At 36.4% G+C, this 57,671-nt stretch carries 61 protein-coding genes (2 of these 61 running past the window's edge); 15 read left to right on the forward strand and 46 right to left on the reverse strand.

The window, feature by feature from the left end; all coding sequences use genetic code 11:
- On the reverse strand, window positions 1-442 hold the 5' portion of the coding sequence (locus tag BM121_RS04855) for a phosphatase PAP2 family protein (protein ID WP_091481916.1). It extends 227 nt beyond the left edge of the window; the window shows 442 of its 669 coding nt (coding positions 1-442); the start codon lies at window positions 440-442; its stop codon lies off the left edge, out of view.
- A gap of 225 nt (window positions 443-667) precedes the next feature.
- Between BM121_RS04855 and BM121_RS04860 the strand changes: the two genes are divergently transcribed.
- A complete protein-coding gene (locus BM121_RS04860) occupies window positions 668-1,453 on the forward strand; it encodes a SurA N-terminal domain-containing protein (protein ID WP_091481918.1) in 786 nt (261 codons plus the stop codon).
- 37 nt (window positions 1,454-1,490) lie between these two features.
- Here the strand turns inward: BM121_RS04860 and BM121_RS04865 are convergent, their stop codons facing one another.
- From BM121_RS04865 to BM121_RS04890, 6 genes are all read right to left on the reverse strand, one after another.
- On the reverse strand, window positions 1,491-3,089 hold the full coding sequence (locus BM121_RS04865) for a hypothetical protein (protein ID WP_091481921.1): 1,599 nt from the start codon (window positions 3,087-3,089) through the stop codon (window positions 1,491-1,493).
- Window positions 3,082-3,876, reverse strand: a complete 795-nt coding sequence (locus BM121_RS04870; RefSeq protein WP_091481923.1) for an ABC transporter ATP-binding protein — start codon at window positions 3,874-3,876, stop codon at window positions 3,082-3,084. The genes BM121_RS04865 and BM121_RS04870 overlap by 8 nt, the downstream gene beginning before the upstream one ends.
- A 44-nt stretch (window positions 3,877-3,920) precedes the next feature.
- The gene (locus tag BM121_RS04875; RefSeq protein WP_091481926.1) at window positions 3,921-4,748 is read right to left on the reverse strand and encodes an SDR family oxidoreductase; all 828 of its coding nucleotides are present in this window, start codon (window positions 4,746-4,748) and stop codon (window positions 3,921-3,923) included.
- A gap of 150 nt (window positions 4,749-4,898) precedes the next feature.
- Window positions 4,899-5,828: a glycine betaine ABC transporter substrate-binding protein gene (locus BM121_RS04880; protein ID WP_091481929.1), complete on the reverse strand. Its 930-nt coding sequence runs from the start codon at window positions 5,826-5,828 to the stop codon at window positions 4,899-4,901.
- A gap of 71 nt (window positions 5,829-5,899) precedes the next feature.
- Window positions 5,900-6,736: an ABC transporter permease gene (locus BM121_RS04885; protein ID WP_091481931.1), complete on the reverse strand. Its 837-nt coding sequence runs from the start codon at window positions 6,734-6,736 to the stop codon at window positions 5,900-5,902.
- Window positions 6,729-7,925: a quaternary amine ABC transporter ATP-binding protein gene (locus BM121_RS04890; RefSeq protein ID WP_091481934.1), complete on the reverse strand. Its 1,197-nt coding sequence runs from the start codon at window positions 7,923-7,925 to the stop codon at window positions 6,729-6,731. The genes BM121_RS04885 and BM121_RS04890 overlap by 8 nt, the downstream gene beginning before the upstream one ends.
- Before the next feature lie 249 nt (window positions 7,926-8,174).
- On the opposite strand from BM121_RS04890, the gene BM121_RS04895 reads away from it, so the two are divergent.
- The gene (locus BM121_RS04895) at window positions 8,175-8,666 is read left to right on the forward strand and encodes a GbsR/MarR family transcriptional regulator (protein ID WP_091481937.1); all 492 of its coding nucleotides are present in this window, start codon (window positions 8,175-8,177) and stop codon (window positions 8,664-8,666) included.
- Between the two features lie 248 nt (window positions 8,667-8,914).
- On the opposite strand, the gene BM121_RS04900 is transcribed toward BM121_RS04895, so the two are convergent.
- From BM121_RS04900 to BM121_RS04910, 3 genes are all read right to left on the reverse strand, one after another.
- A complete protein-coding gene (locus BM121_RS04900) occupies window positions 8,915-9,772 on the reverse strand; it encodes a hypothetical protein (RefSeq protein WP_091481942.1) in 858 nt (285 codons plus the stop codon).
- 280 nt (window positions 9,773-10,052) lie between these two features.
- Complete coding sequence (locus BM121_RS04905) at window positions 10,053-11,015, reverse strand: alpha/beta hydrolase (RefSeq protein ID WP_091481945.1); 963 nt, start codon at window positions 11,013-11,015, stop codon at window positions 10,053-10,055.
- 99 nt (window positions 11,016-11,114) lie between these two features.
- The gene (locus tag BM121_RS04910) at window positions 11,115-11,567 is read right to left on the reverse strand and encodes a MarR family transcriptional regulator (RefSeq protein WP_091481948.1); all 453 of its coding nucleotides are present in this window, start codon (window positions 11,565-11,567) and stop codon (window positions 11,115-11,117) included.
- Window positions 11,568-11,662: 95 nt separating this feature from the next.
- On the opposite strand from BM121_RS04910, the gene BM121_RS04915 reads away from it, so the two are divergent.
- Window positions 11,663-12,586 (forward strand): ABC transporter ATP-binding protein, encoded by a 924-nt coding sequence (locus BM121_RS04915; RefSeq protein ID WP_091481950.1) that lies wholly within the window; start codon window positions 11,663-11,665, stop codon window positions 12,584-12,586.
- 13 nt (window positions 12,587-12,599) lie between these two features.
- On the forward strand, window positions 12,600-13,427 hold the full coding sequence (locus BM121_RS04920; protein ID WP_091481953.1) for an ABC transporter permease: 828 nt from the start codon (window positions 12,600-12,602) through the stop codon (window positions 13,425-13,427).
- Between the two features lie 138 nt (window positions 13,428-13,565).
- On the opposite strand, the gene BM121_RS04925 is transcribed toward BM121_RS04920, so the two are convergent.
- The 7 genes from BM121_RS04925 to BM121_RS04950 all read right to left on the reverse strand — a co-directional run bounded on the left by BM121_RS04925 (window position 13,566) and on the right by BM121_RS04950 (window position 17,515).
- Window positions 13,566-14,285, reverse strand: coding sequence for an AAA family ATPase (locus tag BM121_RS04925; RefSeq protein ID WP_091481955.1), 720 nt, complete (start codon window positions 14,283-14,285; stop codon window positions 13,566-13,568).
- A 28-nt stretch (window positions 14,286-14,313) separates the two neighbouring features.
- Window positions 14,314-15,006, reverse strand: a complete 693-nt coding sequence (locus BM121_RS04930) for a response regulator transcription factor (RefSeq protein ID WP_091481958.1) — start codon at window positions 15,004-15,006, stop codon at window positions 14,314-14,316.
- Window positions 15,003-16,088: a sensor histidine kinase gene (locus tag BM121_RS04935; protein ID WP_091481959.1), complete on the reverse strand. Its 1,086-nt coding sequence runs from the start codon at window positions 16,086-16,088 to the stop codon at window positions 15,003-15,005. The genes BM121_RS04930 and BM121_RS04935 overlap by 4 nt, the downstream gene beginning before the upstream one ends.
- 53 nt (window positions 16,089-16,141) lie before the next feature.
- A complete protein-coding gene (locus tag BM121_RS04940; RefSeq protein WP_091481962.1) occupies window positions 16,142-16,336 on the reverse strand; it encodes a DUF5957 family protein in 195 nt (64 codons plus the stop codon).
- The gene (locus tag BM121_RS04945) at window positions 16,333-16,722 is read right to left on the reverse strand and encodes a DUF6220 domain-containing protein (protein WP_091481964.1); all 390 of its coding nucleotides are present in this window, start codon (window positions 16,720-16,722) and stop codon (window positions 16,333-16,335) included. Before BM121_RS04945 ends, BM121_RS04940 begins: the two co-directional genes overlap by 4 nt.
- Window positions 16,723-16,805: 83 nt before the next feature.
- On the reverse strand, window positions 16,806-16,961 hold the full coding sequence (locus BM121_RS21975) for a hypothetical protein (RefSeq protein WP_175495324.1): 156 nt from the start codon (window positions 16,959-16,961) through the stop codon (window positions 16,806-16,808).
- 23 nt (window positions 16,962-16,984) lie between these two features.
- Window positions 16,985-17,515 carry a DUF6241 domain-containing protein gene (locus tag BM121_RS04950; protein WP_091481967.1) on the reverse strand — a complete coding sequence of 177 codons (531 nt, stop codon included), beginning with the start codon at window positions 17,513-17,515 and terminating at the stop codon, window positions 16,985-16,987.
- A 144-nt stretch (window positions 17,516-17,659) separates the two neighbouring features.
- Between BM121_RS04950 and BM121_RS04955 the strand changes: the two genes are divergently transcribed.
- Window positions 17,660-18,499, forward strand: coding sequence for an aldo/keto reductase (locus tag BM121_RS04955; protein ID WP_091481970.1), 840 nt, complete (start codon window positions 17,660-17,662; stop codon window positions 18,497-18,499).
- A gap of 30 nt (window positions 18,500-18,529) precedes the next feature.
- On the opposite strand, the gene BM121_RS04960 is transcribed toward BM121_RS04955, so the two are convergent.
- From BM121_RS04960 to BM121_RS04985, 6 genes are all read right to left on the reverse strand, one after another.
- Window positions 18,530-18,838, reverse strand: coding sequence for a hypothetical protein (locus BM121_RS04960; RefSeq protein WP_245780735.1), 309 nt, complete (start codon window positions 18,836-18,838; stop codon window positions 18,530-18,532).
- Between the two features lie 225 nt (window positions 18,839-19,063).
- Complete coding sequence (locus tag BM121_RS04965; RefSeq protein WP_091481975.1) at window positions 19,064-19,288, reverse strand: hypothetical protein; 225 nt, start codon at window positions 19,286-19,288, stop codon at window positions 19,064-19,066.
- A gap of 18 nt (window positions 19,289-19,306) precedes the next feature.
- Window positions 19,307-20,551: a CYP152 family fatty-acid peroxygenase CypC gene (gene cypC / locus BM121_RS04970; protein WP_091481977.1), complete on the reverse strand. Its 1,245-nt coding sequence runs from the start codon at window positions 20,549-20,551 to the stop codon at window positions 19,307-19,309.
- 138 nt (window positions 20,552-20,689) lie between these two features.
- Window positions 20,690-21,652, reverse strand: coding sequence for an arabinan endo-1,5-alpha-L-arabinosidase AbnA (gene abnA, locus BM121_RS04975; RefSeq protein WP_425432207.1), 963 nt, complete (start codon window positions 21,650-21,652; stop codon window positions 20,690-20,692).
- 215 nt (window positions 21,653-21,867) lie between these two features.
- Window positions 21,868-22,248 (reverse strand): MazG nucleotide pyrophosphohydrolase domain-containing protein, encoded by a 381-nt coding sequence (locus BM121_RS04980; RefSeq protein WP_091481983.1) that lies wholly within the window; start codon window positions 22,246-22,248, stop codon window positions 21,868-21,870.
- A complete protein-coding gene (locus BM121_RS04985; RefSeq protein WP_091481986.1) occupies window positions 22,249-23,178 on the reverse strand; it encodes a hypothetical protein in 930 nt (309 codons plus the stop codon).
- Between the two features lie 118 nt (window positions 23,179-23,296).
- On the opposite strand from BM121_RS04985, the gene BM121_RS04990 reads away from it, so the two are divergent.
- The 4 genes from BM121_RS04990 to BM121_RS05005 all read left to right on the forward strand — a co-directional run bounded on the left by BM121_RS04990 (window position 23,297) and on the right by BM121_RS05005 (window position 27,581).
- Entirely contained in the window at window positions 23,297-23,863 is a 567-nt protein-coding gene (locus tag BM121_RS04990; RefSeq protein ID WP_091481989.1) for a Maf family protein, read from the forward strand.
- A gap of 244 nt (window positions 23,864-24,107) precedes the next feature.
- Window positions 24,108-25,085 (forward strand): BMP family lipoprotein, encoded by a 978-nt coding sequence (locus tag BM121_RS04995; RefSeq protein ID WP_091481991.1) that lies wholly within the window; start codon window positions 24,108-24,110, stop codon window positions 25,083-25,085.
- Window positions 25,086-25,103: 18 nt separating this feature from the next.
- Complete coding sequence (locus tag BM121_RS05000; RefSeq protein WP_175495325.1) at window positions 25,104-26,744, forward strand: methyl-accepting chemotaxis protein; 1,641 nt, start codon at window positions 25,104-25,106, stop codon at window positions 26,742-26,744.
- A 201-nt stretch (window positions 26,745-26,945) separates the two neighbouring features.
- Entirely contained in the window at window positions 26,946-27,581 is a 636-nt protein-coding gene (locus BM121_RS05005) for a VanZ family protein (RefSeq protein ID WP_139220248.1), read from the forward strand.
- 23 nt (window positions 27,582-27,604) lie between these two features.
- On the opposite strand, the gene BM121_RS05010 is transcribed toward BM121_RS05005, so the two are convergent.
- From BM121_RS05010 to BM121_RS05020, 4 genes are all read right to left on the reverse strand, one after another.
- Entirely contained in the window at window positions 27,605-28,087 is a 483-nt protein-coding gene (locus BM121_RS05010) for an alpha/beta hydrolase (RefSeq protein ID WP_175495326.1), read from the reverse strand.
- Between the two features lies 1 nt (window position 28,088).
- Window positions 28,089-28,235: a hypothetical protein gene (locus BM121_RS22255; RefSeq protein WP_217649301.1), complete on the reverse strand. Its 147-nt coding sequence runs from the start codon at window positions 28,233-28,235 to the stop codon at window positions 28,089-28,091.
- Between the two features lie 112 nt (window positions 28,236-28,347).
- Complete coding sequence (locus tag BM121_RS05015; protein WP_342714395.1) at window positions 28,348-28,536, reverse strand: helix-turn-helix domain-containing protein; 189 nt, start codon at window positions 28,534-28,536, stop codon at window positions 28,348-28,350.
- An 84-nt stretch (window positions 28,537-28,620) separates the two neighbouring features.
- Window positions 28,621-29,100: an SRPBCC domain-containing protein gene (locus BM121_RS05020; protein WP_091482003.1), complete on the reverse strand. Its 480-nt coding sequence runs from the start codon at window positions 29,098-29,100 to the stop codon at window positions 28,621-28,623.
- A 106-nt stretch (window positions 29,101-29,206) separates the two neighbouring features.
- On the opposite strand from BM121_RS05020, the gene BM121_RS22370 reads away from it, so the two are divergent.
- Together BM121_RS22370 and BM121_RS05025 are read left to right on the forward strand one after the other, a co-directional pair.
- Window positions 29,207-29,329 carry a DUF6366 family protein gene (locus BM121_RS22370; protein WP_245780736.1) on the forward strand — a complete coding sequence of 41 codons (123 nt, stop codon included), beginning with the start codon at window positions 29,207-29,209 and terminating at the stop codon, window positions 29,327-29,329.
- 245 nt (window positions 29,330-29,574) lie between these two features.
- A complete protein-coding gene (locus BM121_RS05025) occupies window positions 29,575-30,141 on the forward strand; it encodes a GNAT family N-acetyltransferase (RefSeq protein ID WP_091482005.1) in 567 nt (188 codons plus the stop codon).
- Between the two features lie 119 nt (window positions 30,142-30,260).
- Here the strand turns inward: BM121_RS05025 and BM121_RS05030 are convergent, their stop codons facing one another.
- The 4 genes from BM121_RS05030 to BM121_RS05045 form a co-directional block, all read right to left on the reverse strand.
- A complete protein-coding gene (locus tag BM121_RS05030) occupies window positions 30,261-30,887 on the reverse strand; it encodes a chloramphenicol phosphotransferase CPT family protein (RefSeq protein ID WP_091482008.1) in 627 nt (208 codons plus the stop codon).
- A gap of 147 nt (window positions 30,888-31,034) precedes the next feature.
- Window positions 31,035-31,499 (reverse strand): GNAT family N-acetyltransferase, encoded by a 465-nt coding sequence (locus tag BM121_RS05035; RefSeq protein WP_091482011.1) that lies wholly within the window; start codon window positions 31,497-31,499, stop codon window positions 31,035-31,037.
- Window positions 31,500-31,732: 233 nt separating this feature from the next.
- The gene (locus BM121_RS05040; RefSeq protein ID WP_091482408.1) at window positions 31,733-32,500 is read right to left on the reverse strand and encodes a DUF2935 domain-containing protein; all 768 of its coding nucleotides are present in this window, start codon (window positions 32,498-32,500) and stop codon (window positions 31,733-31,735) included.
- Between the two features lie 83 nt (window positions 32,501-32,583).
- The gene (locus BM121_RS05045) at window positions 32,584-32,817 is read right to left on the reverse strand and encodes a hypothetical protein (RefSeq protein WP_091482013.1); all 234 of its coding nucleotides are present in this window, start codon (window positions 32,815-32,817) and stop codon (window positions 32,584-32,586) included.
- Between the two features lie 261 nt (window positions 32,818-33,078).
- Here BM121_RS05045 and BM121_RS05050 point away from each other — a divergent pair, with 261 nt between their 5' ends.
- A complete protein-coding gene (locus BM121_RS05050; RefSeq protein ID WP_091482016.1) occupies window positions 33,079-34,584 on the forward strand; it encodes an extracellular solute-binding protein in 1,506 nt (501 codons plus the stop codon).
- A 456-nt stretch (window positions 34,585-35,040) separates the two neighbouring features.
- A complete protein-coding gene (locus BM121_RS05055; RefSeq protein ID WP_091482018.1) occupies window positions 35,041-37,317 on the forward strand; it encodes an AraC family transcriptional regulator in 2,277 nt (758 codons plus the stop codon).
- A gap of 49 nt (window positions 37,318-37,366) precedes the next feature.
- Here the strand turns inward: BM121_RS05055 and BM121_RS05060 are convergent, their stop codons facing one another.
- The 12 genes from BM121_RS05060 to BM121_RS05115 all read right to left on the reverse strand — a co-directional run bounded on the left by BM121_RS05060 (window position 37,367) and on the right by BM121_RS05115 (window position 50,803).
- Window positions 37,367-38,299 (reverse strand): D-2-hydroxyacid dehydrogenase, encoded by a 933-nt coding sequence (locus BM121_RS05060; protein ID WP_091482020.1) that lies wholly within the window; start codon window positions 38,297-38,299, stop codon window positions 37,367-37,369.
- Window positions 38,300-38,445: 146 nt separating this feature from the next.
- On the reverse strand, window positions 38,446-39,522 hold the full coding sequence (locus BM121_RS05065) for a glycoside hydrolase family 76 protein (RefSeq protein WP_091482023.1): 1,077 nt from the start codon (window positions 39,520-39,522) through the stop codon (window positions 38,446-38,448).
- Between the two features lie 83 nt (window positions 39,523-39,605).
- Window positions 39,606-40,436 (reverse strand): sugar phosphate isomerase/epimerase family protein, encoded by an 831-nt coding sequence (locus BM121_RS05070; RefSeq protein ID WP_175495327.1) that lies wholly within the window; start codon window positions 40,434-40,436, stop codon window positions 39,606-39,608.
- 86 nt (window positions 40,437-40,522) lie between these two features.
- Window positions 40,523-41,392 (reverse strand): sugar phosphate isomerase/epimerase family protein, encoded by an 870-nt coding sequence (locus tag BM121_RS05075; RefSeq protein WP_091482028.1) that lies wholly within the window; start codon window positions 41,390-41,392, stop codon window positions 40,523-40,525.
- Window positions 41,393-41,417: 25 nt separating this feature from the next.
- Complete coding sequence (locus tag BM121_RS05080) at window positions 41,418-42,386, reverse strand: Gfo/Idh/MocA family protein (RefSeq protein ID WP_091482031.1); 969 nt, start codon at window positions 42,384-42,386, stop codon at window positions 41,418-41,420.
- 62 nt (window positions 42,387-42,448) lie between these two features.
- Window positions 42,449-44,257: a glycoside hydrolase family 76 protein gene (locus BM121_RS05085; protein WP_091482033.1), complete on the reverse strand. Its 1,809-nt coding sequence runs from the start codon at window positions 44,255-44,257 to the stop codon at window positions 42,449-42,451.
- 94 nt (window positions 44,258-44,351) lie between these two features.
- Window positions 44,352-44,987, reverse strand: a complete 636-nt coding sequence (locus BM121_RS05090; protein WP_091482036.1) for a YesL family protein — start codon at window positions 44,985-44,987, stop codon at window positions 44,352-44,354.
- A 36-nt stretch (window positions 44,988-45,023) separates the two neighbouring features.
- A complete protein-coding gene (locus BM121_RS05095) occupies window positions 45,024-45,893 on the reverse strand; it encodes a carbohydrate ABC transporter permease (protein ID WP_245780737.1) in 870 nt (289 codons plus the stop codon).
- Window positions 45,894-45,910: 17 nt separating this feature from the next.
- On the reverse strand, window positions 45,911-46,843 hold the full coding sequence (locus BM121_RS05100) for a carbohydrate ABC transporter permease (protein WP_091482042.1): 933 nt from the start codon (window positions 46,841-46,843) through the stop codon (window positions 45,911-45,913).
- A complete protein-coding gene (locus BM121_RS05105; RefSeq protein ID WP_091482044.1) occupies window positions 46,830-48,122 on the reverse strand; it encodes an ABC transporter substrate-binding protein in 1,293 nt (430 codons plus the stop codon). Before BM121_RS05105 ends, BM121_RS05100 begins: the two co-directional genes overlap by 14 nt.
- 18 nt (window positions 48,123-48,140) lie before the next feature.
- Entirely contained in the window at window positions 48,141-49,439 is a 1,299-nt protein-coding gene (locus BM121_RS05110) for a glycoside hydrolase family 125 protein (protein ID WP_091482047.1), read from the reverse strand.
- A gap of 203 nt (window positions 49,440-49,642) precedes the next feature.
- Window positions 49,643-50,803, reverse strand: coding sequence for a GntR family transcriptional regulator (locus BM121_RS05115; RefSeq protein WP_091482048.1), 1,161 nt, complete (start codon window positions 50,801-50,803; stop codon window positions 49,643-49,645).
- 245 nt (window positions 50,804-51,048) lie between these two features.
- On the opposite strand from BM121_RS05115, the gene BM121_RS05120 reads away from it, so the two are divergent.
- Window positions 51,049-51,297, forward strand: a complete 249-nt coding sequence (locus BM121_RS05120; protein WP_091482051.1) for a DUF1801 domain-containing protein — start codon at window positions 51,049-51,051, stop codon at window positions 51,295-51,297.
- Window positions 51,298-51,301: 4 nt separating this feature from the next.
- Here the strand turns inward: BM121_RS05120 and BM121_RS05125 are convergent, their stop codons facing one another.
- The 3 genes from BM121_RS05125 to uvrA all read right to left on the reverse strand — a co-directional run bounded on the left by BM121_RS05125 (window position 51,302) and on the right by uvrA (window position 57,434).
- On the reverse strand, window positions 51,302-52,108 hold the full coding sequence (locus BM121_RS05125) for a pentapeptide repeat-containing protein (RefSeq protein WP_091482053.1): 807 nt from the start codon (window positions 52,106-52,108) through the stop codon (window positions 51,302-51,304).
- A gap of 392 nt (window positions 52,109-52,500) precedes the next feature.
- Window positions 52,501-54,567: a bifunctional metallophosphatase/5'-nucleotidase gene (locus tag BM121_RS05130; protein WP_091482056.1), complete on the reverse strand. Its 2,067-nt coding sequence runs from the start codon at window positions 54,565-54,567 to the stop codon at window positions 52,501-52,503.
- A gap of 398 nt (window positions 54,568-54,965) precedes the next feature.
- Window positions 54,966-57,434: an excinuclease ABC subunit UvrA gene (uvrA, locus tag BM121_RS05135; protein WP_091482059.1), complete on the reverse strand. Its 2,469-nt coding sequence runs from the start codon at window positions 57,432-57,434 to the stop codon at window positions 54,966-54,968.
- A 192-nt stretch (window positions 57,435-57,626) separates the two neighbouring features.
- Here uvrA and BM121_RS05140 point away from each other — a divergent pair, with 192 nt between their 5' ends.
- Window positions 57,627-57,671, forward strand: the 5' end (the start) of a protein-coding gene (locus BM121_RS05140; protein WP_245780738.1) for a MerR family transcriptional regulator. 651 nt of this gene lie beyond the right edge of the window; 45 of the gene's 696 nt are visible here — the first part of the coding sequence; it begins with the start codon at window positions 57,627-57,629; the stop codon falls past the right edge of the window.

The raw sequence follows: 57,671 nt of genomic DNA on the forward strand, positions 1-57,671 counted from the left end.
TAAAACCGTAAAATGCAATCGAACCAGTCGAATGTCCACTAGGAAAGCTAAATCCTGTTCCTCCATATTGGGCAATTAATTCTGGTCGTTCCCGTTCAAATATAACCTTCAACACTTGTGTTAATAGACTGATCCCTACCATATTAATGCTGAAAAACAAACTATACCACTTACTTTTTTTCGCAAAAAAGAGATAAACAGCAAGTATGACCGAAGCAATTGTTAAAAAAATAACGGAACCAGCTTCTGTTACCACTTCCATCATCTGATGAATCCACGTTTCCTCTGCAAAGACGATATTTTCCTGAAAAATGCGATCGGCGAAAAACTTTTCTTCCTCCAGTACATCACCTGCTAATTCGATAAAAAGCGACATAGTTAAAATAATGATGATAAATCCAACAATTAAAGTAACGATAGCTATCTTCGACATATCTTTCATTCATTTTCACTCCTATTTCTAGTATTCCCAATAATGAAAAGGAAAAACAACACTATGGAAAAAGTGTGGAAAATGCATTTTTTTTGTTGTTTAAATGTAATAATACAAGGGAATGACTGGCATGATAGGATTGAAGTTAAAAATGCTAAAAATGGTATAACTTGCAATTTTCCTATAATATATGTTTGAATGGACAAACAATGAGTTTTATGGAGGTTGTAATCAATGAAGAGAATATTAATGCTTTTAATGATGATGAGTTTAGCTATTATCACTGTTGCATGTGGGAATGATGATGAAGATGCAGCAGAAGAAAACAATACCGAGGAATCTGCAACGGAAGAAACACCAGAGGGTGAAGACGCAGCTGAAGGTGAAAATGAAGAACAAGGTGAACCAACTGAAGGAACAGAACAACAAGATATGGTAAGTGATGAAGAATTGGTAGAGGAAGATCAAGCTGTCGCCACGATTAATGGTGAAGAAATTAGTGGTTCTTCCTATAACAGAATGTATCCACTTGTGAAAGGCACGTTACAACAGTCTGGACAAGATGTAGAAGATACTGAAGCCATTAAAAATCAAACGTTGAGTGAATTAATTACCCAAGAATTGATCCGCCAAGATGCTGAAGAAGAAGGTTTAACCGTTGAACAAGAAGAAGTTGAAAATGAAATGGCTGCTTTAGAAGAACAATATGGGGATGAGTTCGCTACTCTTCTTGAGTCTAGTGGATTTACGAAAGAAACTTACAAACTACAACTTGAAAATGATTTGCTTTCTAGTAAATATATGGAGTCTGTACTTGGTATTGAAGTAACAGATGAAGAAATCAAAGAGTATTACGAAACAGCGAAGGAACAATCTGAAGAAGAACTTCCACCATTAGAAGATGTAAAATCTACGATTAAACAACAACTAACTACACAGAAACAACAAGAAAAACAAGAAGAAATTCAATCCAAAATTGAAGAACTTAGAGAAAATGCTGAGATTGAAGAATTAATTTAAAAAATCATCCCCTTAGGTGGGGATGATTTTTTTGTGATTATTTCCTCCATAGAAAGGTATTGATGATCAATAATACACCTATAAAAATATATGGACCGATTTCAGTAAGAGTTGTTGCATAATGGATTAAGCCAAATCCAATGGTTACGGCTATAAGTGCGATTACTTGCCCACTTTGTTTACTTTGACCAATTTTATATGATTCAGAAAAAGGCATTACCTTTTTAAAAAATACATAATAACAGATTCTACCGTACATAGTAGCCACTAAAATAAGTGCGATTAAAAAGGACCAAACCCTTTCTGTGAAAATTAAAAGAAAACACACGCTTACTATTAGATACACTGGAATAAACAATCGAACAAAAAATGCTTTTAATACTGCACGATGACAAACATTTTCATTTTTTATCGGTGTTGCACGATAAATCCAGGCGGCTTTTTGATTGGTTGAAAATTGAAGCATTTGTACACCGGCAGGAATCATTAACAAACTAAAATACATAGAAAAATACAACCCACTTGATCGTATTTCATCCAACGAACTATTGGTGAGATCATTAATAATAAAAAGAAATGGAAATACTAAAGCCATACCAATTGATGGATATACTTTTAATTTATAATCACGTTCATTTTTGATCATTCTTGTTGTGAATTCGAAGAAAACTCGTTCTTCTTGGTTCCAAACTAATACCTTGGACCAAAAACGATTCCACCATTCCTTCGCTTGTTTGTGCTTACCATTATTAGATAAAAGCTTTTCCAGATTCCGTTCGAAAGAAGGAATCAGTTTCACATAAAGTAAAATAGCTATGAATGGAACAATTACCCCTAATATCGCGAGTATAATATAGGACGGATCCGTTACTCCATTTAAGGCTATTTCATATATTGCTCCATACCAGACCGGCGGCATAAAAACATGCCACCCTTCAAAAGTATAATTGATATTCAAATCGACAAATTCAAAGGATCGTATTACAATTTGATAACCGACAATCATGGAAATACTTAAGAGAATTTGAATATAATTAATAATATCCTTAAGCTTCTCTCCATCAAAAAAGCGCAGAATCAAAATATAGACAACCGCGGTCATAATCAGAATCAACAAATTAACAAAAAGCAGTGCAATGAGACTTAATAAAAAGAATACAATACCATGGTTAAACAGCCCAATTATCATCGGAATAGCAGTAAAAGCGATCGTTAGCTGAGATAAATAAATGGTAATATGTACAACCTTCGCAGTATTAATCGTTTTCGAGTCAACCGGCTTTGTGCTTAAAATCATTTTATCCCGGACATCTAGTAATACACTTGAGAAGTCAGAAATAGTCGAGGTCATAATAATAAACATAACAATCGCAAAAATAATACTCATTTGAAATATATAGTGATCTCCAAATAAGAAAGCAATCAGTATTAATCCCATCAGAACATATATTCCAAGTGATTTCAGAAACTGATTACCGGAATTCGACTTTGATTCATTAAAAATCGTAGGTACTCTTCTCGTATCCATCATTAATTTCAATTGCAGGATCTCACGCATCATAGGATAATCGACATGCGCTTTTTGAAAAAGAGGTTGTAATTTATCTAGAATTTTCAGGGATTTAAAATCATCCATCGGTATCACCATTTTCCACTATGGAGACGAAAGAACTGGCTATTTCCTGATGCTGATCAAAGCCTGTCAGTTGATTGAAGATTTCTTCGAGGGAGCCTTCTTTATTCTGTTGCTGTAATTGTTCAAACGTACCATCGGCAACTATTTGCCCATTAGCAAGCAAAACAATCCGATTACTGATTTTCTCGACCACGTCCATAATATGTGAAGAGTAGAAAATTGTTTTCCCTTGATTTGCTAATTGATCGAGGATCTCTTTGACAATCATCATACTGTTAGCATCAAGACCACTTAATGGTTCATCTAAAAACAGTAAATCCGGGTTATGTATAATGCTAGCTATGAAAAGAACTTTCTGTCTCATCCCTTTTGAAAAAGATGAAATTCTTGTATGTAACATATCTTCTAAGTCGAATAAGCGCATCATTTCTGTTGCTTTTCGAATGATCACATCATGGTCCATGCCATATAGTCCACCGACAAAAGATAGATATTCAATAGGTGTTAAGCTATCATAGATTTCTCCATTTTCCGGTACATATCCAATACGTTTTTTATAAGCCACACCACTTGTTTTAATATTTTTACCAAATATTTCGATGTCGCCTTCAAAATCTGAAATCAAGCCCAACATCATTTTGACGGTCGTACTTTTACCGGCTCCGTTTGGCCCTATGTAACCAATAATTTGACCTTGATAGACCTCGAGATTAATAGAATCTAAAACTTGGGTACTTCCGTATGATTTGGCCACATTTTTCAGTGATAAAATAATGTCTTCTGCCAATTTATTCACCTCCACTCCCATCTTAACACATTTTCCTTTATTTGTTATTTCAACCTTTTCAACATTATTATTTCTAACCAAGACCAGGGTAAAAAGCGTTTTGCAAGAGAGAACATGCTTGCTCCTTTTCCAATTGGATAGCGAAGTTTTGGATTCTTTTTATTACATATAGCAACAATTAATACTGCCACTTCTCGTGGATCTGCACTAGCTTGTGATGATTGCTGTGCATAGGTTAGGACGGAGCTCTTAAATGGATCCTTTTCCATTTCAGATGAATCAATACTGGACAAACTCTTGGCCCAGATGTCTGTTTGGTAAGATCCTGGTTCAACTAAGGACACAAATATGTTTTTCGGAAGTAATTCGATTCGCAAACTCTCACTAAGGCCTTCTAAAGCAAATTTGGATGAAGAATAGGCAGACATCCCTGGAAAACCGGCATACCCACTAATACTGCTCACGTTAATGATGTTTGCCTTATTTACCTGCTCTAATAATGGCAGCATCGCTTTGGTGACACGAAAAACACCATGCAGATTAACATCAATCTGCTTATAAAATGCATCAACCGATAAGTCAGAGATAAATCCCGCTTGGCAAAAACCGGCATTATTAACTAACATATCGAGTTTTTTATATTTAGATTGTACGAATTCTTTTACATGTTGGATTTGTACATCATCTGTTACATCCATTTCAAAAACATCTAATTCTGATGCTAATTGCTCCTGCTTGGCTGCTTCTATTAATTTTTCATGTGACTGTAATGTTCTCATCGTAGCAACAACCCTATAACCATTTCTCAATAGTTCTAATGTTGTTAAAAAACCAAATCCACTACCTGTCCCTGTTACAAGTACCGTTTTCACGTACTCACCACCCTCTCTTCCTTTTAGCATATTTTAACATAGATATAAGAAGTCTCTTGATTCTATCTGCTTTGATATCGGACACTTTTCAAAAACATAAAAAATCCTCCTCGCCTATTCCTGCGAGGAGGATTCTAATTTAACTATAAATTATTCTACGCCTTCAGTCCACTCAGCTACTTTTTCTTGGTTGTCTTCAACCCAAGTTGCTGCAGCTTCTTCTGCGTCAACTCCGTTTACTACAAGATCAACCATAACAGAGTTACTGTCTTCTTGTGTCCACTCGAATTGATCTAATACTTTATAAGCATTTGGCATATCTTCTTCTAATCCTTCACGAACCATTGTTTCAATTGTTTCAGCGTCACCGAAGGAACCTTCTGGATCTTCTAGATATTTAAGGTCATACTCAGAGAATTTCCAGTGTGGTGACCAACCAGTTACAATAATATTTTCCTCATTGTCGATTGCTTCACCTAGTTGTGTAGTCATTGCACCACTTGAAGAAGTTTGTATACTCCAGTCACTCAAGTTATCATAGTCTTCAAGTGCACTTTCTGCTGATGCAACAACCCCAGCACCTGCTTCAATACCAGTGATTGTCTGATCTACTTCATCCGTAAGGTCAGCAATAGAATCAACATCCATATAAGATGGTACGACAAGACCAATTTTAGCACCTTCAAGGTTTGGTCCTAACTCTACTACTTGATCACCGAATTCTTCATATTGCGCTTCATGTGTTGCTGGTAACCATGCTGCAACCATGCCATCCGCTTCGCCATTTGCTACTGCTTCCCACATTGCTGCATTTTCGATAGATGTACGTTTTACATCATAACCTAAATCTTCTAAGACTTTTCCGACAACGTGTGTTGAAGCAATTTCAGTGTCCCAGTTTACGTACACTAATTCAATTTCTTTACCTTCACCTACAGCAGCAGTGTCATCTGTTGCTTCTTCTTCATTTCCCTCGTCACCTGTAGTGTCTTCGCCTTCATCGCTGGCACCACAAGCAGCAAGTACAAATACTAGAACTAATACTGCCAATATTCCAAATGACTTCCATGTTTTAAACATGTATAAATCTCCCCTTTTCTAAATTTTATTATATTTAAACTTTCCAGATTAGACCTGGAAAGTTTATAACCTTAACCTTTGTTTAAGTTTTGCGAAACTCTGTCAATGATAATCGCTAATATAACAATACCAAAACCTGCTACAAATCCAGGACCTTCTTGTGAACGTTGCAGAGCTGTTAGTACTTTATCACCTAGCCCTGGTGCACCGATCATGGATGCTATTACGACCATGGATAACGCAAGCATTACCGTTTGGTTTACACCTGCCATAATCGTTTTTCGAGCCATTGGTAATTCTACTTTAAAGAGCTTCTGTGATCCAGTAGTACCAAAAGCATCAGATGCTTCCACTAACTCATCGGACACTTGGCGAATACCTAGATTAGTAAAACGGACAACAGGTGGTGTTGCGAAAACAACAGATGCAAAAATACCTGGAACCATACCGATACCAAAGAATACAACGGCAGGAATTAAGTAAACGAATGCAGGCATTGTCTGCATGAAGTCCAAAATTGGTGTAATAATGGTTTGAGCCCACTTACTCTTAGACATCCATATACCAGCAGGAATACCTATAAGAATGGATATCAAACTGGCAAAAAGAACTAAAGTGAATGTGTACATTAACTCTTCCCATAAGCCCTGGTTATAGATAAACCATAGACCAACAATTGAAAAAACAGCTAGTCCAAATTTCTTGCCAGATACAAAGAATGCAATGATAGCGACGATTAAAATTACAATCAGTGGTGGAACCTGACTTAACCAATCCGCTGTAGTTTCAACGAATTTACCAAAATCTTCTTTTATTGGATCGAAAATAAACTCAAATTTTTCTTTCGTCTTACTAACTGTTCTATTTATCCATTCAGCTACTGGAATTTGGGGCATAAAATCAAGCATTTTCTGTCACCCCATTTCCATTTGCTAATGCTGCAATTACAGCACCACGTACAATAATACCTTTTAACTTGCCATCTTCTACAACAGCTACAGGTACTGGCGCATCATGAATAATTTCAAAAATTTCATGAATAGGAGATTCTAATTCCGCTGTTGGCATATCTGTTCGTAGAATGCTGTGTAAATCCTTTTCCTCATTTTCTCGTGCTTTTTTGACATCATCTGCTGTTACATAGCCCTTTAACTGTCTAGAGCGATCGACCACATAGATGCTTGATAAGCCTTGCTCGCGAATTCTTTCTATAGCGACTCTTGGACCATGTTTTTCAATATCAACCGTTTCTGGTCGTTTCATGATATGGCTTGCTGTTAATACTTTGGAACGGTCAACATCTTCGACAAATCGTTCCACATAGTCATCAGCTGGACTTACTAAAATTTCTTCTGGAGTACCGATCTGAACAATCGAACCATCTTTCATCAGTGCAATTCGATCACCGATTCGTAAAGCCTCGTCCAAATCATGCGTTATAAAGATAATTGTTTTCTTCATTGTTTGTTGAAGATCTAACAACTCATCTTGCATATCTTTTCGAATTAATGGATCTAATGCAGAAAAGGCTTCATCCATTAGCAGTACTTCCGGATCATTAGCCAGAGCACGAGCTAAACCAACACGTTGTTGCATACCGCCTGATAATTGATTGGGATGCTGTTGAATAAAACTTCCTAACCCTACTAATTCCAAAGCTTCCTTCGCTTTTTTCGCACGTTCTTCTTTTTTTATCCCCTGAATTTCAAGTCCAAACTCTGCGTTTTCTAACACAGTACGGAAAGGAAATAAAGCGAACTTTTGGAAGACCATGCTCATTTTTTCACGACGGACTTTTCGTAATGTTTCTTTACCAACCTTCGCAAGATTTTCTCCACCTACTTCGACATCACCTTCCGTAGGGTCAATCAAGCGATTTAATAATCGTACAAGTGTCGATTTTCCGCTACCAGAAAGTCCCATAATAACGAATACTTCGCCTTCTTCGACTTCAAACGACGCACGGTTTACACCGACTGTACAGCCTGTTTTTTCTAAAATTTCTTCTTTTTTAAAGCCTTTATCTAACAAAGATTGAGCTTCTTTTGTTTTTTTACCAAATATTTTTGATAAATTCTTTACTTTGATTACAGACATGAATTTATATCACCTCAATTTTTCTGACTTTCTCCGGCCTGTTTTATGGATCACTTTTACCATGCTAAAGGTTTTATAAATAAATTTCAAGCTTTATACACTTCTTTTACTGTTTGTTACGTTTGTAAAGTTTAAACTTTACAAATGGAAATCCTTATTCTTACGATATACTTAGTATTTACATTGATTTTTTATTTATGTAGTGTAAAAATATTAATTAAGAGATTAGAAAGGGGTTGTCAAACTTCTATGACACAAGATGCTGACGCCAATTTAGAGAAAGTTAATAATCAAATTATTTCAGAGTTTTCGAAAACACTTGAAATGTTTTCTTTAAATAAAACAGAAGCTCAATTATTTGTTACACTTTATTTAAATGAGGCTCCGATGACTTTAGACCATATGAAAGATTCTTTAGGTAAAAGTAAAACAGCAATGAGTTATGCAGTTCGCCGGTTACAGGAATTTAATTTAGTCGAACGTGTCTGGCAGAAAGGTGTGCGAAAAGATCTATATGAAGCGCGAGAAGATTTGTATAAGAAATTCATGAAAACCTATGTTAATCGCTGGCTCGATTCACTTAACCTGCAAATTAACAACTTAGCTGAAATTCAAGAAGACCTGGATCGCTATCCTCATGAACAGAAGGATTTGTTTGAGCATAAAGTTCATGAAGCTATTTCCTTTCATCGTTCACTTGAGACAGTTTTTTCGAAAATTAAGAAGAATGACTTTCTTTAATTTGAACTAAACACTGTAAGTAGAGATCGCGATAAAAAATAGTCTAAACGACGGGGAGAGCTATAAAATTGTGGCTCCCGTCATTAATGAGAAATTCAACATTTCTATGGGACAGCTCCTAATTTTCCTTGTAAATACACTAAGAACAATACCTAACAAGAAGCTATTCATAATCATTGTAATTAGCCCGAAATTTCATATGATCTTTACATAAAAAAATGGGGCAACATTTGTTGTCCCATTCCCTTTTACATCTCTTCTACTGTACCATCAGCTTGATCAACAATATACCAACCAATTGTTGCGGTATGACTTGTTTCACCATTGGAAACTAATTCATATACTTGAACGACAAAATTACCATCATCATTTTGGTGGTCCATTACGACATGGATGTCACTATTTTCTGAGATATTAAGCTCTTCTTTTACTAAATCTTCTGCTGTTGCCGCGGTAATTTCAGCAGTATCTGTTTCCTGATTATTATCAGAATTGTTTTCATCTGATGATGCTTGATCATCTTCTTGTCCATTCTGATTATTTTCTTCATTTAAATTTTCAGATCTTACTTCACTAACAATCCAGGAATCGTCTGCTAATGTAATCACATATATCATTCTTACATTTCCAATCAACTCATTTGATTGTTCCTGTGTTACCTCATATTCCGAATCATTCACTTGCTCAAAGCTAAAATCTTTTTCTTCGTCAAACCACACAGGGGCTTCAGTCGGAACAACATTTACCCTACCATTGTCCTCTTCAAAATATTGGGCAACATACGAATCAGCCAACTCTTCTGACATAATAGTCATAAACTCTTCTTTTAGCGCTTCTTTTGAATCATAATCTGTTAAAGCACCGTCATCCTCCGTGTTTTCAATGACAGACATGAATGTGTCTCGATAATCTTGTAACACTTCTTTCGCTTGTTCTTCATTGAACGTAGGTATTTCTTCCTCGGAAGACTCTTCACTTTCTGCTGGTTCTTCTACTTCATTTTCTGGATCCTCTGTTTCACTTTCATCTGTGTCATTTTGCGTACACGCCATTAATACTAGCGATAACAATAATAACAGAATGATAAATAATAATTTCTTTTTCATGTTAATCCCCCTGTTTTTCCATTAAATCTCAAAAAACTACTTCATTATACTATACCCTATCTCTAATAATAACAAACTATTTATCGCACCCATATAGGACTTTATTACTATAAAAAATCTTTTAATTTAACATAGTATGAGTCATGAAAGCGCGTGATATGAGATATTGTTTCTTGAATATAAACATTTATTCAAGGAGGATGAGGCGAACAGAAAGGTAGATGAGTGACTCATCTACCTACTGTTTCTCTATAAAGTGAGATTATGATCAGTGGGGATCTTACAGCACCGTGATAAATCTTGTTAAAAAATCGGACAAAATCGTTTGATATTTTTCCCGGTGAATAGCATATGCTTCACCATGTCCGGCATTATCATATAAATATATTTCTGCATGACTATTAGTCTGCTCATATAATTCTTTCGCCATTTCAGATGGTACAAATGTATCTTCTTTTCCGTGGAAATATAGAATGGGTACTTCAGCCTTCTTCACCTGATCAAGTGCTGAAGCTTCAAAAAAGGAATAATCCGCACGTATATTGGTGACCAAACTCGTAGTTGATAATACCGGGAATGCTGGTAAATTGTACATCTGGTTCATTTGATATTGAAAAAGGTCATATACATTCGTATAGCCACTATCAGCAACAATTGCTTGTACTTGAGGTGGTAGTTCTTCACCACTCGCCATCAGCATTGCCCCAGCACCCATGGATAAACCATGTAATACGATTTCTGCGTCAGTACCAACTCTTTCAATGATTCGATTCGTCCAATCTAACACATCAAGACGATCATGCCAGCCAAAACCAAAATAGTCTCCCTCACTTTTACCGTGCCCTCTCATATCAAAAAGAAAAATATTATAACCTAACTCTTCGTAATAGTATTGTGCATATAATCCCATATCAGTTGCTTGGCCTAAATAACCATGACCAAAAATAACTGTTTTATTGGAATCAGTTTTGGACGGTAAATAATACCCTTGTAAAGTTAAATCATCAAACGTTTGCAGTTGCCATTCATCAAAATCTTGACTGGCTACCCAGTCTCGCCATCCGCCCTTCGTGAAAACTTCCATCGCTGATGCAGAGACTTCCAGATCTTCATTCCCTTGTAAAAAAGTCTTTTGTTCGCGTTTAATGGCGAGGTTATAAAAATAGTTTCCAGCAAATAAATCTATTAATAATATAATGGCGATAAGCGCTATCACTATTTTTAATCTTTTTCCTATATTCACAAAAATCCCCTTTCGACATATTTATACATATTATAACAAGCTTTTGCTATAAAAAGAGGGGTTTTTTGTTGGAACAACCGGAAAAATTCGACATTTTTTTCACTCATCTAATGAAGACATAATCAAGTTAATTGTTATAAACGCTTCTTTTAAAGCAGTTTTATCTGTATCCGCTAATGTTGCAAAACGTTCTTTAACTATTTTGTGAAGAATCTGTTTTTTCTCATCTGAAAACTGTTTTCCTTTTTCCGTCATTTGAATATATGTTATGCGGCGATCCTTTTCATCTTTGGTTTTGACAATGAATTCCTTCTCCATCAGCTTTTGAATTAAAGGAGTTAAATTTGATTTATTAATATCTAATTTTTTCGCAATCCCTGCCATTTGAATCGATCCTGTTTGCTCGACGATGTGTAACACATGAAAATGTGATGGGTGAAGTCCTTCTTTTTTAGTTATCGGAGATGTGCCAAACATCTTTTTTGGCAGTATTGGCAGTACAGTTAATGCCTGTTCTACCAAATCATTTGTTAATGTATCTTGTTCTTTCATCTATTTCGCTCCCTCATATAGATTGACTCAATGCCATATCCAATGGATAATAGTTATTATATCATAACTATTATGTTTGATAAGGAGGTTACATATTGAATTCTATCATTTCAGTAAAAGATTTAACTAAGACATATAAAAAAGTAGATGCAGTAAAAGCAATTAATTTTGATGTCAAAGAAGGCGAAATTTTCGGTTTTCTCGGTCCTAATGGTGCCGGAAAAAGTACAACGATCAATATGATTTGTACGATGCTCAAGCCCACTTCCGGTGAGATCATCATCAACGACTATGATGCTAAAAAACAAAAGGATGAAGTACGTGCAAGTATCGGCATCATTTTTCAGGAAAATACACTAGATGAAAAATTAACTGCTAATGAAAACTTGAAATTACACTGTCGTTTTTACAATGTACCTAAACATAAACGGGATGACCGAATTCAAGAAGTACTGGAGATTGTAGATTTAGTCGATGTACAGAAGCAGCGTGTTGAAGAATATTCCGGTGGAATGAAGCGTCGTCTTGAGATAGCACGTGGACTTCTTCATTATCCAAAAGTGCTTTTCCTAGATGAACCAACTGTTGGACTTGATCCTAATACAAGAGCTCATCTGTGGGAATATATTTTAAAGCTCAAGGAAAAAGAAGGTATTACGATGTTTCTTACTACGCATTATTTAGATGAGGCAGAGATTAGTGATCGCGTGGCTATCATGGATCAAGGCGAAATAATTGCGATTGATTCACCTACCGCTCTCAAAGATCAACTCGGTGGTGACCTTATCGAACTGTCTACGGAGGATAACGAGGCTGCTTTGAAAGAAATTGAAGAAAAAATGGAAACGGTCGAAGTAAAAGTAGAAGAAGATACGATTCATTTAAAGGTCGCTAGTAGTGACGCTTTTATTTCCTCTTTCATCAAGACATTGGAAATACCAATTACCAAATTGAACATTCGCAAGCCAACACTAAATGATGTATTTTTAGCCTTTACAGGAAGAAAAATCAAAGAATAAGGGGGGTAATCATATGGAAGGTATTATAGCAATCTGGCAACGTGACATAAAGAAATTTTTTCGAGATCGAGCAAGACTTCTGGGTTCATTCTCAATGCCAATATTGTTCCTGCTTATATTCGGTGGTGGTTTAAGTGGAACAATGGAAACGATGATGTCTAGTGGTATGGGAGACGGTTCGAATGGCTTTAATTATGTTGAGTTCGTGTTTCCTGGCATTGTAGCCATGACGTTATTAATGACAGCAATATTCTCGGCGATGTCTGTCATCGAGGATAAAAACTTCGGCTACATGAAAGAAATTTTGGTTTCTCCGATTTCACGGGTGAGTATTGCAGTTGGGAAAATGCTAGGTGCAGCAACAGTTTCTACGATTCAAGGTATGATTTTGTTCTTGTTGATCCCTTTTTTAGGATTATCGTATAGTATTATCTCACTGATTCAAGTTATTCCTTTTATGTTCTTACTAGGTGCGGCTTTGTCAGGGGTTGGCTTGTTATTTGCAAGTATGATTAAATCTACACAAGGCTTTCAGCTGATTGTACAAATTATTGTGATGCCGATGATTTTCTTATCTGGCGCTCTTTTTCCTATCAACAATATGCCAAGCTGGCTTGATGTGATTGTCAAATTTAATCCTGTTACATATGGTGTGGACGTGATGAAGAAGATTATGATTGATGTCGATGGTTTATCTCAAGCTGTCCGTGAAACAATGGGGCTTAACTTAACCGTTTTCGGCAGATCGGTATCCGTGTTCGAGGAAATTTTATTTATTTTAGCATTTGCAGTTGTGTTTGTGGCTATTGCAACCATTAGTTTTAAGCGAGCACATGCGTGAAAACCGGACTTATATCCGGTTTTTTATTCCTCGTATGTTTTTTGTAGAAGCTGATCTGCTTTGTTGTTTAATTGATACAACCAATTTAAGCCTATGAAAGCACTTAAAATAAAATCATTTAGCTCCCCCCTTCTATTGCTACTCATCCTTCAAAATTTCATGTAAAAACCGCTCACGATTGTCTAAAAAATAACGTGTGATCTGATAATGATCGGTATCCTCATAATCAATTTCTTGAATACTATCATCATCAAAACTAAAAATGGTCGCATCTGGATAACCTAACAGAATCGGTGAATGTGTCGCAATAATAAATTGGCTATTGCCATTTGCTGATAGGTCATGCAATATTCTCAAGAAAGCAAGTTGGCGCTGGGGTGATAATGCGGCTTCTGGCTCATCTAATAAGTAGATTGCCTTTTGCTGAAAGCGATATTGAAATAAGGATAAAAAGGATTCACCATGTGACTGATGATGAAGAGACTTTCCGCCATATGCTTGACTCCCTTCATCTATAGAATCTATGTGAGTAGCAAATTGATGAAATGTTTCTGCCCGCAAAAAAAAACCATTCGTCACTTTGGGCATCCACGATAATGTAATAAAATTCCCTAATGCAGAGTTTGATTCGTGTACATCAAAATAATTATTGCGCCCGCCCCCAGCTGTATTAAATCCACATTTATCAGCAACAGCTTCAAGCAGTGTTGATTTGCCTGATCCATTTTCTCCGACAAAAAAAGTGACATTGCTGCTGATATCCAGTTGATCTAACCTTTTTATAACCGGTATTGAAAAAGGAAAGTGGTTATCGTTAGGAAGTTTTTCTTTTTGCAATGTAATTCGTTTCAGGTACATGTCTTCACCGGCTTTCTTCAATTAATAATTAGTTTTCTTTTTTAAACCGATAGCCCACACCCCAAACTGTTTCGACATAAGTTGGTTTTGAGGGATCTTGTTCAATTTTTTCGCGTATTTTACGAATATGGACCGTGACCGTTGAACTGTCGCCAATCGCATCGAATCCCCATATTTTTTCTAAAAGGTGCTCTTTGGTGAATACTTGGTTCGGATTAGTAGCCAGAAAATATAATAAGTCATATTCTTTGGCAGTGAATGTAAGTTCTCGATCATGCACATATACTCTTCTTGCGTGATAATTGATGGTTAATCCGCTTATTTCGATGAGTGGATCTGTTTGTTCTCGATGTGTCAGACGCTGGTATCTTGATACGTGTGCTTTCACTCTGGCAACAAGCTCATTCGGATTAAACGGTTTGACAATATAATCGTCGGCTCCACGGTTAAATCCTTTTATTTTATCGATATCTTCTTTTCGTGCGGTTACCATTAAAATCGGGATGTCCAATGTTGCTCTGAGCTGTTCGCAAAGCTTCCATCCATCTATTCCAGGAAGCATTAAATCTAATAAGATCAGCGCATAGGAAGATTGGTTGGCCATGGCTAATCCTTCGTTGCCATTTGTTGCGATATCTGCCTCAAACCCGCTCAATTCTAAATAATCCCGTTCTAATTCCGCTATGCTTTGCTCATCTTCAATAATTAAGATCTTGGTCATTTTTGTTCACCTTTTTTCAATTGGAAGTAAATCGTTGTTCCTTGCCCTTGTTCACTGTCCGCCCATACAGTACCATCATGCGCTTCGATAATCTTCTTCACTATGGCAAGACCGAGACCGCTTCCTCCTGTTGTGGAATTACGTGACGTGTCTGTCCGGTAAAAGTGGTCAAATATATACGGTAGTTCAGATTTATTCACACCACTTCCATTATCTTCTATTTCTATCATAACATGTTCGTTTTGTTCTGTTATCCTGATCTTGATCTTTGGTTCTTTTTTGTCGATATATTTGACACTGTTGGTAATGATGTTCATAATCGCTCGGTGCAATTGCTCACGATCCGCCTTCACCAAGAAAATCGATCCCCAATCTGGGGTGAACTCAAAGTTTATCTCGTCATATTGAAACGTTAATTCCTCGACCATATCATCTAAATAAGCATAAATATCAAATACGTCAAACTGAAATGGCATTCGATCTAAATCGAGCTTCGAATAGATAAAGAGCTCATCCACCATTTTTTCAAGCTGATCGGTTTTGTTATAAACCGTCTGCATGTAGTAATCTAATTTTTCGGGTGAGTCCGCAACCCCGTCGAGTACTCCTTGGACATATCCTTTAATCGATGTCACCGGTGTTCGTAAGTCATGGGAGATACTGGCGATTAATTCCTGGCGATTTGCTTCATATTTTGCTTGTGTTTCATTCGCTTGTATTAAGCTTTTCCGCATTTCTTCAAATGTATTGGATAATTGTCCGAGCTCATCCTTTTTTTCTGAATGGATGCTAGATTCCAAGTCACCTTGTTTTATTTTTTCGGCAGCCTCGTTTAATCGTTTAATTGGTTTAATGATCGTACGTGAAACAAAATAGGTCAAGAAACCATTCGTTATAATTAAAAGAAGAAGAATTGCCACCATGCGGTAATTCATAAACCGTTGTAAACTTTCACCATCTGGGTCCGCGTTTCCCATCACGAAAAAAAGGTAACCTAACAAAATCTCGATACACAAAAATCCGAGCACTGGTATGATGATCATCGCTAGATTGGATAACAATAACCTTTTTTTAATTGACATCTCCTGCACCTGCCTTTTGTTAGATTATAGTAAAAGAGAACGGATAAGCCAATTTATCCGTTCTTCTGCTTATGATCCCATATTGGTACTATTATCGCACAAATAATAGCTGTAAAATAAGGCATAAATTTTATTCCCAACGGCATGTTAAAGAGCGTCATCCCTAATATACCGATAAAGCTTGATAAGGCAATTCCTAACACAAATCCCCCTAGTAGTCCAACAATGATTGCAATAAATGTTCTCATGATCGATTCTCCTTTTTAAAATAAAATGTAGCTTGAATAACCATCCAGAATGATAATAATAAAAGACCGGTTCCGATAACTGGATGCAATGCAGCAAACCATGGTAATTTTCCTGCTATATTTGCAGAGAAATACATTAAAAACATCATCAACATCAGACCGAAAATCTGCCAGTATGCCCAACGAGGTAATTTTGCTAACCAGGCAACGAGTAGCATCAATAACGGAATATTGAAGCCAAACAGATGAATTAAAAATGTGTGATTTACCCAGTGATGTGGATGAATAAATATCGCCATACCTGCTAAGATAATTTGCGATGTAATAGCTAATGTTAAGATTATTGTAAGCGTAAAATAAAATATTGCCGCAATACGAATTCTCATAGATTTTCCTCCTCTTTTTTTGACTGTAAGCACAGTCTATCGCTAGAATCTAAACTCCCTCTTAGCTAATTCTTAAATTTTTCTTAATAAAAAGTATGCTCCATATTTTCCTGGCCACTTTTTGGCGTTTGATGGCCACTTTTCATGATTTGCTGGCCACTTATGATAGTTTGCTGGCCACTTTTTTCAATTTGATGGCCACTTTCAAGCACTTGCTGGCCACTTCTCAAATTAGACAAAAAAATAATCCGTACTAAGCGGATTATCGAAAATATTTTTCTTTATACTGTTGTTCTTCCTCTTCACTAAACAATCGTAATGCTCTACCAACATTACCTTTTTTTAGTTCCCAAATATAATTATGGACTTCTACCGCATTACTGAAATCACCGTTCTGCCATGCTGTTAAAGCCTCGATATAGAAGTCTTGGTGTGTAAAATTAGACTCTTTTACAGTTTCGAGCATTAAATCTATTCTTTCGTCGGTGATTTCTACTGCTCCCCATTTATCTTGGGCATGTACTTTTTGATGAGTCATATGATGTAAAGTATCCCTAAAATTGCTTTCACTCTGAATGTTATCTGTATCCACTTCCTGTACTTCTTCCTGGATATCTTCTTCACTAACTTCCGTATCTACTTCTACCGTCGTTTCTTCTTGGGAGTCATTCTCTTTTACCACTTCATCCTCGGAAAGCAAAGCAAAAACAATAAATATTGCAAGACCTAGAACACCTATAGTGAAACCAATAGCAACAACCCATCCAATAATACCTATTAATTTACTTTTCATACCATTACCTCCATAATTAACATATCAAATATTTACCAAAAATCAAGAGGGGTTCTCCTTATCCTTCAACTAGAAATGTGTTTGTTTAGGGTTTTCGTGGTAATACTTATATAGGGATAAAATTACTATTTGAGGAGTGGTTAGATGGTTAAAATTCCTACTGTTACATTAAATGATGGTATGGAAATTCCGGCTGTTGGATTTGGCACAGCAAATATCAAAGGGAATCAAGGTGCGGCTGCTATTACTAGTGCAATTACAAATGGTTACCGCTTAATTGATACTGCTTATAATTATGAAAATGAAGGAGCGGTCGGTGAGGCGATTCAGAGAGCAAAAATACCAAGAGAAAAGTTGCAAGTTGCCTCTAAATTACCAGGACGTTATCACCAATATGACGAAGCTGTAAAAGCGATTCAAGAATCATTATTTCGTGCCAATCTAGATTACTTTGATTTATATTTAATTCATTGGCCGAACCCAAAACAATGTCACTATATTGAAGCATGGCAAGCATTGATTGATGCACAGAAATGGGGACTAGTTCGCTCTATTGGAGTCAGTAACTTCTTACCTGAACATCTTGAACGTTTAGAAAAAGAAACAGGTATCCTCCCTAGTATTAATCAAATTGAATTACATCCTTTCTTTAATCAGGAAAAACAAAGAAAATCTCATGAAGATTATGGTATTATCACAGAATCATGGAGTCCGTTATATCGCGCCAAAGAAACAATGGAGAATGACACACTGCAACAAATTGCGAAAAAATATAACAAATCTGTCGCACAAGTGATTTTACGATGGCATTATCAGCTGGGTGCTGTTACGATTCCGAAATCAACTTCACCGAAAAGACAGCTTGAAAACATTACTATCTTTGACTTTGCCTTAAACTACGAAGATATGGAAATGATCGAAAAGCTCACAAAACCTGATGGCAGAATTAACGATCAAAACCCTGCTGAATATGAAGAATTTTAAAAGAAAAGCGTTTGGGAAACCAAACGTTTTTTATTTTTTCAAACTGTCTAATAAAACATAACCGAAAACTATTCCTGCAGTTGTAATCAATATCGTATAGTTCATGAACATTATCTCTTCTGCGAACAACAAATATGCCATAGGTATATTAGCTGACAAAACGGGCAACAGCGCTATGTATAACGCTGGTAAACCGATAACAACCAACTTCATCCAGTCAAAAGTCCAACTCTTGTTCTCATTAATTTCTATCAACCATTTTGGCAGGCGTAAAAGCACCCCAATTACAATAGGAAAAACGCTAGCAAATAGTAAGACAGGTGTTAATTCATATGTCAAACTAGCTTCTTCTTCTAAATGAATCTGATATTTAGCACCTAGGAAAATCAAGAATCCGATAATTAATGTAGAACCGAAATAATAGAGAAACTTTCGAATATATAACTCCCCCTAAAGTTAATGTCTATTATTTAATACGAAAAAAATGCACTAAACGTTTCAACTTCTTAGACATCTGCAAGCAGTATGAAGCCGAATCCATAAAAAAGATTCGGCTTCACTGAACTATTTCCCTTTATACTTTTCCTCTGATTGCGAAGTGCTCTGGCTATTCTTCTTATCTCTAAGGTTCTTCTCTTCAATTTCCAAATCTCTTAACGGAATATCATCAACTAGCTGTTGCTCCTTAAACTTATACAATTCAGATCGTTTTTCATCGTGGACACTTTTTTGCTTGTTATCGACAGTTTCTTTTTGCTCTACTTTTTTATTTTTACGTTCCTCTCCCATCAGTAGCACCTTCCTTTTCTAATGTGTTGTTTGGATGTTGGTAATGATGATATTGCTTTGTGGCAGAGTAGGGATATCATTCATGCTGTAACCAAAATCCTGATCAGGAAAATCGAACGAAATCTCCTTACTAAAAAAGTTTACCGTTTCATTTAATATGTCGATGGTAATCCACTCGCCTGCACAGCGGTGACCGATATCAAATTCACCACCCCCTTGTGGGATGAAATCAAATGGATTACTTTTCCAATCATTAAACCGCTCAGGCTTAAACTGATTTGGCTGATCCCATATTACTGGATCATGATTGGTACCGTATAAATCGAGTAACGTGAGCGTGCCTTTTTTAAATTCATAATCATTCCAAATAAAATCCTGTTTTACTCTTGCTGCCGTAAAAGGAAAGAACGGATAAAAACGACGTACTTCCTGAATAAACTGTCGGCCATTATCACCACGAATCTGTGCTACTTCAGTTGGATAATCATGCATGGCCAGTACTGCAAAATCAATATAAACAGCAGTAGCAACAATTGGTCTAAGTAAGTTCAACAACTCTACTGCAACAATATAAGGTTTTAGTAATTTACCTTTAGGATCCTTATGCAATGAAAATTGATACAGTGCTCGATCTTGATCTACCTCTACTTTTTCTTTCCGTACTTGCTGAACGAGATCTTCCAGCCAACCTTCTGCCCTCTGCCTGGACCACCTTGCCTTCCAATGCTTTGGTCCAATATCTGCTGCATGTTCAAACATATCACTAAACTCTTCGCCCCATTGTTCTGCTTCTTCCTTCTTAAAAGGGATTCCAGTCCATCGTAATGCCATTCGCGTCAATACTTGCTTTGCCGCTTCATAAACATTTACTTCATGCTTTTCATCTGATATTTGATTTCTCCACTCTTCACGAGTTAACCGTCGAATCTCTTCTAATTTATCATCCGTCATTAGCGTCATAAACATTGCTTTACGGTGACGATGTTCTTGATCATCCAACCCTTGCACGCCACCTTTACCAAAAAGTGTTTTCTGGATCCGACTAGGTGCCGCTTTCTTACGTTGGAATTTCTCATTATCGTAGAACAATTTCGCTTCCTGCTCGCCAACCAAACAAATAGCTTTCTCACCGAGCAACCTTGTTTCAAAGATCCGCGAATCAAATTTATTGGAGCGATTCATAATAAAATAATAACCTTCTTTAAGCAACTCTAAAGTATGATCTAACCCTTTATCTTGTGGCAGTTGTTGATGATCTGTCATTCCTTAACCCTCCAACGTGATTTACTTACTGATATTTTTCCCTGTTATCCATATTTAAAACCGTATAAAATGAGACTTCCATCAGTAAGACTTTATGGACGATTAGCACCGTGATAAAAGGTAAAGACTATTCTTTTTTTAGTATACTGGCCAGCCTTGACTATCCCAGTATAAATCATTGATTAATAAGCGTGGTAAACCATTACTGTCTGCATCATATGCATGACGTAAAAAAACATTATTATTGTATACATCCTGATGTCCAGGACCAACCCACTTGTCATTACCACTATCAAAAATAGTACCTCCACCATTTAACATATCTTGACCTAGTTTATCTAGGTATGGACCTGTTATTTGAGTAGATCGACCAACAGCAACTTTATAGGTACTATCCAGGCCGCTACAACATTTATCAAATGAAACAAACAAGTAATAATAACCGTCTTTATACGTAATATTAGGTGCCTCAACTGCACCTTCCGGATGATTAGGTCTTGCAGCAATGGAATGAAGCTGTCCTGTCGGTTTCATAGTATTAGCATCTAATCTCGTAAGTTTTATCCCACTCCAATACGAACCAAAGGATAGCCATGGATTACCATATTCATCAATGACTAAGTCACCATCAATGGCATTAAAATTATCTGACGTGGTTGAATGAACAACCAAACCATCATCTCTCCAATTACCTGATGAAATACTGTCTGTTGATAATAATCCGATTAAGGATTGATTAGAACCAAAGGAAGATACTGAATAATATAACCAGTAACGTCCATTATAATATTGGATATCTGGAGCCCATTGTGCACTTGTATGATTTGGAACATACTCACTCCACCAGCTTAACGGTTCAGGAAACACTACCGGGGCTTCATTCCAATTCAATCCATCTTGGGAGTATATAACCCTTATTCCATTTCCATCCTCTTCTCCTGTTCCAAAGGTCCACCAAGTATCCCCCTCTTTTATCATGGAAGGATCATGAATCATAGGATGTTCTTCCATTTCCCAGAATGCTGCCGATACTGATACAGTAGAAACTCCTAAAAATAACAAAACAAATAACAATACTTTCAAGCAGTTTTTTACAATCATCCACTTCACTCCTTAACAATTTTGTTAAGTATGCGCTTTCATTTCGTTAAAATGTTAACTGCACACTTACTTAAAAAGCATTATAACATTATTCATTAATAATGTTAATAAATAGAAATAAAAAACTCTACTATTTTCCTTATTTAACTATTTAAAAAAGCTAACACATTCACTTCCCTGAAAACGGGAGTAGTTTGTGTTAGCCATTTTTCTTTTTATTTCCTTATACCAATATCTTTATTTTTCCGTTGTTTCACTTCGTCCATCTTGCTGTAAAAAGCTTGCTCCATATCAATCTCAAAATAATTAGCAAATTTCGTCATATAGGCTAGACAATCCGCTAATTCTTTCCCCATGTCTTCTTTTATATTTGCTTTAGCTATTTCAAAGGATTCTGCTTCACCTTCTCCTTGATTGATTAATTTATTCGTTTGATTAAATGCTTTTCTTAATTCTTCCGCTACTTCCGCCACCTCTGTCGATAAAAGCATATAATTATGTAATAACGAAGATTTTGCTTTTTCATAGTGGTCATCACTAATTTCCCAATTCATTTCTTCATGATATTTTTTCATATAGGTTTGTAGCTCTCTCATCTATTTCACCTCATTTGGATAAACTTGTTTTTCATAAACGGTTCCGTCCGTGTATTCAACTTCAGTAACTAACCGCATATTGTCGTATTGTTCAAATGGTTCGAGATCATATGGTCTGTTTTTTGTTTCTTCATCTCTTAACGTAAATTGCTCTTCTTCAAGTAGTGAATCCTCTTGATATTTCAAAAGGGTTACCTTTTCTACAATATTTTCCTGATTGGATACATTATAATAATAAAAATGAACTCTAACATCATCGTTATTAAAATTCACATTACTAAACAACGAACCGTAGCTTCTCGGTGCTAGGTAATCTAAATGTTCCGATTGTTGTGCACTTTGCTTTACTTGTCCATCATGAGAAACAGACACAAAATAGTTTATTTGATTTTCGGGATCTTCTTTTACCGATTCCATCGCTTGTTCGCTAACTTCTACTTGACTAGATGAATTAGAATTTCCACTCGATTCAGAAACACTTACCTGCCATTCTGGTTTTAACCCCATTTCAACCGGTACATGTACTTGAAACATCCCTTCGCTTTCTTCATTTGCTGGTATTTCTGTAAATTCATCCGTTCCGCCATACTTATAATGGAACATAACTTCTGCATCCTGATGAAAATCTTTTAGTTGCCAGGAAAAGGTCGCATCCGTGCTGCCATTCTCTTCTACCTGTTTCTTATCTGTTTCCATTGTGATTGGACTGATCCAGCTTTGCTCTTTAATAAAATCATCCAATTCCTGTCGGATGATGTCAGACTGATTGTTCACATTATTACTTAACATCCTTTGATTATCTGTCAGAATACGAATATCTTCCTCCACATTTTTCATGTTAGAAAACATCATGATATTCATAAACAAGCTAACAATTAGGACGATCAGAATAAATAACTGAAAACCTTTTATGTATCGTTCTTTCTCCACTCCATTACTCCCCCTTGTTACCCTTTTAATAAATATTGTAGCATATGAATGAAAAGTTGCTATTTACTTTTCGAGGAATTATGATAGTGACAAACAACTATCATAAAGGAGCATCGCCATGAATTTAATCTTAGCTTCTTCCTCACCAAGAAGACAGGAATTATTGCAGCAAGTACATATACCTTTTACCATACGGAAGCCTGATGTCGATGAATCACAAATTACTGCAACGGATCCGGCAGAAAAGGTAGAAGAGCTTGCCAGGTTAAAAGGAACGCATATACCTATTCAAAATAAAGATGAAGTGATTCTTTCTGCAGATACTGTTGTTTCTTTTCAACAAAGCATTTTCGAAAAGCCGACAGCTAAACAGGCAGCATATAAAATGATCGAAGCTATGAGCGGTAATAAACATGAAGTATATACCGGTGTGATGCTGCGCTCCTCAGATAAAGAAATGGTATTTGTTGAAAGCACTACGGTGGAATTCTGGCCATTAACTGAAGAAGAGATCATTTCATATATCGAAACAGATGAACCCTATGATAAAGCTGGCGGCTATGGGATTCAAAGTGTCGGTGCGATGTTTGTAAAAGAGATTATCGGCGACTACTATAATGTTGTCGGTTTGCCAATTTCGCGTGTTGTAAGAGAATTAGCACATTTTCAGATCTTCCCTCGATAATGTAAGATTTTAGCATCGTGAGAGAAATAATACATTTTACATTTCATACGTTACCTCAACAAGGAAAGTGATGGCACTTTCCTCTTTTTTTTGCAAAAAAACGTTTACATGTATATATTCTGTTAAAAATCTTAGAAAACAATGGAATAATGAGTCAAAAGTATGTTATTTTAAATGTTGTTGGTTTAGGTACAAATACCTTATTAAACGATATATATAATTCAAACTTCATGGAGGTTAACAAATGAGAAATTGGACTTTAGTATTATTTTTGTCTCTTATTATGATGATAACAGGCTGTTCAGAACAAAACACATCATCAACTATCGATGACAACGTTAAAATAGGCGTTATGTTATCGGACGTCGGACTTGGTGATCAGTCATTCAGTGACTCTGCATTTTATGGTTTAGAACAAGCACGTGATGAATTAGGAGTACTGTTTGATTATCGTGAATTGGCGGATGTAGGTGACTATCAAACTGGATTAACACAATTAATTGAGGAAGGTAATGATTTAATTATCGGTCTCGGATATATGATTGAAGAAGATTTAATTAAAGTCGCGGAAGAATATCCTGATCAACAGTTCGTTATCGTTGATAGTGTAATAGATTTACCAAATGTCACTAGTGTAAACTTTAAGGAACACGAGGGAAGCTTCCTGATCGGAGCGTTAGCGGGCATGAAGACCGAATCTGATGTTGTCGGATTTGTTGGAGGTGAGGATACTCCGCTTATTCGCAAATTTTTAAATGGCTATAAACAAGGAGTCGCTGCTACAAATCCTGATGCAACAGTATTAGAACAGTTTGCGGGGGATTTTGGTGATGATCAGCTGGGTGAGGAAATTGCAGCTGAATTAATCGAAGAAGGTGCAGATTATATCTATCCATCGGCAGGCTTCACAGGAGTTGGGGTAATCAAACAAGCACAAGAAGAAGGCATTTATTCATTTGGTGTCGACTCAGATCAATATTACTTAGGTGAAGATACGGTCGTAACATCTATGATGAAAAATATTGATGTGGCGATGTACAGATTGGCAACCGAACTCGTTGAAAATGGTGAACTCACCAGTGAAAATCTAGAATTAGGTTTGAGTGATGATGGGGTGGGATTAGCTCCTATTCGTGTTCTTTCTCTCACATCAGATCAAGAAGAGCAGCTAAACGAGCTGACAGACGATATTACCTCTAATGAGATTACAGTGAACGAATAAGGAGAAAGGATGACACACATGCATTTAAGACGAAAATTAAGATTAAACTCTTTATTACCTTTGATTATCGCCTGTATCATTATCGGATTTATAGCATTTCAAATGACACAAATTCATTCTTCCGATAATGAAAATGTCGAACAGCTTGTAGATGTCGAAAAATTAAATAGTGCGGTAATTTCTGTTGAGCAAGGTTTAAGCAGTTTTTCTTTAAATAAAACAGATGCAGACGCACAATCTGTGAGAAATAGCATACAGAAAAGCCTCGATATTTTAACCGAGTTATCAAATACTGATAGAGCAGAAAAGCAATTACTGAAAGTTGAAGAAAAATTAGACACATTAGAAACTGAAGTTACAGTAGCTTTAGATGAAAAAGATGCAGCAGAGGCGAAACGACAATCAATTCGAACTCGCGGTATTCAAAACGATATTTACTTATTACAATTAATCATAGATGAAAACTATCAAATGGCACAACAAGATCTAGATACAAAGATTAATTCGATCATCATTTTCACGATTGTCTCAGGGATTGTTTTACTACTAGGTACAGGAAGCTTTTCATTTATCATGACAAATCGGATCGTTAGACCAATTTATACACTTACTGATCATGCTGATGCTATCTCAAATGGTGATCTTACCCGAACAATTGAGCAAACATCACGCAAAGATGAAATTGGACAGTTACATAATAGTTTCGTCCGCATGAATCAAGATTTGAAAGAATTAATTGCCAATGTATTGGATACAGCGCAAAGTGTCGCTGCTTCTGCTGAGCAACTAAGTGCTAATGCAGATGAAACAACGACAGCCACCGAACAAATCGCCAATACGATTCAAGAAGTATCGGATGGATCTGAAAAACAACTGGACAATGTGGAACAATCTAGTCAAAATGTGACGCAAATTTCAGAAGATATTGAATCTATCTCAACTCGTATTACACGCGCATCAGAGTCTTCCAACCATGCATCTGTGCAATCTGAGCATGGAATGGATACCGTCAAACGTGTGAGTGAGCAGATGGCAATCATCAATCGAAATACCGAAGATACTGGTCAAGTAATCGAAGGTTTAAATAATCATTCACAGGAAATTAATAAAATTGTCGATATGATAACCAATATCGCAGAGCAAACCAACTTACTCGCCTTAAACGCAGCAATTGAGGCTGCACGTGCTGGCGAACATGGAAAAGGTTTTGCCGTTGTAGCTGATGAGGTTAGAAAATTAGCCGAAGAATCCGGTCAGTCCGCACGTCAGATCAATGAACTAATTACGGTAATGCAACAAACAACCGGTCAAGCCGTAGAATCAATGGAAGTGGGAAATGAAGCAGTTAAACAAGGTTCCTCTCTGGTATCTGAAACGAGCGATGCATTCGGAAATATTACAAAAGTTGTCTCAGATGTCCAGGATAGAATGAGTGAAGTAACAACTTCTCTGGATCAGATGAAAGACAATAACCAGACACTAGTTACATCCATGAATAATGTATCGTCCATTACAGAAAAGACTGCCCATCATTCTCAAGAAGTTGCTAGTGCAACGGAGGAACAAACGGCATCTATTCAAGAAGTATCTTCCGCTACCAAAGTATTAGCAGAAATGGCACAAGAATTACAAGACAAAGTGAGTCGATTTAGAATCTAGAAAAAAGTCGCTATACATGGTTCACTTTTGAAGGAAAGTAAACAGCATGCCAGTCACATCGGTGATGGGCATGCTGTTTTTTCATTGCAAGTAAAAAAAAGCATCTATCATCACAAGCAGATCTACTGTTTAATTGGGATATTTTAGGTCGTGTGTTATGATTATGATAATGCATTGTGAAGAAGTATGGAGGGTAAATGTTTGTATTTAATTGAAGGAAGTATATTTATGGCGCTTGGAATGATATTGTATTTAGTTGGGCGAGGTATTTTAATTGGAATTAGATATAAAAACAACAAACAAATATATTGGTTAAAAGAGAGTATAGGCTTTCTTTTTATGTTATATATTTGCATGGTCGTTCCTTTGACTTTATTTCCGATACCGGTAGGGTTTGCTTATGATTTGGGAAATAATTTTCATTCATTAAATCTTATCCCCCTAAAATTAATTATAGATGATATTAGCCAAATAGGTATTGCTTACGGTGGAGATGTTCCATTTATGATTAGACAAATTGCAAGAAATGTAGGTGGCAATATTTTATTACTAATGCCTTTGGCCTTTTTGGCTCCAATACTATGGGATAAATTTAAGTCTTTTAGACGTATTCTGTTATTAGGATTTGGTGTATCAATCAGTATTGAAATTGTTCAATTTATAGGACCAACAGCAGCTGGTTGGGGACGAGTTACTGATATTGATGATGTCATCTTAAATGTGTTAGGTGTCATGATTGGATACCTTATTTATAAGTTGACTTTTAAAATAGTGGACACATTTCAAATTGGAGCATTACAAAAGTTGAATGCTGGTCTGATCGATAACAATAATTGAGTAAAATTATTATTTTATTGAGCTTACGTTACATTGGGACACTTCTCACGTTGACGTTTCGTTCCCTCTTCCAATGTTTCACCACCACCAGCTAACAAAATAACGCCACCTACATCAACTTGAGTAGCAACTGCTGTCGCAATCATTGTTCCTTCACTATGTCCTAACAACAACACTTTATCAATGACAGGTAGATCATTTTTAATATACTGAATTGCAGCTTGCACGTCTTCTATTCCATCATGTAATCCAGTTCGGAGGTGATCCCCATCACTTTTCCCTACTCCTCGCTTGTCATAGCGAAGTGTTGTATAGCCTAAACTGACAAGAAAATCCGACAACTCCTGATAAATGTTAAAATCCATTCCTTTTTTGTCTGCATTACCATCTCTATCCACTTTCCCTGAACCTGGAATCATTACAATCGCTATATGCTGATCGTCTTGTTCCGGCATTGTTAATGTGCCTGCTAGTGTCACACTACTCTTAATCTTGATTTCTTTCATCTCACTCATCTCCTTTTTCCGGTAAAATGATAGTGGTGACCTTCCGTTTAGTACGCTCTTCACTTGGCTCTAATCTTCGATACTTCTCATAGACGCTTCGTAATTCATGAATCATGTCCTGAAATTCAGCATCTGACAGATAATACATTGCCTGCCGGTAGCTAACCCCGTCTTCTAAAAGATTAAAATTTTCACGTTCTAGGTATCTTCCAAAATCATGTGCGATGTTCGAAATGAATTGGGTAAATAAATCTAAATGCTCATCCTTGGACAGTGATCATTCCCAAGTCATGAAGATAATTAATGTGTCGGTACAATGTAGCGTGGGGAATATTAGGTAAACACTCAGAAAGTTGCGATGGTGTTAACTGTTTGCCACTCACTAACGCTTGAATGATTTCCATTCGGACAGGATGCAAAAGTTTTTTCCAATTTTTCATATTTATCATCCTTTAATTTTATTATTATTTTTAATAATTAATATCATTTTTGATAATAATCAAGTAAAAAAAGAGTCCAAATTAAATTTGGGCTCATTGTTCTCCTTGTTTGAAGGTTTCTTGATAGTACTCACGCAATTCTTCTGCATTGTCCCTCCACTCTACTGGTTCGCCGTATACAAGTTGTTGGAATACATCAAGGCACCTATGCCAACCTGTTGCCATGTACATCGCCATAGAGGCATCATCGAAGGAATGTCTGAATGTAAAAACAAAGCCGTTTTCTTTCTCTGCTATCCTCATATCTAGTAAATCGTCTACCTTTTTGAAAACGAATGTGTGAGGTGCTGCTAACTCGATGATTTCTCCTTCGTATAGGGAACCTTCACCATCATCAAACTTCAGCCTACCACCAATTTTTACCTCCATCTCTTTTGTTGCGAATGGATACCATTGTGTAAAAGAATCGGGGTCGATTAAGATTTCAAATACTTTTTCCGGAGAAAACGGAAGTTCACGTTCAAATGTTAAGGTGTAGCGTCCATTATTTTGACTGAGTTTACCATAATTCATTGAAATAACCTCCTTTTGAGTGCTATTTTAGCATAATAATTATTATTCTACATTGACTAGTTTCCATCTTCATACTATGCTTATTGCTAAATATTACAAATAAGAGGTGTTGTTCTATGAATCCATTGGTGGATTGCCCGATTTAGTTGAAAGTTTAGGTTGGAAAAGGGATGGAATACTCATTTTTATCATTTACTCCGTTTATTTCGATAACGGGTTGCCCTATTAACTTGAGGCCACTGAAAAAGTCATTTAAATTGGAAACAGAGCAAACATTTTTATAATATCAAAGAAAGTCCCTCCGTTTTTTTGTAAAATGGAAGTACTGCATAAAAAGTGTCGGATTGGATGCTTGACCGTCAATTATCAATGGACATAAATCAATAGGGTGGCTTTGTAACCCTAACAATGGGGATCTTACGGACGATTAGCACTGTGATTCACTGTGATTTATAATGAAAGGAAGTGTACACTATGGAAGTGGAAGACGTATTCAGTCATTTGCCAACACTAGAAACGAAACGATTATTATTAAGACAAGTATCATTAGATGATGTTCATGATATCTATGCCTATGGGTCTAATGAGGAAGTATCTAAATATGTAACATGGGAAACGCACAAATCTTTAGATGAAACACAAGCGTTTGTTGAATATATCATGAGCAGATATAAAAGTAACTCCATTGCACCATGGGCAATTGAATTGAAAAAAAATCACAAGATGATAGGCACGATCGATTTCGTGTCATGGGATACCTATCAACATATAGCAGAAGTCGGTTATGTGATCTCTCAAAACTATTGGAGCAAAGGAATTGTCACGGAAGCTGCCAAAGAAATTATTAAATTTGGTTTTAATCATATGGACTTAGAACGGATTCAGGCAAAATGTTTAGTAGAAAACATCGGTTCAGCAAGAGTTATGGAGAAAGCAGGTATGACGTTTGAAGGAGTTTTGAGGAAAGCAATATATGGAAAAGGAAAGCATTGGGATATAAAGATATATTCGATTTTGAGAGAAGAATTTGCAGCACAATAATAGGGAAAGTAGCTTGTTAATCAATCTGCTTCCCCCTTTTGGCTTTTTTGGTGTAACTTTTCATTTAAAGCTAAAGCACTTATTCATTAAGTGTGATTTATTCAATGCATGTTCAATGATTATTCAATTTCCGTGTTCTTGATGAGCTGGAGAGCTTTCGGTTGCTTACCATTTTCGAGTTCGTGGCGGATTAATTTAGCACATTCATCTGAACTGAAAACCGAGGTATCAACTTCCATGTCATAGATACCTGGATCATGGACCAGTTTCTGCCATAAAGCAACTGGCTTAGGCACCGTACCATCAGTGTTGTAACCAACATTCCATGTCTTCATTCTTCGTTCCATAACGACATCAATCGGGCAACGTACTCCTACAAACATAACAGGAAGCCCATCCAGTATACGGGCGCAGTCTGTAAGGATTCTTAGTGGAGCTGAATATCCGTCATGATGCCCTACATCCACCACAACATTTAGTCCTAAACGACTGAATTGTGAAATTGCCTCATACATCGCTCGATACATTACTTTTATAACCGGTTCAAGTTCAGGTATTTCACCACCAGGTCGTAAACCAATTCCCGGCCGAAAACGTTCTGGGGTCATCTGCATGAACTGATCAACCCCTAAATTCATCCACACACCTTCATATGTTTTCTGAATTATAGAGGCTATACTAGACTTCCCTGATCTCGGGGTACCATTTAGAATAATAATAGTTCCAAGTTTATCTACTTCTAACATCTAAGGATACCTCCTAAATAAATTCCTTTTCGTGTACAACGTCAACGGCACCATCTTGTTTAAAAAAGACAGATTAGCCATACTCGTTTATTCCAAGCTTCAATTACTTTTTGATAAAGCTCTTGGATTTCGTCTTGTAGTTAATTGTCATATTCTATTCGTATGATTAAGCTTTTCAAAATAGATTAGTGATAGTTGTCTATTCACTGTGACTTCTTTACTATTTTCAAATCCATTCTTTTTATAAAAACTAATTGCTGGTGTATTTTTAGACCCCGTCGCTACTTTTATTGCTCTTACCTCAAAATTAGTTTCAAGGAAAGTTAAAAGTCTCTGTGCAATTCCTTTTCGAAAATGATTTGGGTGTACAATCAACCGATGAATATCTATTTCATCATTCTCAATCTTTATTGATATTGCTCCGCACAGTTCTTCATCTAAGTAATAGCCAAAGAAAGTTTCTCTACATTGTTGTAAAGTATCCACAGTATCTTTTAATGGTGGTATTTCATAAGAACCAATTATTTCTGCCTCTACTTTATAAGATAGTATTTGGATATTTAAAATATTTTCAGCGTTTTTTCTATTAAGTATATCTATTTTATCTATCAAGGTAATCCCTCATTTATCATTTTCTTCTATCAAATTACCCTATTCTATCAACATTTTATCATGAATGAAGATAGAAAATCCCCTTTCAGAACATCTGAAGGGGGAACTTCGCGTTTTATTCTGATAATATAGTCACTCTAACCCACGTTATCCATTTTAAGATTAATTCCAACTAAGTTCGACGCAACAATCTTCTCCTCTTTTTCAAATCAAATTTATTAATAATTGGTTACTCAATTGCCGGTAGCATGCTTAGATTGAGCCACTTTCATTAAGTAATACTGCTCCTCGCGAGCCATATGATCAGCCATAGAAGCAGTAAATGTACTTAATACTTCTGCACTCAACTCCATTTCTTCCAATTCGTGCAAAAATGTATTAAATAATCCTATTTCTACTTCCACATTATTATTAAACCTTTTTAATGCTGGGAATGCATTAATATTGGAGCGTAAATAACCGGTCAGTTCAACCGCTTTTAGATAGAATTGATTAAAATGCTCCGTAAAAGTATGACTCTTTTCTTTTAACCTTTGTTCCACCCCATCCATCTCATCATTAATCGCCCCTGCATGACCTGATGCATCCAACAGCCAGAGAAGGTGATGATGTAATTCATGAAAGATAGGTGGTACCTCTCCTTGCTTCAGATAACTCAAAATTAACAAATATTCTTCCAATTCATTAACCATATGATTAAGAAATGTTGGTGTCAGATGAATACCAATTTGACCTGTCAATTGCCGTTCAATAATCGAAAGTTTAAACTCTCTGAATTGCCTTGTCAGATCTTCAACCATAATAGAGAACGAAATCGCATTGGACGTATCAATGGCACTTGATTGTGCGAGCAATTGATCATACTGCGTGCGAAACATTTTGGCCTTTTCAATATCCTCCATTTCTGATGGATAAAGGGAATCGTTTATAAATCGAGCGTGATCACCGAGTACCCTCAACCAAAATTGATGTTCAAACACAGCACTTTTCAAATAATTCATTTTCAAATAATACAGCCCCTTTTATTCCATGATGGTTTATTCTATTCGAGAATTTGGGGAAATATTAATGGGAGGCGTTCTGGCTATTCAATTAAAGTGTATGTTCCTCTAGTCAATCTTTTTAATTTTCTGTATTCATCTGGTACTGTTGAAGTAGTATTTCCACCATAACTAATTGGCACCATATCTGCCAAAGTTGTTCCGACATCTTTCCATTTTTGTTTATATTGTCGGCTTATATAAATGTCTACTTCTTGAATGGTCATTGGTTTTTGTTTATCCATAAAACATTTTAGAATAGCTTCATGTAACACCATTATCTACATCCTTTCTTCTGGTATTCAACTGTCTCACTACTAGTATTAATATGTACGGTACACTGTTTTATAGTATGAGTGCGACTATTTTATCTTAAGTAGTTGAAAAAAATCATTATAACAGAAATAATCATTATATTAGTTTTGCTTTTCCTTCTACTTATTTCCCTTAGGTTAACAGCCTAATAACAAAAATTTGATTATATACGAAATCTAATGATTCATCGTAGACTTAAGACAACACTAAAAAGGGGTGAAGAAATGAAAAAGAAATTAACTATCTTAATTTTGTTTTTGTTGTTTGGAATCATTTTATTTGCTTGCAGCAATAATGAAAGCGCTTCAGATGATCAAGATGATTCTGGTAATGAAGAAGGTAATGAGGACCCAGATTTAAATGAAATATCAATATTGGCTCCTCTACATTCCGCTGAAACACCTGATCCAATGTTGGAGGAAAAAATTGAAGAATTAACCGATGTACAATTGGATTTGCAATATGTTCCGGCAAACAATTATCAGGATCGTATGAATACAGCATTTGCAACAAGTAGTATGCCAGAAGTTGCCAACATACCGATAGAAGGTAATTTTAAAGAAGCAATCACTGACGGACAATTTTGGGAAATCGAACCTTATTTAGATGAATATGAAAACTTACAGAATTTAAAAGATGACATTTTGGATAACATGCGGGTGGATGGAAAGTTATATTCGCTATATCAAGGTCGTCCATTATCAAGACAAGGGATTATTTATCGAAAAGATTGGGCAGATAATCTTGGTTTGGACGCACCTAAAACAACAGATGAATTTTTCGAAATGATGAAGCAGTTTACTGAAAATGATCCAGATGGAAATGGTGTAGATGACACAATAGGTTTAGCTGATAGAGGAGACCTAGCATATGGCTCCTTTAATACCATCGCCTCCTGGTTTAATGCTCCTAATGAATGGGGAGAACAAGATGGACAATTACTGCCTACATTTATGTTTCCTGAGTATAAAGAAACTCTTGATTTTATGAGAGACCTACACGAAAAGGGCTATATCAATCAAGATTTCCCTGTTACCAGTAAGCCTGACCAACAAGACATGATTAAATCTGGAAAAGCAGGTGCTTATATTGGATGTATGTGTGATGTGAGTCAATTGCACAGTGACGGGGTTGCACTAAATCCAGATATGGAGTTAGATGTACACAATCAAATAAAGGGACCACATGGTGAATATCAAATCTGGAGTATTCCAGGTTACAATCATCCTTATTTCTTTCCGAAGTCCACGATAGAAACAGAGGAAGAACTAAAAGCAATTCTATCATTTTTTGATAAGATGATGGAACCAGAAGTTGCGAACACCGTATTTTGGGGTATTGAAGACGAACATTACACCGTGGAAGATGGCAAAGCCGTTACGATTGAAGATAGTGGTAAATTGGACCGGGAAGTCATTCCTTATCAAACATTTGAAATAGGTGAACCGGAAACAAACGGACGTTATGAAGGTGCCTTTCCGTTAGAAGCGCGTGAAAAGGCAGAAGAATTGTTTAAGGATAACGAAAAGTATTTAATTGAAAATCCCACTGTTACCTTAGACTCTGAAACATATGATTTGCAAGGTGAGGAATTAGATACCATTATTATCGATGCCACATTTAATTATATTATTGGACAAATAGATGAACAAGGCTTTGATGAAGCAGTCGAAAAGTGGAGAACAACAGGTGGTGATGACGTCATCGAAGAGTTTAATGCTTCAAGATAACTGATGATTAACCAGAAAAGGGCTGTCCCCTAAGTTTCACAATTGACTTACGGTAGCCCTTTTCTTTGATGTTAAAAAAGGCTAAAGAGCGATTAAATCTTAACGAGTGAACAAAACGGAAATTCGTCTATTTGACTGGAGTTCTCCTTTGGGGGCGTCTCCCGTCGTTTAGAACACTTCTATTCGACGCGAGCTCTCTTTTTGGGGCGCCTCCCGTCGTTTAGAACACTTCTATTTGACGGGAGCTCTCCTTTTGGGGCGCCTCCCGTCATTTAGAGCTCTTCTATTCGACGGGAGCTCTCCTTTGGGGGCGCCTCCCGTCGAATAGATTTTTTACCTTGTATTGTTTTTATTGAAATAACCTAGAAGACAACCTTTTTTCCATTTATCAGAAGGTTATGATAAAATTTATGAAGTCACTCATAAAACAACTAAAGAAGATGGAGGTCGGATGATTTGTTTAAGAAAAAACAACAATTCTATCTAAAGCTATTATCCTTTGTTTTATTACTTGGAATCATCCCCGTCTTATTGGTAGGTATTTTCTCCTTTCTTATCTCATCTAACAATATTCAAGATAAAGTAGAAAAAGAGAAAGAATATAATGTTTATCAAACTCAGATGACAATCGAACAAGTATTGAAGCAAGTTGATCAATCATTAACAAATTTTGCTATGTCACCACTTGCCAAGCAGCTGCTAGAAGAGCCTATGGAACCGAACCAGTTCCCTCTTTACAGAAGACTAAAAAAAGAATTGAACTACCTGCAACGGTTTGATTCCGGAGTCATTGATATTGCATACATAAACAAGGAACAAATGTGGTTAATCCGAAATAGAGGATTAACGACATTATCGAATCAGGATAAAGAATTAATAGAAAACTATAGCGAGCTTACCAATCAATCTGCATGGTTGATCCAAGAATCAGAGGATACTTTCACCGATCAATATGCTAATAATTGTAAGCGTTATCTTTCTATGGTGAAAAAGCTTCCGCTGAGCTCCGTACATAATAAGGGTTTTATCACCGCTATTATTCCAACATGTGATTTGCAAGAACGGATATTAATGGAAGAAAATAATGGATCAACTATTGTATTGAATGAAAACAAACAGGTGGTTTTTAACAGTGAAAAAAAACAGATTAATTCATTAGAGAATCATCCTGTAATCAGTGCCATACAACAAAATAAGCAAATTCAAAATCAATTACACATCGACTATAATAACGAGAAATATACTGTCACCTATCGTGTTTCTAATTATAATGGCTGGACTTATATTAATCTTATTCGATTGAATGATCTCAAAGAATCTTCCTATGCTATTGGCTGGTTTACCTTTCTCATATGTCTTGTTATTGTATTAGGACTGATTATCGTTGCCATTATCGGTTCCGGTAAATTATATAAACCGATTCAGCAAATCATCCATATCATGAAATTACCCAATGAAGCTGATAACAATAAATCTCATGATGAAATCGAGGAAATCACGAAACAGATTCATACTATTCTGGATAAAAATCAAACACTAGAGGAACGGGTTAAAACTCAAAAGGATCAACTGCATCTTTTTTTCATGAATAAATTAATCTTGGGTAACATCACTGAAAATGAAATAGTAGAAAAGCTACCGAAAGAAATCAATAGCGAGCATTGGTTTACTGTGATGTTGATAAAAATCGATTCGTTAGAAGGAACGAGATTTACTGATAATGATAATGATGTCATCCTTTTTTCAATTAATACGATTATTAACGAACTCATAAGTGAAGATAACCGCTTTACCCCTATCGTGTTAGAGGATAAACAAGTAACCGTATTAATGGGTAAAGAAAAAAATCATGGATATAAAGAGGATATAGACACTTTAACAAAAAGAGTGCAGAAAACCATCGCCGATGTATTAAAAATCTCTATCAGTATTGGAATTAGTAATCGCTACTTTAACTTAATAGAAACAAATGAAGCCCTGCAAAAGAGTGAAGCGGCATTGCGACAAACCATTGTACTAGGCAAAGGGCAAGTCATTCGGTTTGATTCACTGGAAGGACAGCATTCATTCAAAACTTTTTACCCAAAACAGATTGAACATGATCTGTTTGATGCGATAAAAACTCTTCATCATGAACGAGTTGATCAGAAGTTAACAGAGCTGCTTGATAATATATTTAATAAACAATTAACATATACACAGTATGAAATTTCCATTCTTCGATTTATTAATAATCTATTAGAATTTACAGAGATGTTAGCTATTGAAATTGATATGATTGATGACAAACAGACATTGATTAATTATCTCTATCGTTTCCGAATCAGAGAAGATATTGAGAATTGGTTCAAACAGGTCATGATTTATCCAATCATGGGGCATCTCAAAAATCGTTTAGAGCTACAATACCATTCACTGTCAGAACAGGTTATCCATATCATTCATGAAGAGTTCGATCAAGAATTAACATTGGAAAGGGTTGCGGATCGCCTACATTATAATGCAAGTTATTTAAGTAACTTATTTCGTCAGGAAACGAATAGGTCATTTAGTGAGTATCTAGCACAATATCGTATTGAAATGGCAAAAAATTGGCTAGAAACAACAAAAATGCCTGTTAAAGATATCGCTAATGAATTGCGATATAACAATTCCCAAAATTTTATCAGGTCTTTTCGAAAGAATGTAGGAATGACACCAGGGAATTATCGTAAGAAAATGAAATTGGAATAAATAGAGGAAATTCCAGTCCTTTTCATGAAAGGGCTGGAATTATTCAATGTTAAAAACCTTTTTTGACATCCACTATGTTGCGGAGAGGTTTGTCTTTTTCTAGATTTTCCAGTGTTTCAACAAAGCATTCTACAGCTTCTTCGGATGTTGTCACAGCAGATATATGTGGTGTAATAACAACGTTTGGATGTTTCCATAACACATTATCTTGTGGCAGTGGCTCGTCTCGAAATACATCAAGTACAGCAAACCTTATCTGACCAAGTTCCAATGCTTGCAACAGGTCTGATTCACTAATAGATTCTCCTCTACCAACATTAATAAAACCAATACTTGATAGATGCTTAAAAATGTCCTCATTAAATAAATGTTCTGTATTTTCCGTTAACGGTAAAGTATTAATCATATAATTCATTTCATTTAATAATGAAAAATGCGCATCAACTGTCAATACTTCTTTGAAAAATTGCTTTTGTTTACCGCTTAATGATACCCCATAAACTTCTGCACCAAAAAAAGAAAGGACTTGAGCTATTTGTTGGCCAATCTCTCCTGTTCCATAAATCATTACTTTTGCTTCTTTGAGCATCTTCGGCGTAATAGGTTTCCAATGCTTGTCGGATTGATGATAAAGGAATTGGTTATGAAACTGTAAATCCTTTAGTATGTAACTTAGGCAATATTCACTAATTCTTTCTCCAAACGAACATATCGTTCTTGTTAAGATAACATTTTCATTCCAATTCTTTTGTAATAAGAAGTTGTCTACCCCTGCTCCCAGTGAATGAACCCATGTCACTTTACTATAATCATAACTTGACCTTGTTTTAAAGGATACAAATGCATCAGCCCAGACTAAATCTTCATCCCTTAGTTCATCTTCAGTTAAATAACGAAATTCCTTTTCCAGTGCATAATTTTCTATAAGATCTTGTATTTCTTGATTCAAAGGGCTTACAAACAATATATTGTTGATCTTCATTGATGATCTCCTTTCATCCATACCATATCAAAATCGATATATAGGAGTTAAATATTAATGTTAATACTAAACGGCTACTAAAATCAAGCAGAGATATGAGGATAAAAGAAGATCAGCCTATCCCTATTTAGGAACAGGCTTATTTATTAATGCTTCATCAATCCTTGTCTTTCTATCCTTATCAAACATTCAAATAGCATGACACCACTTAACTCAATGCTTAAATCAATCCCTCTAGTTAGATCCGGCTTCTCACTCCAAAGGTGGTTAAATATTAATTTCTCGTCATCCTTACCGTTCTGCCAAAGGTTTTCGGCATTCTCATCTAAATAGTGAAGTATTGCTTTTGTTTCTGTTGGAGCTGTTAAAATTAACTCGGTGAAATAACGAATCATAATTCCTTTAAACAGGCCACCATCGCCATTCCCTTCACTTTTTAGCACATTATGTTCATTATCATGTAATTTCTCCATTGCTGTATGTGCCGTTTGTAATGCTTTTTGTAAGTATTTCTCATGGTTAGATATCCGATAAAGCTCGACTGCTGCCCCTACGTACACACCTTGGCAATAGGTGAATTCCCAATCGGCATCAATTTTTCCATCACCAAGTCGATTGATTCCATCCATAACAAAGCCTGTTTCAGGGTCAACTAGGTTTTGGTCCTGCCAATCAAAGATTTTTTGTGCCCATTCTAAATCTTCTTCTTTTCCAAAATACTTATATAATCTTGCCGCTAAAATAATAGCCGGACCATTTGCTGGCGTATTTTTATAATCGACCTGGTCTTTGTGCCAGGCTATTCCTCCACCCATGTGCTCATTCCAACCAGTTTTTATATCCTTCCAAAGAATTTGCACATCCTTCAAATACTTGTCTGTTCCCGTTGCTTCATAGGCACGTAACAGTGCTAGCGCCAGCCATTCCATGTCATCGTATAATAGATTAGTTGGCTGACCACCGTTTCTGAACACAAGACCATCATATTCCTGTTCAATAATTGTAAGAATTTCTTTATCATTCGTTCGGCAGTATGCATCTACTAAACTATCGATCGCATGAGCATACCACCAGTAATGAAACGTAAGATTGCAACGATTATCCGGATTTGGATAATGATTATTAAACATTTCCAGATCATGATTCCAATAGTATTGAACTAAACTATCAAACGATTTCTGTGCCCTTGTTTCCCATTTTGTTGTTTTGTTTGCTACGTTCATATTGTCCTCCTTTTACCTAAGATTCAAAGATAATCCATATGATCATAATAACCATATGGATACCCTTGAACCGTTACTACTTTTTATTTATTTGGTAAATAAGTCTGTTTCATCTTTTTTAATCCTTGGCTAGCAACTTCTAGTGCTGATTGATTACCATAATTTTCGATGAATAATTCTAATGATAAATAACCTTGATAATTCATTTCTACTAAGTAGTTCGCTAGCTGTTCAGTCGGTGCGATCCCATCACCAGGAAACTGTCGTTCTGAATCAGTTATCTGTTCCTTTGGTGGGTATTCTGGATAATCGTTGACATGGAAAATACCGATATTTCTCTGATTTAAATAAGCTAGACTTGTAAAGTAACTTCCTCCAGTGTACATATGGAAAGGATCCAATAAAAATTTCACATCAGAAAGTCCACTCTCCATCGCGATATACATCGCTTCGCTTAACGTAGCTAGTTTGTTAGCTTTACCCCAGAATTCAAGATAGACTTCCATGTCCATCCGTCTCGCAATTGTTGTTAATGCAGAAAAATGCTCAGCAATTGTTTCTAATGTTAAATCATCCATACTTCCACTAGGGGGAGCCGCTACAGCATTACAGCCTATTTCCTTCAGCATTGTCATCTCTTTTTCCGCCTCAACAAGCCCTTTTATTCTAGTAGCCTCATCCTCATCCGACCACTTAAAAAAAGTAATCGCATTAACCACGAATATACCTCTGTCTTTCAGGAACTCTTTAATTGTTTTAAGTGAACCACCCTTTTCAAGGTAAGATTCAATATCTTTAACCCACAATTCAATGCCATCATATCCCGCTTCAGCTGCTACCCTTATCTGTTCGATCACATCCAATTCAAATGGAAACAGCGTCGAGGCATTCAAGGCAAACTTAAAATTATGCACGTATTTCACCCTTTTACAGTTGTATCTTTTATTTTATGTCACATGGAGTCTAGGACTATTTTATTTATTCCTTTCCACACAATCTACTACTTAAAGTAGCTTCTTAAATGTGCGGCAGCCTTGACGATTCCTTTTTGCTCCGCTTCTAATGATCCCCAATAGCGGTGATCTTCTAACTCAATACTTACTGGTCCCTGATACCCCAAACGCTCCAAACGGACTGCTACTTTTCCCCAGTCGACTTCACCATGTCCCGGGATCGTATAACGCCATGATCCTTCTGAAAAAAGATACTTTTCCGGAAAAGTTGATTGGATGACACCACATTCATAAAGTTCATCTTGTAAAATTTCTGTGTCCTTCCCGTGGCAGTGATTCACTCTTTCTCCAAATTCATTTAATACACGAATATGGTCTATACCTAATCGCACAAGATGGGATGGATCATACGTCATTCCAAAATGCTTAGATGGGATTGCTTCAAACATTGCCCTTAGAGTTTCTGGTGTGCATCCAATTGTTGGATAATATGGCGCTGGTCCTGGCCAGCCTTCAATTGCAATGTAAAGTCCTGTTTCCTCTGCATGACGAACGATTTCTGGAAATGTTTCTTTCCAGATTGCCAGCCCTTCCGTACGTGGCAATGTATGATCCTCGGGAACCAGACACATAAATAGCACACGACCTCCTAGTTCCGATATTTCCGTCATCTGGTTTTTAAGACTAGTAACCGCATTAGCACGACGTTCTTCATCTAAACTAAATAGTTTTGCCACATTTTCTACATCGACTGAGCCCACTTCCATACCAGCATTTTGAACTGCACTCTTTACTTCCGGGGTTAGTTTTGGAACGTCAAGAATATCCAACCCTACCTCTGAGGCCCAACTCGCTATCTTTTCCATACCTTCTGCACCTATTTTCGGTGGAATACGCATTCCGATGTTAAAATTCATGCTATTCACGTCTCCTCTAGTTCATTTATAAAGGCTTATAGCCAGCAGATTCATAAACCATTTCAGAAAACTTAACTACCTTTAATGCAAATTCACCTGGAACTTGAACGTCATGTTTCCTTGAAATTGCATCGATAAAACTTTTATCCTGATTCGTTGTTGGTTTGGATAACTCTGGAACAATTGGCTCCTCTCCTGAAAGATGGAGTGTAATTTTGTCATTTTCATAGAAAATAGCACCATCCTCACCACAAAACGCATATGTTTCATGCCAAACAGGTGAGTAGCCAACAAGGTTTAATCCAGCAATAGCACCTTCTTTAAAGCGGATCGAAGTAAACGTATCAATTTCTACCGGGGCACCTTGTTGTGATAGCTGTGTCGTTACTTCGACCGGTGTTAAGTTTGATGTCCAAAGTAGCACATCGATAATATGGCTACCCGAGTCCATCAAAAAACCGCCTCCTGATAATTTGGGGTCCTTCCGCCAAGAATACGTATCATTGGAACCACGCCACCATTGTTGATACAAGGAAGCAGTGATCGATGTAAGTTTACCGATTTTACCAGTTGCGATAGCATCACGAATATAAATAAATTCTGGTTGGAAATGTCGTTGATATGATACTTGCATAATTTTACCAGCTTGATCAGCCGTTTTAATTAATTCCTCAGCTTCCTTCGATGAGCACGTCATCGGCTTTTCAATTAATACGTGTATGCCTTTTTCCAAAACAGCTGTTGCCTGTTCAAAATGCAAAGTATGCGGAGAGCAAATAACAACCCCATCTAAATCGACTTGTTCAAGCATATTACGATATTCCGTAAATTGCTCTATTTCCCACAGACCGGCTTGGCTTACAAAGCGTTTTCTCGCCTCCGCGCTTACATCAGTTATTGCCTTAATTTTCACATTTTCTAATTCTAGTAACTGGCCTGCATGTACCTGCGCCATTCCACCTGTACCAATAAATCCAATGCGAATTTTCTCCACTAATTCCACTCCTTTTTCGTTCCTTAATATATATTTACGAAAACAAAAATCAGCATTTTAAATTAATGTATTATTTTATCCAGAGATCCTTGCAATTGATGGTACGCTGTTTGGTTTACTTGTTCTTTTTCCACTCCTGTTTGTACATGCTTATTAAAGTCTTCTAAATGTTTAATTGCTTGCTTCACGTCCCCTTTGTTCATATGATGGTCTACCTGTTCGAGACGATTACTTAGTTTCTTAGCAAGTGAGCTAGTTATCTCATTGTCATCTACATAGGAATGTATCTGTTCTTGTAACGTCTCGGAGACATCTCGGACAATAATTGGTTCTAATTGTGTAGCATGCTCCATTAACATGACTCCACTTAACTGTTGGCTAAGTTCCACCGGTAGGTTTATTGCTCCTTCCCACGATGAGCCAAACAATATTTCAGGTTCCTCGTTTGTTTGATTCCACACATTTTTGGCATTATTTACGATCCACTCTGCCAACTTAACTTGAGAGTTTTCTGTTTTAACTAATTCAGTCACATAACGAATGAGGATCCCTTTAAATAGTCCACCATCCCCTGAGCCACCTTCGTATATGATTTGGTTGTGATTGGAGAATCGGTCTTTCGTAGTTTCTGCCGTCTGGATTGCTGCATCAAGATATCCTTGTTCACCTGTCAATTGATAAAGCTCAACGGATGCACCTATATAAACCCCTTGATTGTAAGTGAATTCCCAACCTTTATCGATGTTTCCATCACCGGTACGATTAATGCCATCCCACACTAAGCCATTTGTCGGATCTACTAATGTATGTTGAAGCCAATTGTAGATATCCTTAGCCCATTGTAGGTCTTCCTCATTTCCGTACTGTTCATAAAGTCTAGTAGCAAGGATGACTGCTGGAGCATTCGAAGGAGTATTTTTATAGTCTAATTGATTTTTGTTCCAAGCGATGCCTCCTCCATATTCACTACTCCATCCTGTTTTAATATCTTCCCATAGAGTCAAAACAGCCTGTTCATGCTGCTGATTATTTGTATATTCGTGTAAACGTTGCAATGCAAGCGCCATCCATAACATGTCATCATAAAAATCGTTCCGGATATCATCGCCATTACGCGCTTTCACTGCCTCATATAATGCAGTCGCCTGATCGATATAGGCATAATCGCCAGTTCGTTCATATCCGTCGATAAGCGTATCAATGGCATGTGCCTGCCACCAATAATGAAATTGATCGTTATTTTCATCATTTGGATATTGATTGTTAAACATATTCATTTCTGTATTCCAAAAGTTAGACGTTAGCGATGATTGTGCTAATTCCGCTTCCTCTGTAAGTCCCCAGGAAACAAGTGATTCGTCTCCCTGCTCTCTTACAAGTAAGCTGTCATAATTTAACCAGTTTACGCTTTCCTTATCTGAATCGAAACTAAGCGATACCGTATTCGTACCTGCTGTTAAGTTGATATCATTCAGATTTGTTGTCTGCCAGTCTCCCCAGCTTCCGGTCCCGGAAAAGCGGACTTGATCCTTACTCACTTCTCCATTCACCTCTAGATAACGTGTAGCCTGACCTGCTGCAGCCGAATATTTAAATACGAGTGTATAATTACCGTCACTCGGAACATTAACAGTAATCGCAACGGATTGACCATCTTCATTCCAACCAGATACGTATCCGTTTCCAAAATAACCAGTATCAGTATTTTCCGTTTCTACGTTATGCAAAGTTCCTTGAGTTGCATCATATTCCTCACTCCATGATGTAGCAGCGTGTGAGTAGTTCGGTTTAATGATATTCAATTCAAACAGTGAAAACAGAATGATACATGTAACAGACACCATCGTAAACCTATGCCATTTTAAACGCATAAAGACACTCCTTTTTCATAAATGTGATAAATTAAACACTTTCAAAATGATTGATAACTATTTTCGAGAAAATATATTCCCGTATTGAATGATGTTAGACTTCTGGTATTCGCCCTACACTTGACCTATTATTTTCTGTAGTGTTGCCAAATTTCCCGAACACAGGCATTAACACGACAGTCACCAAGTAGGCAGAAACACTAACCATAAAAAACAAAAACAAAATAGGAAAGGCAATTAAAATTCTGGAATAAAAGATGATTCCAAAATTTATCGCAAATAAAGAAAACAATACAAAAGATACGACTGGATGCCCTAAGGCGATAATCGTCGAAAGTTTCAGGTGATTAACAAAGGACGCTTTAAAATAGGTAAAAACAGGCAATATATACAGTGAAATCAGAAAAGCCAATAACGTGATTACTAAAATCGTAACGGAGAGAACTACGGAAAATTGGTTTACCGACTTGATTGCGAGTGAAATGAAGCCTATGTTTACGATCACTATAAAGAGCCCGTACACGTTTGCTTGGATAAAATTATCAATAAAATATTGAAGAAAAGATGTACCTATCCCTTTTGGATTATCCCGTTTTATATCCCGCGTAACCATCAATAATGCTACTGTTGCAGGAAAAAAACCAAAAACAAGGAAACCAGATAAAGTAAACAAAATCCATAACATATTTAGTAGCGCGAGTTTAGCGATCCATTCCATCAATTTATACACCGTATTCACCCTCTTTTTCTGAACTTACAAATTACGTCAACTTTTAATCCCAGAGAAATTTGCACCATCTACAAAATACTTTTGTAAATACATAAAGATTAAAACGACCGGCAAAATAATCACAATTGTTGCCGCCATCATTGGACCGTAGGCGGTTTGTTTATCAAATGTAAACGCCTGTAATCCAATTTGCACAGTGTACAATGATCGATCATTTAACACAATTAGCGGCCATAAGAAACTATTCCAACCTGCTTGGAATGTAAAAATCCCGAGTGTTGCTAAGGCTGGTTTTGTTAGTGGCAAGTACAAATTCCAATAAATTCGAAATTCGCTACACCCATCGATACGAGCCGATTCCATATATTCATTGGGCAAAGTTAAGAAAAATTGTCTCATGAAAAATACTGCAAAAGACCCCGCAGCACCAGGAAGGATTACGGCCCAAAAATTATTCAGTAACCCGTGTCCTCCTTGGCCTAAAATATCGTTACCACCCATTAAAGGCATGTTGTTCAACACGATATATTGGGGAATCATTACAACAACACCAGGAATCATCATGGCTGCTAATAATACAGCAAAAATGACATTCCTTCCTTTGAATTTCAGCTTGGCAAAAGCGTAACCGCTCATTGAACCAAACAATAAGTTAAAAAGCACGCCCATGACTGCTAGATATAGCGAATTGAAAAGATAACGCCCAAACGGAACTGATTGAAACGCTTCTATATAATGATCGAATGTGATTGCGGAAGGAAGCCACTGGATCGGAATGCTAAATATCTCTTCATTTGGCTTAATCGATGTTAGCAAACTCCAAATAAATGGCATGACCATTATTAAAGCTATAGCCGAACTCAGGATGTAAAAGAATAATTTCTTTGCATTTTCTTTTTGCTTCATCTTCATCCTCCCTTCTTTTAATCTTTACTTTGATTAAGTTTAAAGTTGATAACAGTAAAAATTAATATGGTCAATGTCAATACAAGCGCCTGTGCTGATGCATAACCCATTTGCAACTGCTCAAAACCGGTCGTGTAAATATGATAAACAATCGTTTTCGTCGAATTTGCTGGACCACCCTGTGTTAACACATATGCCTGGTCAAAAATTTGCAAAGCCCCAATAATTGTCATTGTACTTACTAATAATGTTGTAGGTCTTAGCATCGGGAAAGTAATATGAATTAGCTGTTGGAATCCAGATGCCCCATCAATTTTCGCTGCTTCGTATAATTGGTTTGGAATACCTTTCAAACCTGCCATATAAATAATCATGTTACCGCCTACCCCCAACCAAAGCGTAACCGCAATGACTGAAGTCATTGCTGGACCTGATTCTGCTAACCAAGCAGGACCAGCAATTCCTATATAACTCAGCGATTGATTAATAAGCCCATATTCTGCATTTAGTAACCATAGCCAAACTATTGAAGCTGCTACAGCTGATGTTACTGTAGGCATATAAAATGCTAAACGGAAAATAGTAACTCCGCGGTAAGGTTTCGTTACCAATATTGCTAACAATAAAGAAATGATTATCATAAGCGGTACATAAAAAATAGTTAGTACGCCAACATTTTTAAAAGTAAGCCAAAGAATCTCATCACTAATTAATCTTCTGAAATTCTCTAAACCGACCCATTTCATTTCACTAATAATGTCATAACTTGTAAAACTTAAATAAATAGCCATCGCGATTGGAACAACCATAAAAGTAACAAATAATAATAATGTAGGTGCAATCAAGAAATAGGCAGCTCTCGATTGATAACGATTAAACGAACTTTTTTTAGAAGTAAAGCTAAGTGCGAGTGAACTTCCATTCGTTTCGTTAAATTTATTCAACTTCATTTTCTTCTAGCATCCTATCTCCCTGTTTTTGGGCATTCTCTAAAGTTTCTTCAGCAGATTGCTCTCCACCAATGAACTTCTCAAGCTGTGGTATCAATGCATCCTCTTCCGCAACTGAATAACCTGGATGTCTAGGTCGAATCGTAGCAAACTCTAGTGAGTCAATAAATGGTTTCCAAAATGGATCTTCTTGGAAAAATGGATCTTCTATGGCAGCTTTATTCCCAGGAATATTTAAGCTAGTTTTTCCCCATTCTAAAGCATTTTCAGGATCTGCTAACCACCACTTAATAAACTCCCAAGCTGCTTCTTGCTTTTCAGAAGCTTCTGGAATGGCTAATCCGAATCCACCCATTACAGCACCTTGATCTCCATTTGGACCTGTTGGTGGAGGAACAACACCGAAGTTTAATTGGTCACCATATTGCTCATAAGTGCGTAAATCCCATGGACCTGTATAATGCATAGACACTTTACCAGTAATGAATGGGTGTTGTGCCCCCTCAAGTCCTTTATCAAAGCCTGGTTTATACACTTCATCTTCAAAAATCATCTGATTCCACAAATCTAATACTTCCAGCCCTGCTTCACTATTATAGGCGGTTTGCGTTAGATCATCTGTCAGCATTTGTCCTCCTGCTTGCTGAAGCCACATGCTAAATAATCCTACGTCCGAGAAAGAGAATCCTACACGGTCAAGGTCATTTCCATTTTTTTCAGTCAACATTTTCGCTGCTTCTCTTAGATCTTTCCAAGTTTTAGGTGGCTCCAGACCAGCCTCCTCGAAGTGATCTTTATTATAGAATAATGCTCTAGTATCAACGGTTAAAGGAAGTCCATACAAATTGTCTTCATAGCTTAATTCCTTTAATGCTTCTCCATAAAAGTCTTCTTCAGAAATACCATCTTCCTCTAAGAAGTGATTAATTGGATGTAACACACCTTTTGGTGCATAGAGTGAAGTTCTCCAACGATCCCATAATAATACATCAGGAATTTGCCCGGAAGTTATACCAGTCATAAATTTGGTTACTAAATCTTCTTGAATGACATATTCAACTTCTATACGGTCTTGAGAATCATTAAACAATTGAACCATATGATTAAATTGTTCTTCCCCTTCACCTGTCCAATCTCCCCAGAAAGTTAGCTCTATTTTGTCGTCTGACTCTTCTCCATCACTATCCGAACTTGAGCTATCTTCACTACTACAACCAACCAATATAAATCCTAACAGTAACCCTAGTAACAACACCCAGCTTAACTGACCATTTTTCATCTCAGTCACCTCTTATTTTTATTTAGGATAATGTTGTGGAGCGCTTTCAATATAATTCATTATAAACTCACAGTACATTGCATTTGCCCATGAAAACCACTTACGAGTAAATTTTGTGGGATCATTAACATGAAAACCTTCGTGCATATAACCGGTGCTAGCGTCCGTATTTTCAAAGATGGTAAGCAATTGCTCTTTTTCAGTCTTAGAATTTGTCGTAAGTCCTTGGATAGCTAACGCAATATGCCACACGTATTGCGTTGGTGTATGTGGACTTCCAACTCCTTTGGCAACCTTTCCTTGATAAAAATATGGATTTTCTTTACTTAATATAAATGCTCTAGTATTTTGGTAAATTTCATCATCCCTGTCGCAGTATCCCAAATAAGGCATGGATAGTAAGCTCGGTACATTCGCATCATCCATCAAATTATAGTTGCCATACCCATCTGTTTCGTATGCGTACATTTTTCCGAATTTAGGATGGTCAATAATGCCATATTGTTCAATACCAACTTGAATTTGTTGCTTTAGCTCACTTACACTGGCAACAATCTCGTTAGCTTGATAGATTTTGATTAGAATTTCTTCCATATACCCAAGAATAGTACAAGCAAACATATTAGAAGGGATTAAATACCCATACGTACACGCATCATCGCTTGGCCGAAAACCTGACCACGTCATACCAGTGTAGCAAACTGGTTCTCCTAAGCCATCTCTTGTGAGTGTATCCGATTGTGGACCATTCGTTCGTTGAAATCGATAAGTAGAATCCTCCTCATGATGTTGTTCCACTTTCCAAACTTCCACTATTTTTTTCATAGCATTCAAAAACTGTTGATCGAAGTGTCGTGTACTACCTGTTTGTTTCCAAAATAAATAAGATAATTGGATAGGATAACACAGTGAGTCTATTTCGTATTTTCGTTCCCAAACCCAATCTGACATATCTGTTATATCATTCTGGTGTCCTGCACCCGCATCTTCTTTATTAAAGGCATTTGCATAGGGATCAAGGTTCACATATAAAATCTGTCGTTTAATCACTCCTTCTATAATGGAAGCGATATCATTATTTTTATTTGCTAATGGTAAATAGGGCTTTACTTGCGCAGTGGAGTCCCTTAACCACATGGCTGGAATGTCTCCTGTTATAATAAAAGTGGAGTTGTCTTGAAGCTGTTCTACCGTTGTTTGAATAGTATTTTTAAAACAATTACAAAACATAGTTGCTAACTTTGGACGATGGGATAAACACTCGGTAACATGATCCATCATTTCTATCATGGATGCTGGTAGTGTATTTTTAGTCATCTATATTTTCACCTCCTTTAATATTAGATTTACAAATAGTATAATTGATATTATTGATATGTCAACAGGAAAATAAATATTACATTGAATATGTTATTTAATTCTATCTGGTATCATCACTAGATAATTAAATCATCGAAGATCCCCATAGTTATCATCTGTGAACATTAAAAAATGCGACATGAGAGTCGCATTTTTTAATGTTATTTTTTTACTGATACAGGAGCAGTCGATTTCCCGATTACTAAACTAGCATCTAATAACACTCGTTTGGGATGTATATCCGCGTCTTCCTTATTTTTAAGCATCATTAAGAGCTCAAACACTTTTCGTCCCATCTTTTCCTGATTTTGTGCTAGATAGGTCAAATGAAATTCACCGATATGTGTAGGAGGGCTATCAAAACAAATGATCGAAATATCTTCTGGTATACGCATACCCAATTCTCTAATAGCTTCATCTGCCATTAGGGCAATGTAATATTCCGCAGCAAACAATGCTGTTATATTAGGATGTTCGATCATATGATTTTTTATCTTATCAATATCTCGCTTGATATTCGGAGGTCTAAAAGAATTTGGAAGCGTAGACGTAATACTATTAATCCATAACTCTTTGTCTATAATTACACCTTTTTCAGCATGAGCCTGGATAAATCCTTCAATTCGATCTTCTAGTGCAGTGGTATCGCTAGGAGGCGGGGTAAGGATGCCAATATGACGATGCCCTAGCTCTAGCAAGTGTTCCGCACCTATTCTTGCAGCACCTACGTTATCTGTACTTACCGAGGCAGTGGAAATCCCTTTTAAGTGACGGTCAACAAGTACAAGCGGAAATTTATTTAGGACTAATTTTAATATTTCTTCACTAAAATACTCTCCTTGTGAAGGAAAGACAATGAGTCCATCTACACCAAGATTTACTAATTCTTTTATCGCCTTCTCTTCGATATCAGGCATTCCAAAGGAACGTCGTAACACAAGAAAGGATGATTGTTCTGCAGTACATTTTTCAATGGACGAAATCAAAGCTGTTCCATAGCTGTCATCAAAATCCGTTATCACTAAACCGATGAGTGGAGCTACATGCTTTTTCTTTTGAAGCGTTCCTCCATTTTCGATTGTCTTCATTTCATTATCGGAACTAAGTTTAACAAACGAACCCCTACCTGGATGTCTGATAATCAAATCTTCTCCAGCCAATAACTCTAGTGCCTTTTTCGTTGTAATTCTACTAACATCATATTGCTTGGATAGCTCCTTTTCAGATGGTACTCGATCTCCCTCTTTATAAACACCAGTGGTAATATCTTTCTTTAAATTTTGATACAAAACCTCATACAACGGCTTTGACAAAGCAAACACCTACTTTCAGTTAAATACATCTATATCTATTGTTATATCATGTTATACCATATATGTAAAGATTATTACGTTAAATGTGCGTACAAATTCTTATTAAGATAGGACACCTTTTAGCCCATTCTCAGTCTGCAAAAAATTGAAATAATGCAAATAATCTTCGCTAGATATTCCTCTTGACAAAGAAGAGAATAGTTGTGATATTAAATAAAAGAATTACATTTACTTAATAGAAAGGAAGAAAACTCATGTCAAACAAATTTGTGGAAGAGTGTATTAGTCAATTCCCTGAACATATCCAAGAGATCACATACAGCTTACGCCGATTAGCCCTTGACTCAACAGATCAACTTAAAGAGGAATTAAAATGGGGCATGCCTTCTTACGCAGTGAATAAAAAAAATTGCTATCTCCAGCCTTCTAAAAAGCATGTAAATCTAAGTTTCTATAAAGGAACTCAGTTAGAGGATATTAAGCCTATATATCTATCAAACTAACCTACTATTTATACCTCCAATGACTAGGCTTTTCTAAATAACTTGGAATTTTTGTATACATATCACCTTTTGCAGAATTAAGTTGAGATTGCGTAAGAAACAGAGCACCTGTCAAATTTGCCCGATATAATTGAGCGTCTCTAAGGTCCGCACCAATAAAATCAGTTTTTCTCAAATCACTATCGCTTAAGTTTGCTGCTATTAATAACTTTCCGCGAAAATCTTCCCCTTGTAAATCTAACCCTTTTAAATTTGCAGCTATTAAGTCTGTATTGTCATTGATTTTTTTACCTTTATTCATCATACCGTTTCGATATAATTTACTCGTCTCTTTCAAGAGAACGTTAACATTCATTCTATGTTCCGCAATATCTATTTCTAAAATCTCTTTGGGATCCTTCTCAGTAAGTTTAACGGTATCATCGTAAATGTTTTGTAAGCTGTCATGAAATGATTGCGTTTCCTTTAGTGTCATTGCTTGTTTGAGGTACCAAAGCATTTCATGCAGTTGCTGGACAACAGGAAATACAGCAAACATTTCTCCTGCATGATCACTATTTTCACGCCAGTCTTTTCCTTTATAAATAGTCTGTGAAACATGCTGGCCTGCACCGAAACATTCATAGGTTACACATCCATTAAAGCCATTCTCTCTTAATTGATCATGAACGGAACACAAGTTATTGGAACATAAATTTCGACAGGCTTCTCCGCTGTTTTTATGGAAAGGAAAATCATTAGACTTTCCAAAAGGTAAAGCCACACAACATAAGGCAAAGCAATTTTTACAATCTGATTTTAAATCATGCATCGTTTTCAACACACCCTATACTTTTGAAATATTTTGGAAACCATATTAATAGTATTTTACCATACTTTTCATACTTAAATTTTCTTTATATATCTCTGCGGAATCCTGATATATTAGCAAACGATAAGAAATCCAATTGACATTAAAGTGAATTTCAGAAAGGAAAAAGCAGGGGCATCATTTCTACTTTTTTCTTTCTGAAGCATTTTGAAGCATCATCTATACCTGTTTTGATAAAATGTCTTTTGTGTAACGTATTTATCCACGTTAATATTCTATTTGAACTTTTAGCATTAGAATCAATAAATATGGTCTGTGCCCTGCTATCAAACTAGCAGAGCACAGACCTGACATGAACTCTTTATTAAATCGGGTAGTAAGATGAACTTTGATTAAGAGAGTTTTACTTTTCTATATACTAGAACACCCATTCCAATGATTAGGATAATTCCACCGAATAAGAGGAACGTATACATATTAGTAGCCGTGTCCGGAAGACGTTCTCCTTTTTCTTGGTTATTTTCATCACCAGAATTTGCTTCATTGTTACTATCTTCTGAAACTTCTTTGTCACTTTCTTTTTCAGAATCTACTTTATCCTCTTTATCTTCAGAACCTTGATTGTTAGTTTCTTCATCTGTGTTTTCATTATCTTGTTCATCTTTAGATCCGTCGTTGTCAGTTTCCTTCCCATTGTCTGTTTCATCTTCAGATCCTTCTTCATTTGTGTCATCTTGAGTTCCATCATCGTTATTGTCTTCTTCAGGTTGTTCTTGTTCTCCTGGTTCTTCCCCTAATAAGTCAATAATGCGATCTTCGATAACCGGATTAACCTCACCATTTAGGTCTTCTACCATATAATCACGTAATTGTTCCCAATCGATTTCACCGATATCCCTAACGCGTCCCTCATCGTATGCTTGGGCGAATACGTCAAAACCGTCTCCACCTTTACCAGTGAAATTGTTTGTTGTTACTAAATAAGTCTCTTCTAAAACAACATCCTCATATTCACGATCGACTGCCACTTCCATGGTTACAATACGAGATCCAGGTTCCTTCGTACTATCATAATTAAATTTCATACCAGCAACCTGTAAGAAACCACCACTCTCTGCTGGGGCTTGACGGACACCGTGCTCAAGAATTTCTTTAATTTCCGCTCCTGTTAGTTCTGCAACCACTGGATCATTACCAAATGGTAATACAGCGATCACTTCTCCAACAGTAATTGGACCTTCATCAATTGCTGCACGTATTCCTCCACCATTTTGCAAAGCAATAACAATATCTTGATTTTTTTCTTTGGCTTTGGCAAGCATTGCGTCTGTTATAAGATTGCCTAATTCTGTTTCATTTGCACGAACACTAACATCGCTATCACCGAGACGTGGATTGGGAATATCTTTCATCGCCATTGCGCCTGTATCTTGATTGGTTAACTCATCTACCTCGCCTTTGTAGGATGTAAGTACTTCCACCGCTTCTGGGTCAGCTTCTTTTTCACTTACTTCAATTAATTGACCGGCATGTCCAACGACTACTCCATTCTCGTCGAATTCAACATCTAATGTACCTAACAATTGAGCATATTGATGTGCCTGTACTATTACAGTTGGATCTTTTTCATTTCCCTCTGCATCTTCGGTGATAAAGGTTGGTTCATCCAATCTTGTATGAGAGTGTCCGCCAACAATGACATCAATACCATCAACGTTTGCAGCCAGCTGTATGTCATTACCCATATCAGGGTTGCTGTCATAACCGATGTGGTTTAATGCAATAATTTTGTCAACACCTCGCTCTTCAAATGCTGACACAGCTCGTTCTGCTTCTGCAATATAATTCAAGAACTTAACATTTACTGGACTGGAAATATTAGCTGTATCTTCTGTCGTCATTCCAAAAATACCGACCTTTTCACCATTAATTTCTTTAATCATTCCATCATAAACCGATCCGTTATCTGGTGAATCGGTAAATGCATCAGCGTTTATGTTGTCAGACATAAATTGATCCGCTGAAAAGTCAACGTTCGTCCCAAGGAATGGAAAATCCGCTGCCGTTACAAATTCTGCTAAAGACTGATGTCCATCTTCACCTGAACCTAAGTCAAACTCATGATTTCCAAAAACCATCGCATCGAAATCCATCATGTTTAATAAGGACAAATCAGCTTGTCCTTTAAACCGGTTGAAATACAACGTACCTGAAAAAACATCCCCTGCATGGAGTAACAATGCTTCCGGATTTTCAGCACGTACTTCCTTTATAGCTGTTAACATATTAGGTAATGGTTCCACGTGTGCATGTGTGTCATTCATATGCATTATGGTTAACGAAAAATCCTCACTGTCATCTTCAGCAGCCAACGTACTTGTTGGCAAAACTATGGTTAATGCTACTACAAAAATCACAAACATTCTTAAAGAAAAGTCAAAACACTTATTGCTGGTCATAAAGTCGTTACCTCCTAATAAATGATGATTATTGCTCTCAAATCTATTATGTCAGAACATTAGAAGTATGTAATTACAACACAAATTATTCTATTGTTCAGAACGAACCTCCTTTATGATACCGTCTATTTCCATTCTAAGAATTCACTATGAAGCTGTAATTAAATTTTCGTAAAATATATGTAAAACTAGTATTCGCTATACTAATAGTAATTTGTTTGGAGTATTTGGTAAAGTGCCTATTATATTAACCACTAGTTAATTAAAAAGACGCCTATTCAAATATAAATAAGAATAGGCACTTTTACATTCATAACTGAAAGAATATTAAGGTCGCAAAGCTATTAAGTACTCTACATAATAATTAAGTAGTTCTTTTCTTTGATTGACATTACATATTATACTCTTAATGACTCTTTTAAAAACTTAGCAGTATACGAGGTTTTAGAGTGAACTACTTCCTCTGGTGTTCCTGTCGCTACTACAGCCCCACCATCATTTCCACCTTCTGGCCCTAGATCAATCACCCAATCAGAAGCACGAATAATATCAATGTTATGCTCAACCACAATAACTGTATTCCCACTTTCTACTAATTTATTTAATAAAACTAGCAGCTGTTTTACATCTTTAGGGTGTAGTCCATTAGAAGGCTCATCCAATATATAAAGTGTATGATTGTTTGTTTTTTTATTTAATTCTTTAGCAAGCTTAAGTCGTTGCCCTTCTCCACCTGACAGTGTAGTTAACGACTGTCCCCATTTTAAATAACCTAGTCCTATTTCATTTAGCAACTGGATTTTAGGCGCTAAAGCTTTATGATTTTCAAAAAGTTCCATCGTTTCTGCAATCGACATATTTAGAATATCAGAAACAGAGTATCCCTCATATTTCACCGTTAATAGTTCTTCTTTAAATCTAGTACCGTGACAAACCGGACATACCACTTCAAGGTCATAGATAAAGTGCATATTTAATGAAATAAATCCGAGACCTTGGCAGTTTTCACATCTTCCACCAGCGGTATTGAAGGAAAAGTTTTTTGCTCGAAAACCTTGTTCTTTTGCCTCGGGTAAATTCGCAAACAAATTTCGTACAGTGGTAAACATATCTGTATAAGTGGAAACGTTAGAACGCTGCATCCTACTTAAACCTGCCTGGCTAGCGGTAATAACATCATTTATTGCTTCTAAACCTGTTATACTTTCACATTCTGTTGTATCTTGATTTGCCAAAACATCAAAAATTAGTGTTGATTTTCCTGATCCTGAAACCCCAGATACCGAAACGAGACGATTCAATGGAATGTCTATAGATATATTTTTCAAATTATGCTTGAAAGCATTTTGAATTTGAATAGCTTGTCCAGTTCCTTTTCGCCTCTTAAATATAGTATTTCTATTTTCTCTTAAAAACGCACCCGTTACAGACTCTGTTTGTGATTGTAATTCTTGTACTGTACCTTCTCCAACAATTTCTCCACCACCACTGCCTGCTTCCGGTCCCATATCAATAATATGGTCTGCTTCTTTCATAACATCAACATCATGTTCGATAACTAATACTGTATTTCCTAAATCTCTTAGTTGCTTCATAATATCAACTAATCCTTTTGTATCTTTAGGATGGAGCCCTGCAGTTGGTTCATCTAGAATATATAAAACTCCTGTTAATCCAGAGCCTAAAAGAGAGGCTAAGCGTAAGCGTTGGGCTTCACCACCAGAAAGTGTAATAGTTTGCCTATCTAGATTCAAATATCCCAAACCTACTTTCAACACTCTACTTATTTTTTCTAATAAATCATGTAAATATGTTTCAACAAATATTTTTTGCCCTTCTGTTAAGGAAGTTTGAAGATTTTGAAGCCAATAATAAATGTCTTCTAAAGAAATGGTCGTTAGCTCCGTTATCGAAGTATTATGAACGAGTACATCACGACTTTCTTTGTTCAATCTTTTACCATGACAATCTGGACACGTTTGGGAGAAGAAAAGACTTGCTTCGCTTGATTGACCACCTTTTTCCTTATACCTTCTCCAGATCGAAGTTAGCACTCCTTCGAATTTTCCTTTTGAGACCGTTTTTGGTGGTTTTACATTAGGAAAATGAGCCTTGAATTGTTGACTTTCTACTCCATAAAAGAGTAAATCACGTTGTGCAACGGAATAATCATTTAGTAGCTGCTTTTCATCAATAGGGATTTGATAATATTCTGCAGCAGTAAGTACATTATGTTTTTGGTAATCAAAATAAGTGCCACTCATCCAAACTTTTACACAACCATCATTTAAGCTTACGTTTTCATCAATAACCATATCTTTCTTAATATCGCTCACTTCTCCAAGACCGTCGCAAGTTGGACAAGCACCTTCAGGGGTATTAAAGGAAAAGTGAGAGCGGGTGAATTTTTCTAAGCGAGTGTTACAATGTGGACAATGAATGTATTGGGTATAACCTGAAGTTTCTTCTTGCATTGTCTCCTTATCAAGAGAAGGTAAAATAGTATATTGACAATTAGGACATTTGTGCTCTCCAAGTCGTTCATAAATGAGTCGTAAATAGGTGAACATGTCAGTAACCGTTCCAACCGTGGACCGTGGATTTCTATTTGTTATTTGCTGGCCAATGCTTATAGATGGAGATAGTCCAACCATAGCCTCTACTTTTGATTTACTAACACTATCCGTCGTCATACCCAAGGACTCCATATATTGGCGCTGACATTCTCGTTGCAACGTATCCATAGCTAGCGTAGACTTTCCAGATCCTGATGGTCCTGTTAAAACAACAAGTTTATTTTTAGGAATAGATACAGAGATGTGTTTTAAATTGTTTTCATAAGCACCTTTAATTTGAATGCTGTTCATGAGAATTCCCTCCCTATTTTTATGATTCATAAACCATTCTATTACATTAATGCAAGTTATAAGGTTAATACGAATATGTATTGTTTATTCAACAAAACTCCGTCACATGGAATTTAAGGTTTTCCTTTAAAGTTTGAAAATTACAAGCAGAGTATAGATAATAGTTGTACGACTTTAAGGAGGGATAGTCTGGTGCGTCCGATAGATATTGCAAGAAAACTCAACATTACTACGAGT

Source organism: Gracilibacillus orientalis (assembly GCF_900114645.1).
GTDB classification, from domain to species: Bacteria; Bacillota; Bacilli; order Bacillales; family Amphibacillaceae; genus Gracilibacillus; species Gracilibacillus orientalis.

Bases quoted from the DNA above. Each gene is read 5' to 3' on its own strand.
- BM121_RS04860 (WP_091481918.1), top strand. From the start codon at position 668: ATGAAGAGAATATTAATGCTTTTAATGATGATGAGTTTAGCTATTATC.
- BM121_RS04865 (WP_091481921.1), bottom strand. From the start codon at position 3,089: ATGGATGATTTTAAATCCCTGAAAATTCTAGATAAATTACAACCTCTT.
- BM121_RS04880 (WP_091481929.1), bottom strand. From the start codon at position 5,828: ATGTTTAAAACATGGAAGTCATTTGGAATATTGGCAGTATTAGTTCTA.
- BM121_RS04885 (WP_091481931.1), bottom strand. From the start codon at position 6,736: ATGCTTGATTTTATGCCCCAAATTCCAGTAGCTGAATGGATAAATAGA.
- BM121_RS04890 (WP_091481934.1), bottom strand. From the start codon at position 7,925: ATGTCTGTAATCAAAGTAAAGAATTTATCAAAAATATTTGGTAAAAAA.
- BM121_RS04895 (WP_091481937.1), top strand. From the start codon at position 8,175: ATGACACAAGATGCTGACGCCAATTTAGAGAAAGTTAATAATCAAATT.
- BM121_RS04900 (WP_091481942.1), bottom strand. From the start codon at position 9,772: ATGAAAAAGAAATTATTATTTATCATTCTGTTATTATTGTTATCGCTA.
- BM121_RS04910 (WP_091481948.1), bottom strand. From the start codon at position 11,567: ATGAAAGAACAAGATACATTAACAAATGATTTGGTAGAACAGGCATTA.
- BM121_RS04920 (WP_091481953.1), top strand. From the start codon at position 12,600: ATGGAAGGTATTATAGCAATCTGGCAACGTGACATAAAGAAATTTTTT.
- BM121_RS04925 (WP_091481955.1), bottom strand. From the start codon at position 14,285: ATGTACCTGAAACGAATTACATTGCAAAAAGAAAAACTTCCTAACGAT.
- BM121_RS04930 (WP_091481958.1), bottom strand. From the start codon at position 15,006: ATGACCAAGATCTTAATTATTGAAGATGAGCAAAGCATAGCGGAATTA.
- BM121_RS04935 (WP_091481959.1), bottom strand. From the start codon at position 16,088: ATGTCAATTAAAAAAAGGTTATTGTTATCCAATCTAGCGATGATCATC.
- BM121_RS04940 (WP_091481962.1), bottom strand. From the start codon at position 16,336: ATGAGAACATTTATTGCAATCATTGTTGGACTACTAGGGGGATTTGTG.
- BM121_RS04945 (WP_091481964.1), bottom strand. From the start codon at position 16,722: ATGAGAATTCGTATTGCGGCAATATTTTATTTTACGCTTACAATAATC.
- BM121_RS04950 (WP_091481967.1), bottom strand. From the start codon at position 17,515: ATGAAAAGTAAATTAATAGGTATTATTGGATGGGTTGTTGCTATTGGT.
- BM121_RS04955 (WP_091481970.1), top strand. From the start codon at position 17,660: ATGGTTAAAATTCCTACTGTTACATTAAATGATGGTATGGAAATTCCG.
- BM121_RS04965 (WP_091481975.1), bottom strand. From the start codon at position 19,288: ATGGGAGAGGAACGTAAAAATAAAAAAGTAGAGCAAAAAGAAACTGTC.
- cypC (WP_091481977.1), bottom strand. From the start codon at position 20,551: ATGACAGATCATCAACAACTGCCACAAGATAAAGGGTTAGATCATACT.
- abnA (WP_425432207.1), bottom strand. From the start codon at position 21,652: ATGATTGTAAAAAACTGCTTGAAAGTATTGTTATTTGTTTTGTTATTT.
- BM121_RS04980 (WP_091481983.1), bottom strand. From the start codon at position 22,248: ATGAGAGAGCTACAAACCTATATGAAAAAATATCATGAAGAAATGAAT.
- BM121_RS04990 (WP_091481989.1), top strand. From the start codon at position 23,297: ATGAATTTAATCTTAGCTTCTTCCTCACCAAGAAGACAGGAATTATTG.
- BM121_RS04995 (WP_091481991.1), top strand. From the start codon at position 24,108: ATGAGAAATTGGACTTTAGTATTATTTTTGTCTCTTATTATGATGATA.
- BM121_RS05000 (WP_175495325.1), top strand. From the start codon at position 25,104: ATGCATTTAAGACGAAAATTAAGATTAAACTCTTTATTACCTTTGATT.
- BM121_RS05010 (WP_175495326.1), bottom strand. From the start codon at position 28,087: ATGAAAGAAATCAAGATTAAGAGTAGTGTGACACTAGCAGGCACATTA.
- BM121_RS22255 (WP_217649301.1), bottom strand. From the start codon at position 28,235: ATGTATTATCTGTCAGATGCTGAATTTCAGGACATGATTCATGAATTA.
- BM121_RS05015 (WP_342714395.1), bottom strand. From the start codon at position 28,536: ATGATAAATATGAAAAATTGGAAAAAACTTTTGCATCCTGTCCGAATG.
- BM121_RS05020 (WP_091482003.1), bottom strand. From the start codon at position 29,100: ATGAATTATGGTAAACTCAGTCAAAATAATGGACGCTACACCTTAACA.
- BM121_RS05025 (WP_091482005.1), top strand. From the start codon at position 29,575: ATGGAAGTGGAAGACGTATTCAGTCATTTGCCAACACTAGAAACGAAA.
- BM121_RS05030 (WP_091482008.1), bottom strand. From the start codon at position 30,887: ATGTTAGAAGTAGATAAACTTGGAACTATTATTATTCTAAATGGTACC.
- BM121_RS05040 (WP_091482408.1), bottom strand. From the start codon at position 32,500: ATGAATTATTTGAAAAGTGCTGTGTTTGAACATCAATTTTGGTTGAGG.
- BM121_RS05045 (WP_091482013.1), bottom strand. From the start codon at position 32,817: ATGGTGTTACATGAAGCTATTCTAAAATGTTTTATGGATAAACAAAAA.
- BM121_RS05050 (WP_091482016.1), top strand. From the start codon at position 33,079: ATGAAAAAGAAATTAACTATCTTAATTTTGTTTTTGTTGTTTGGAATC.
- BM121_RS05060 (WP_091482020.1), bottom strand. From the start codon at position 38,299: ATGAAGATCAACAATATATTGTTTGTAAGCCCTTTGAATCAAGAAATA.
- BM121_RS05065 (WP_091482023.1), bottom strand. From the start codon at position 39,522: ATGAACGTAGCAAACAAAACAACAAAATGGGAAACAAGGGCACAGAAA.
- BM121_RS05075 (WP_091482028.1), bottom strand. From the start codon at position 41,392: ATGAATTTTAACATCGGAATGCGTATTCCACCGAAAATAGGTGCAGAA.
- BM121_RS05085 (WP_091482033.1), bottom strand. From the start codon at position 44,257: ATGCGTTTAAAATGGCATAGGTTTACGATGGTGTCTGTTACATGTATC.
- BM121_RS05095 (WP_245780737.1), bottom strand. From the start codon at position 45,893: ATGAAGCAAAAAGAAAATGCAAAGAAATTATTCTTTTACATCCTGAGT.
- BM121_RS05100 (WP_091482042.1), bottom strand. From the start codon at position 46,843: ATGAAGTTGAATAAATTTAACGAAACGAATGGAAGTTCACTCGCACTT.
- BM121_RS05105 (WP_091482044.1), bottom strand. From the start codon at position 48,122: ATGAAAAATGGTCAGTTAAGCTGGGTGTTGTTACTAGGGTTACTGTTA.
- BM121_RS05110 (WP_091482047.1), bottom strand. From the start codon at position 49,439: ATGACTAAAAATACACTACCAGCATCCATGATAGAAATGATGGATCAT.
- BM121_RS05120 (WP_091482051.1), top strand. From the start codon at position 51,049: ATGTCAAACAAATTTGTGGAAGAGTGTATTAGTCAATTCCCTGAACAT.
- BM121_RS05125 (WP_091482053.1), bottom strand. From the start codon at position 52,108: ATGCATGATTTAAAATCAGATTGTAAAAATTGCTTTGCCTTATGTTGT.
- BM121_RS05130 (WP_091482056.1), bottom strand. From the start codon at position 54,567: ATGACCAGCAATAAGTGTTTTGACTTTTCTTTAAGAATGTTTGTGATT.
- uvrA (WP_091482059.1), bottom strand. From the start codon at position 57,434: ATGAACAGCATTCAAATTAAAGGTGCTTATGAAAACAATTTAAAACAC.